The 41,189-nt window shown below is 61.5% G+C and carries 38 protein-coding genes (1 of these 38 cut by a window edge); 12 read left to right on the top strand and 26 right to left on the bottom strand.

Going from position 1 to position 41,189, the window contains the following annotated elements:
• Positions 1–498, top strand: the 3' portion of a protein-coding gene (aqpZ, locus tag OHD58_RS02930; protein WP_263801535.1) for an aquaporin Z. Its footprint begins 219 nt before the window's first position; 498 of the gene's 717 nt are visible here — the last part of the coding sequence; the start codon falls outside the window, past its left edge; it ends in the stop codon at positions 496–498.
• Positions 499–571: 73 nt separating this feature from the next.
• On the opposite strand, the gene OHD58_RS02935 is transcribed toward aqpZ, so the two are convergent.
• Positions 572–1,294, bottom strand: coding sequence for a beta-ketoacyl-ACP reductase (locus OHD58_RS02935; RefSeq protein WP_263801536.1), 723 nt, complete (start codon positions 1,292–1,294; stop codon positions 572–574).
• A gap of 119 nt (positions 1,295–1,413) precedes the next feature.
• Positions 1,414–2,601 carry an acetyl-CoA C-acetyltransferase gene (locus tag OHD58_RS02940; protein WP_263801537.1) on the bottom strand — a complete coding sequence of 396 codons (1,188 nt, stop codon included), beginning with the start codon at positions 2,599–2,601 and terminating at the stop codon, positions 1,414–1,416.
• A gap of 283 nt (positions 2,602–2,884) precedes the next feature.
• Between OHD58_RS02940 and phaR the strand changes: the two genes are divergently transcribed.
• Together phaR and OHD58_RS02950 are read left to right on the top strand one after the other, a co-directional pair.
• A complete protein-coding gene (gene phaR, locus OHD58_RS02945; RefSeq protein WP_263801538.1) occupies positions 2,885–3,493 on the top strand; it encodes a polyhydroxyalkanoate synthesis repressor PhaR in 609 nt (202 codons plus the stop codon).
• A 203-nt stretch (positions 3,494–3,696) separates the two neighbouring features.
• Positions 3,697–4,128, top strand: a complete 432-nt coding sequence (locus OHD58_RS02950; RefSeq protein ID WP_263801539.1) for a GlcG/HbpS family heme-binding protein — start codon at positions 3,697–3,699, stop codon at positions 4,126–4,128.
• A 4-nt stretch (positions 4,129–4,132) separates the two neighbouring features.
• Here the strand turns inward: OHD58_RS02950 and OHD58_RS02955 are convergent, their stop codons facing one another.
• Both OHD58_RS02955 and rpmF read right to left on the bottom strand, forming a co-directional pair.
• Positions 4,133–4,540 (bottom strand): hypothetical protein, encoded by a 408-nt coding sequence (locus tag OHD58_RS02955; protein ID WP_263801540.1) that lies wholly within the window; start codon positions 4,538–4,540, stop codon positions 4,133–4,135.
• 144 nt (positions 4,541–4,684) lie between these two features.
• Positions 4,685–4,864, bottom strand: a complete 180-nt coding sequence (rpmF, locus tag OHD58_RS02960; RefSeq protein ID WP_263801541.1) for a 50S ribosomal protein L32 — start codon at positions 4,862–4,864, stop codon at positions 4,685–4,687.
• A gap of 436 nt (positions 4,865–5,300) precedes the next feature.
• On the opposite strand from rpmF, the gene OHD58_RS02965 reads away from it, so the two are divergent.
• From OHD58_RS02965 to OHD58_RS02975, 3 genes are all read left to right on the top strand, one after another.
• Entirely contained in the window at positions 5,301–6,038 is a 738-nt protein-coding gene (locus OHD58_RS02965) for a hypothetical protein (protein ID WP_263801542.1), read from the top strand.
• A 143-nt stretch (positions 6,039–6,181) separates the two neighbouring features.
• Positions 6,182–7,126, top strand: coding sequence for a polysaccharide pyruvyl transferase family protein (locus OHD58_RS02970; protein ID WP_263801601.1), 945 nt, complete (start codon positions 6,182–6,184; stop codon positions 7,124–7,126).
• Positions 7,127–7,255: 129 nt separating this feature from the next.
• Positions 7,256–8,086, top strand: a complete 831-nt coding sequence (locus tag OHD58_RS02975) for an alpha/beta fold hydrolase (RefSeq protein ID WP_263801543.1) — start codon at positions 7,256–7,258, stop codon at positions 8,084–8,086.
• Between the two features lie 11 nt (positions 8,087–8,097).
• On the opposite strand, the gene mtgA is transcribed toward OHD58_RS02975, so the two are convergent.
• Entirely contained in the window at positions 8,098–8,874 is a 777-nt protein-coding gene (mtgA, locus tag OHD58_RS02980; RefSeq protein ID WP_263801602.1) for a monofunctional biosynthetic peptidoglycan transglycosylase, read from the bottom strand.
• Between the two features lie 98 nt (positions 8,875–8,972).
• Between mtgA and OHD58_RS02985 the strand changes: the two genes are divergently transcribed.
• Positions 8,973–9,890 (top strand): polyprenyl synthetase family protein, encoded by a 918-nt coding sequence (locus OHD58_RS02985; RefSeq protein WP_263801544.1) that lies wholly within the window; start codon positions 8,973–8,975, stop codon positions 9,888–9,890.
• A 97-nt stretch (positions 9,891–9,987) separates the two neighbouring features.
• On the opposite strand, the gene OHD58_RS02990 is transcribed toward OHD58_RS02985, so the two are convergent.
• The 4 genes from OHD58_RS02990 to OHD58_RS03005 are packed head-to-tail and all read right to left on the bottom strand — an operon-like array spanning position 9,988 to position 13,761.
• Positions 9,988–11,511, bottom strand: a complete 1,524-nt coding sequence (locus OHD58_RS02990; RefSeq protein ID WP_263801545.1) for a tripartite tricarboxylate transporter permease — start codon at positions 11,509–11,511, stop codon at positions 9,988–9,990.
• 6 nt (positions 11,512–11,517) lie between these two features.
• Complete coding sequence (locus OHD58_RS02995; protein WP_263801546.1) at positions 11,518–11,949, bottom strand: tripartite tricarboxylate transporter TctB family protein; 432 nt, start codon at positions 11,947–11,949, stop codon at positions 11,518–11,520.
• Positions 11,949–12,926, bottom strand: a complete 978-nt coding sequence (locus OHD58_RS03000) for a Bug family tripartite tricarboxylate transporter substrate binding protein (protein WP_263801547.1) — start codon at positions 12,924–12,926, stop codon at positions 11,949–11,951. Before OHD58_RS03000 ends, OHD58_RS02995 begins: the two co-directional genes overlap by 1 nt.
• A gap of 46 nt (positions 12,927–12,972) precedes the next feature.
• Entirely contained in the window at positions 12,973–13,761 is a 789-nt protein-coding gene (locus OHD58_RS03005; RefSeq protein WP_263801548.1) for a GntR family transcriptional regulator, read from the bottom strand.
• 68 nt (positions 13,762–13,829) lie between these two features.
• Between OHD58_RS03005 and OHD58_RS03010 the strand changes: the two genes are divergently transcribed.
• Together OHD58_RS03010 and OHD58_RS03015 are read left to right on the top strand one after the other, a co-directional pair.
• Complete coding sequence (locus OHD58_RS03010) at positions 13,830–14,795, top strand: hydroxymethylglutaryl-CoA lyase (RefSeq protein ID WP_263801549.1); 966 nt, start codon at positions 13,830–13,832, stop codon at positions 14,793–14,795.
• 3 nt (positions 14,796–14,798) lie between these two features.
• On the top strand, positions 14,799–16,010 hold the full coding sequence (locus tag OHD58_RS03015) for a CaiB/BaiF CoA transferase family protein (protein WP_263801550.1): 1,212 nt from the start codon (positions 14,799–14,801) through the stop codon (positions 16,008–16,010).
• A 170-nt stretch (positions 16,011–16,180) separates the two neighbouring features.
• On the opposite strand, the gene OHD58_RS03020 is transcribed toward OHD58_RS03015, so the two are convergent.
• The 8 genes from OHD58_RS03020 to glp form a co-directional block, all read right to left on the bottom strand.
• Positions 16,181–17,251 carry an adenylate/guanylate cyclase domain-containing protein gene (locus OHD58_RS03020; protein ID WP_263801551.1) on the bottom strand — a complete coding sequence of 357 codons (1,071 nt, stop codon included), beginning with the start codon at positions 17,249–17,251 and terminating at the stop codon, positions 16,181–16,183.
• Between the two features lie 3 nt (positions 17,252–17,254).
• Positions 17,255–17,749, bottom strand: a complete 495-nt coding sequence (locus tag OHD58_RS03025) for a Rab family GTPase (RefSeq protein WP_263801552.1) — start codon at positions 17,747–17,749, stop codon at positions 17,255–17,257.
• 17 nt (positions 17,750–17,766) lie between these two features.
• Positions 17,767–20,475 carry an OmpA family protein gene (locus OHD58_RS03030; RefSeq protein ID WP_263801553.1) on the bottom strand — a complete coding sequence of 903 codons (2,709 nt, stop codon included), beginning with the start codon at positions 20,473–20,475 and terminating at the stop codon, positions 17,767–17,769.
• Positions 20,412–21,071 carry a hypothetical protein gene (locus OHD58_RS03035; protein WP_263801554.1) on the bottom strand — a complete coding sequence of 220 codons (660 nt, stop codon included), beginning with the start codon at positions 21,069–21,071 and terminating at the stop codon, positions 20,412–20,414. Before OHD58_RS03035 ends, OHD58_RS03030 begins: the two co-directional genes overlap by 64 nt.
• A gap of 610 nt (positions 21,072–21,681) precedes the next feature.
• On the bottom strand, positions 21,682–24,468 hold the full coding sequence (gene fdhF, locus OHD58_RS03040) for a formate dehydrogenase subunit alpha (RefSeq protein ID WP_263801555.1): 2,787 nt from the start codon (positions 24,466–24,468) through the stop codon (positions 21,682–21,684).
• A 1-nt stretch (position 24,469) separates the two neighbouring features.
• A complete protein-coding gene (locus OHD58_RS03045; protein WP_263801556.1) occupies positions 24,470–26,143 on the bottom strand; it encodes an NADH-ubiquinone oxidoreductase-F iron-sulfur binding region domain-containing protein in 1,674 nt (557 codons plus the stop codon).
• A 181-nt stretch (positions 26,144–26,324) separates the two neighbouring features.
• Positions 26,325–26,564 carry a sulfurtransferase TusA family protein gene (locus tag OHD58_RS03050; protein WP_263801557.1) on the bottom strand — a complete coding sequence of 80 codons (240 nt, stop codon included), beginning with the start codon at positions 26,562–26,564 and terminating at the stop codon, positions 26,325–26,327.
• 128 nt (positions 26,565–26,692) lie between these two features.
• Entirely contained in the window at positions 26,693–27,949 is a 1,257-nt protein-coding gene (glp, locus tag OHD58_RS03055) for a gephyrin-like molybdotransferase Glp (RefSeq protein ID WP_263801558.1), read from the bottom strand.
• A 176-nt stretch (positions 27,950–28,125) separates the two neighbouring features.
• Between glp and fdhD the strand changes: the two genes are divergently transcribed.
• Positions 28,126–29,019: a formate dehydrogenase accessory sulfurtransferase FdhD gene (gene fdhD, locus OHD58_RS03060; RefSeq protein WP_263801603.1), complete on the top strand. Its 894-nt coding sequence runs from the start codon at positions 28,126–28,128 to the stop codon at positions 29,017–29,019.
• A complete protein-coding gene (mobA, locus tag OHD58_RS03065) occupies positions 29,009–29,638 on the top strand; it encodes a molybdenum cofactor guanylyltransferase MobA (RefSeq protein ID WP_263801559.1) in 630 nt (209 codons plus the stop codon). The genes fdhD and mobA overlap by 11 nt, the downstream gene beginning before the upstream one ends.
• Here the strand turns inward: mobA and OHD58_RS03070 are convergent.
• From OHD58_RS03070 to OHD58_RS03090, 5 genes are read right to left on the bottom strand one after another with little or no spacing between them, the layout of a single operon-like run.
• On the bottom strand, positions 29,635–31,587 hold the full coding sequence (locus tag OHD58_RS03070) for a molybdopterin biosynthesis protein (RefSeq protein WP_263801560.1): 1,953 nt from the start codon (positions 31,585–31,587) through the stop codon (positions 29,635–29,637). The genes mobA and OHD58_RS03070 overlap by 4 nt on opposite strands.
• Before the next feature lie 10 nt (positions 31,588–31,597).
• On the bottom strand, positions 31,598–32,728 hold the full coding sequence (locus OHD58_RS03075) for a molybdopterin-binding protein (RefSeq protein WP_263801561.1): 1,131 nt from the start codon (positions 32,726–32,728) through the stop codon (positions 31,598–31,600).
• A gap of 42 nt (positions 32,729–32,770) precedes the next feature.
• Positions 32,771–33,607, bottom strand: coding sequence for a substrate-binding domain-containing protein (locus OHD58_RS03080; RefSeq protein WP_263801604.1), 837 nt, complete (start codon positions 33,605–33,607; stop codon positions 32,771–32,773).
• 19 nt (positions 33,608–33,626) lie between these two features.
• Positions 33,627–34,349: an energy-coupling factor ABC transporter ATP-binding protein gene (locus OHD58_RS03085; RefSeq protein ID WP_263801562.1), complete on the bottom strand. Its 723-nt coding sequence runs from the start codon at positions 34,347–34,349 to the stop codon at positions 33,627–33,629.
• Positions 34,349–35,044, bottom strand: a complete 696-nt coding sequence (locus tag OHD58_RS03090; RefSeq protein ID WP_263801605.1) for an ABC transporter permease — start codon at positions 35,042–35,044, stop codon at positions 34,349–34,351. Before OHD58_RS03090 ends, OHD58_RS03085 begins: the two co-directional genes overlap by 1 nt.
• 96 nt (positions 35,045–35,140) lie before the next feature.
• Here OHD58_RS03090 and OHD58_RS03095 point away from each other — a divergent pair, with 96 nt between their 5' ends.
• Positions 35,141–36,016 (top strand): helix-turn-helix transcriptional regulator, encoded by an 876-nt coding sequence (locus OHD58_RS03095; protein ID WP_263801563.1) that lies wholly within the window; start codon positions 35,141–35,143, stop codon positions 36,014–36,016.
• Positions 36,017–36,044: 28 nt separating this feature from the next.
• Here the strand turns inward: OHD58_RS03095 and OHD58_RS03100 are convergent, their stop codons facing one another.
• The 4 genes from OHD58_RS03100 to OHD58_RS30570 form a co-directional block, all read right to left on the bottom strand.
• The gene (locus OHD58_RS03100; protein WP_263801564.1) at positions 36,045–36,251 is read right to left on the bottom strand and encodes a DUF6494 family protein; all 207 of its coding nucleotides are present in this window, start codon (positions 36,249–36,251) and stop codon (positions 36,045–36,047) included.
• Between the two features lie 257 nt (positions 36,252–36,508).
• Positions 36,509–37,831, bottom strand: a complete 1,323-nt coding sequence (locus tag OHD58_RS03105) for a penicillin-binding protein activator (RefSeq protein ID WP_263801565.1) — start codon at positions 37,829–37,831, stop codon at positions 36,509–36,511.
• 53 nt (positions 37,832–37,884) lie between these two features.
• A complete protein-coding gene (locus OHD58_RS03110) occupies positions 37,885–38,250 on the bottom strand; it encodes a hypothetical protein (protein WP_263801566.1) in 366 nt (121 codons plus the stop codon).
• A gap of 92 nt (positions 38,251–38,342) precedes the next feature.
• Positions 38,343–41,189: DUF5801 repeats-in-toxin domain-containing protein (locus OHD58_RS30570; RefSeq protein ID WP_318528230.1), on the bottom strand; the 2,847-nt coding region annotated here is incomplete at its 5' end.

Consider the following 41,189-nt stretch of genomic DNA (forward strand, 5'->3'; position numbering starts at 1 on the left):
GGCAGGTTCTCGTCAAAGGATCTGCTGCCCTATATCGCGGCCCAGGTACTGGGAGCGGTGGTCGGATCGGCGGTCCTCTACCTCATTGCCAGCGGCAAGGCCGATTTCACTCTGGCCGGCGGGTTTGCCTCCAACGGTTACGGCGAGCATTCGCCTGGCGGCTATGCGATGGGTTCGGCGCTCATCGCGGAAGTGGTCCTCACCTTCATGTTCCTGATGGTGATCCTGCGCGTGACTTCAGGTGATGTACCGGCGGGTTTTGCGCCGATCGCCATCGGTCTCACGCTGACGCTGATCCACCTTATCTCGATCCCGGTGACCAACACGTCGGTCAACCCGGCCCGTTCCACCGGTCCGGCGCTGTTCGTGGGCGGCTGGGCGATCCAACAGCTATGGCTGTTCTGGGTGGCGCCGATCGTCGGCGCCGCACTCGCCGGCATCGCCCACAACGCGCTGTTCCAGACCCGCGCACCGGGTGCTGCTGGTGCACCGGCCTGAACGGCCTACTCAAAATGAAACGGCGCCTTCCGGCGCCGTTTTCGTTTTCAGCCTCCAGACGACAAGCGACAGCCTAGACGAAGAACTGACCGCCATTTGCCGAGATCGTCGAGCCGGTGATGAAGCCTGCCTCTTCGGAGGCGAGGAACACGACGCAACGCGCGATCTCGTCGGCTTCTCCGAGGCGGCCGACCGGGATTTGCGCGACGATCGATTCCCGCACCTTTTCCGGAACCGCCATCACCATGTCGGTGGCAATATAGCCCGGGCAGATCGCATTGACGGTGATGTTGGCGCGCGCGCCTTCCTGGGCGAGCGCCTTGGTGAAGCCGAGATCGCCCGCCTTCGACGCCGAATAATTGGCCTGCGCGAACTGGCCCTTCTGGCCGTTGATCGAGGAGATGGTGATGACGCGGCCGAATTTACGCTCGCGCATGCCGTTCCACAGTGGATGCGTCATGTTGAAGACGCCGGAAAGATTGGTGTCGATGACCTCCTTCCACTGCTGCGGCGTCATCTTGTGGAAGGGCGCATCGCGGGTGATGCCGGCATTGTTGACCAGCACGTCGATCGGACCGAGATCCGCCTCGACCTGCTTCAATCCCTCGACGCAGGCATCATAGTCGGCGACCGACCATTTGAAGACGGGGATGCCGGTCTCGGCCTTGAATTTCTGCGCCGCCTCGTCGTTGCCGGCATAATTCGCCGCGACGTTGTATCCGGCCTTCTTCAGCCCGACCGATATGGCGGCGCCGATGCCACGCGATCCCCCGGTGACGATTGCTGTCCTGGTCATGTTTCCTCCCTCGGTGTTCTTATGGGCAATAGGCGGTGGACAATAGGCAGTAGGGGAAATTGTGCGCCGCCCCGCGATTTGCCTTCGCCTTCCTGATTTTTCTCCCTACTGCCGTCTCTTCAGTTCAACGCTTCGACGCACATAGCGACGCCCATGCCGCCACCGATGCACAGGGTCGCGAGACCCTTTTTTCCGCCGCGACGGCGCATCTCGTAGACCAGCGTGTTGAAGATGCGGGTGCCCGAGGCGCCGATCGGATGGCCGATCGCGATCGCCCCGCCATTGACGTTGACGATATCCGGGTTCCAGCCCATGCCCTTGTTGACCGCGCAGGCCTGCGCCGCGAAGGCCTCGTTGGCCTCGACCAGGTCGAGGTCGCCAACCGACCAGCCGGCCTTCTCGAGCGCCCTCTTCGAGGCCGGGATCGGTCCGGTGCCCATGATTGCCGGATCGACGCCGGCGGTTGCCCAAGAGGCGATGCGGGCGAGCGGCTTCAGCCCGCGGCGGACGGCCTCGGCTTCGGTCATCAGCACCACGGCGCCCGCGCCGTCATTAATGCCGGAGGCGTTGGCGGCTGTCACCGTGCCTTCCTTGTCGAAGGCCGGGCGCAGCTTCTGCATCGCGTCGATCGTCGCGCCGTGGCGGATGTATTCGTCCTGGTCGACGACCGTATCGCCCTTGCGGCCCTTGATCGTCACCGGCACGATCTCGTCACTGAACCTGCCGGCCTTCTGCGCCGCTTCTGCCTTATTCTGCGAACCGACGGCGAACTCGTCCTGGGTGTCGCGCGTGATCTGGAACTGCTTGGCGACGTTCTCCGCCGTATTGCCCATGTGATAGCCGTTGAAGGCGTCCCACAGGCCGTCGCGTATCATCGTGTCGATCATCGAATAGTCGCCCATCTTCACGCCGGCGCGCAGATGCGCGCAATGCGGCGACAGCGACATCGATTCCTGGCCGCCGGCGACAATGATCTTCGCGTCGCCGGTGGCGATCTGCTGCATGCCGATGGCAATCGTCCGCAGGCCCGAGCCGCAGACCTGGTTGAGGCCCCATGCGGTCGCCTCCTTGGGCACGCCCGCCTTGATGGCGGCCTGGCGCGCCGGATTTTGGCCCTGGCCGGCGGTCAGCACCTGGCCGAGGATCACCTCGTCCACCTCGCCCGCTTCGACGCCGGCGCGCGCCAGCGCTTCCTTGATGACGATGGCACCCAGTTCGTGCGCCGGCGTGTTGGCGAAGGCGCCGTTGAACGCGCCTACCGGCGTGCGGGTGGCACTTGCGACGACGATGGATTCGGAAGCGGGCATTTCTATCTCCAGATTTCTCGGGATCGGTGTTCGGCTTGTCTCGACTTTTCTTGCCCTTTCCGAATGCCGAGTCAAACCGGAAATCTGCGAAGCCGCCCGATGTACAAGCGCTTCCGGCGCCTATGCTGCGGTTATGCTGCGCAGCAATTTTTGCCCGCTAAAGAAGCAGCCTTGATCCCGCACTGCACAAACCGCTTTCAAAAGCGATGCTTTTGCGCATATCCTTGTTCAGGCACAACCGTTGCCGGCCGCTTTCAACGCCGGTCTGATTGGGAGGGTTCTGATGCCTGCAAAAGACGATCCGGTGGTCATCAAGAAATATGCCAACCGCCGCCTCTACAATACGGGCACCAGCACATATGTGACACTCGAAGATTTGGCCGAGATGGTGAAGCGTGGCGAAGACTTCACCGTCCAGGATGCCAAGACCGGCGACGACATCACCCACCCCGTGCTCACCCAGATCATCTTCGAACTCGAGAACAAGGATGGGCAGAACATGCTGCCGATCCCGTTCCTGCGCCAGTTGATCTCTTTCTATGGTGACCAGATGCAGATGGTCGTGCCGAGTTTTCTCGAGCAGTCGATGATTGCTTTCGCCAAGGAACAGGAACGCTTCCGCGAGCAGATGAAGTCGACGCTCGGCAAGACGCCGATGGACATGATGAAGATCACCACGCCGATCAAGGCGCTGGAGGAGCAGACGCGCCGCAACATCGAGATGTTCCAGAACGCGATGCGCATGTTCACGCCGTTCCCTCCGGGCTCCGGCGCCTCGCCTTCGCCCGCGGCCGAGCCGACCAGGAAGGAACCGGCTGAAAAATCCGACGACCTGCAGGAGTTGAAGGAGCAGATCGCCGCGATGCAGCGCAAGATCGAGTCGATGGGCTGACCCGGAGGCCACGACCTTCGAGGCTCGCTCATCGACACTTGCACCCGACCCTTCAACCATCTTCGCGGGCTCGCACCAACGCGTCGATGCCGGCTCGGTCTATCGGCACCATCGCGCAAACATCTTCGCCGCTACCAGCGATAGTGGCGGCCCGGTTCATGGCGTAGGTTCCCTCGCCGAACCAGATCCCAGCGGAGAAACGCATGACAAAACTGACGCTCGCCAGCGCAAACACCATCATCGGCGCCGCCTTCGCCAAGGCGGCCGAACTCGAACTGAAGCCGTTGAGCGTCTCGGTACACGATGCCGGCGGCCACCTCCTTGCATTCCAGAAGCAGGATGGTTCCTCGAACCTGCGTTACGAGATCGCCGCGGGAAAGGCATTCGGTGCTCTGGCCGTGGGCATGGGCTCGCGCCGGCTGGAGGTGATAGCCAGGGAACGCCCGCATTTCTTCACCGGCCTGTCGGGGGTCTCCGGAGGGCGCGTCATCCCCGTCGCCGGCGGCGTTCTGGTCCGGGACGCGGAGGGCGAGATCATCGGCGCTGTCGGGGTTTCCGGCGACACGTCCGACAATGACGAGGCGGCAGCCATCGCCGGCATCGAGGCCAGCGGCTTTCAGGCCGACGGAGGTTGAATGGTCAGCTTACGTTGAGGTCCCGGCCGGCGGAACGCAACGACACCGAGAACCCGGCCAGCACGTCGACCAGCGCGATCACCATCAGCGTGAAGAACACCGGATGCGCGGCTTCGGTGTTCAACAGGAACTCCACCAGGTACGCCACGAAGACAAACGTCGACAGCAGGTGATCGACGATCGAGGCGTTCGAAGTGCGTGTCGATTTGACGATCTCGACGAACAGCAGGAGCAGCGCCACCACGATCAGCAGATTACCGACCGTCAGCGAGAAGACGCCGCCGGACATCATCCTCATGGAAAACACTTGAGTCGCCCAAATGTCGGCGCCTTCCGCCTGCCCGAACGATCCGGCGAGGCCCAGATTGTAGAGGATGAAAGGCACGATCAGCAGCGGGATACCAGCGAGCATCAGGGGTCTCCGGTTCTTGGTTCTGCTTCTAGAAGCCGCGGCGCCGTATGCGTCAAGGCCTTTCCGGCGGCGGCCATCCGCCAAACGAAAAAGACCGGCTTGAAGCCGGTCTTTTCAACTGAACGGGAACGAAGGGCTGTAAACTCAGCTCTTCGGCTCCAGGACCTGACGGCCGCGATACATCCCGGTCTTCAGGTCGACATGGTGCGGACGGCGCAGTTCGCCGGAATTCTTGTCCTCGACATAGGTCGGGGCCTTCAGCGCATCGGCCGAACGGCGCATGCCGCGCTTCGACGGCGAAGTTTTTCGTTTTGGAACAGCCATGGAATTACTCGCTTATCGGTCAAAAGCCCCATATTCCCTCGCGAAAGGGCCGTATGTTCGGGCCGGAATCCTGAAAGTCGGCGTGCCTATACACAAGTGACGGCGGTTTGACCAGCGCCGGCCGCGATATTTTTTTCCGCAGGACGCTCGAAAATCAGAGCTCGGGCCCGGTCGGCAGGGATTATTCGTGCATCTATCAGCTGTTGACCCGGCTGCGAACCTTCGTTCGGACAGGCCTCCGGCAGGTTTGACCTCACTGCCTGCCCAGGTCGGATGGAAATCCATTTGCGCGAAGCGCTGAACTGCGGCTCTTGGCCAGCAGATTTTTCCGCGAAAGTAACGGTCCGACACCAAATTTTACTAAGCCGGCCAATCTTTTGCTGCGGCCCGTCACTATTCGTTGCTGGTCGGGACGACGTGGAAAAGACAAGCAACAATGAACCGAGAAAACGCGGTGTTTGCCGCTGCAACCTTTACTGGTGTAGCGCTGCTTTTTATGATCGGCCTATCCAGGCCCGACTTGTTTGTCGAAGACGGTCTCGTGGAAAATCTGAGCGCCCTGGGCTTTGCGGCCGCCGCGCTGCTCGCTCTGGGCACCGCCCTTTTAAGGCCTGTCTCCATGACCTTCGCGGAGAGGAGTGTCCTCTTTGGAGTGAGCGGCCTGTCGTTGCTGCTCTTTCTCAGCGAGATCAGCTTCGGTGCCCGCATTTTCCATATTCAGATGCCGCGGATGGACGGCGGCGGCGAGTTCGACGGCGGACATGACGTCATCATTCTCGTCGTTCGCCATCTGCGCGACGCGGGCTCCACCGGGACTCTGGCAGCGGTCATAGGAAGTGGGCTTCTTCTGGCCGCTATATTCGCTCTCCTGCACCGGTTTCGGCAACGAGCTTGGATGGTCGTGCGGCACGTCCTCTCGAAAGCATTCGAGTTCCGCCTGGTTGTTGCCGTTGGCATGCTGGCGAGTGCCGAGACCCTTGATCTCATACACTCCTACAAGGCGTCGACCTTGGAGGAAGTCCTCGAATTCTCCGCCGGCGTTGTGTTGGTCCTGGCTGTATCCGCGCTCTTCCAGTCGAGAGGTGTGGTGCCTGTCTTCGGCGCGATGCCGGCGCGAGAGGCGCAAGTTCGCACAATGCCTTCGGCAGTTGCCGAACACCGGTCACGGCATTAGCGGCCATTTCTTGAACCCGCGGGAGCAGGGCTCGCGCTCAGCGGCCTTGGCAGGGCCGGCGCGTCGGTTTTGCCTGCTTGTAAAATGGAGAATGTAGCGTGCATTCCGAACAGAGCCTGGACCTGATCGCCGAACTGAAAGGCATGATTCATGATTGCCTGAAGGATCATGTCTCCACCGACGAGCCGCTGGCGATTCTCGACTTTCCGGACATCCGCAACTGCGGCGATTCCGCCATCTGGCTGGGCGAGATGGCCTACCTGCGGGAGCAATTTGGAAAGCGGCCCGCCTATGTCTCGCGAATGGATGATTTCTCGGTCGAAGACCTCGAACAAATCATGCCGACGGGTCCGATCTTCATCCATGGCGGCGGTAATTTCGGCGATCTTTGGGACGCGCATCAGGATTTCCGCGAACGCGTGCTCAAACGCTTCCCTGATCGCCCAATCGTCCAGTTTCCTCAGTCGATCCATTACAAATCGCAGGAACGGGTACGGGAGAGCGCGCGAGTCATCAGACGTCACAAGAACTTCCTGCTGCTGGTTCGCGACGAGGAATCGAAGCTCTTCGCGGAAAAGCATTTCGATTGCCAGGTGCGCCTCTGTCCTGACATGGCCTTCTGTATCGGCCCGGTCGAGCCGGCCCAGCCCGAATTTCCCGTGCTTGCGATGCTCAGGTCGGATCTCGAGAAGTCCGTCGATTCCGATGGCGCGGCCGATCCGGGCGTCCCGCGGGAAGACTGGATCAGCGAATCCACCACCAGCGTCCGCGTCTCCAAGGCGTTCGGCGCAACCTCGGCACTGCTGTCGCTCAAACCGGCGGAAATACGGCTGCGCAAGCTCGATGCAGCGGCTCACAACCGCTTCAGGCGCGGCATACGGCAAATATCGCGTGGGCGGGCGGTCGTGACCGATCGCCTGCACGTCCATATCTGCTCACTGCTGCTCGGGCGACCGCATGCCGTCCTCGACAACAATTACGGCAAGATACGACGATTCATGGCTGCATTCTCGGGCGGAAGCGACCTCTCCTACCAAGCGACCTCGCTCGATGACGGCATAACTTGGGCGCGCGCCCAGGCCAGTTGAAGGAGCCAAGGATAACGCAACGGGCTCGCGCACGGCTGCCAGGCCGAATCCCACTGCCATCTGACCCGTCGATCGTCGATACTGCAACTCTTCGGCGCTCGGCGTCATCCGAAAGACAGGGACGATCTGGTGGCGTGGAAACTCGATGAAACCGTAAAGACTTTCGCGGGCACGGTCGCGGCGGGTCGGTCTGGCAGCGGGCCTGCCATCGTGCTGGCCCATGGCTGGCCATGGTCCTCGTTCTCATGGCATCGGATCATCCCAGACCTTGCACGGAAGTATCGCGTCCATTGGTACGACATGCCCGGATACGGACGATCCGGCAAAGCCGCGGCGCAGCGGACGTCACTTGACGTGCAGGGAGAGGTTTTCGCCGAAATGCTTGCACACTGGGGGCTGGAACGGCCGATGGTCGTTGCCCACGACATGGGTGGAGCCACGACGCTGCGGGCGCATCTCCTGCATGGATGCGATTTCGAGCGGTATGTGCTGATGAATGTCGTTGCGATGCGGCCTTGGGGATCGGATTTCTTCGACCATGTCGGCCGCCATGTGGAGGCCTTTCTGGGCCTGCCCCCGCATATCCACGAAGCCGTCGTGCGGGCATACATCAGGGGAGCGCTCGCCAACGACATCGATGCCGGCGATTTCGAGAAGCTCGTCGAGCCCTGGCTTTCCGAGGCAGGCAGAGGGAGCTTCTATCGGCAATTCGCGCAGGCCGACGAGAAATACACCGCCGAGGTCGAGCCGTTGTTCGGGACGATCCGCTGTCCGGTGACGATAATCTGGGGCGAAAACGATCCATGGATTCCGCTGGCGCGCGGCAAGGCGCTTCACGCCCTGATCCCGCGGGCATCGTTCGAGACACTGTCCGGCGTCGGTCATTTGCCGCAACTCGAAGCTCCAGGCCTCGTCCTTGGTCGGCTGAACGCTTTTCTGTCAGGCGGAAACGAAGGCTGAATTTGAGCCCGTCAATTCACGCAGCCGACATAGGCGCCGGAGCGTGACGCACGCCGCTCGATGATCGAGGCCAGCCGCCTAAGGCCCGGACCGGGCTTGCCCGGGTTGCGCGCGATCGGATTTGGCAGCGCGACGGCGAGAAGTGCTGCTTGCCTGCGCGAAAGCTCCTTCGCCGAACGGCCGAAATGATGCCGGGCCGCCGCCTCGGCGCCATAGATGCCCGGCCCCCATTCGGCGATGTTGAGATAGATTTCCATGATGCGCTTTTTCGGCATCACCATGTCGGCATAGACCGCCAGCGGCAATTCGACAAGCTTGCGCAGCGTTCCCAGCGGCCGGTGCCACAGATAGAGGTTCTTCACCGTTTGCATGGTGATGGTGGAGGCACCACGCGTCGCCTCGCCGGCCATGGCATCGTCGATTACCAGGTTCAACTCAGCCCAGTCGATACCGCGATGGGAGCAGAACTGCCCGTCCTCCGACATGATGACGGAATGCACCAGCACCGGCGACATGTCGTCGATCGACACCCATTGCCGGTCGTAACCCTGGAACGTCGCCAGATCCTTCAGCATCAGCGTCGACACGGGGTGCACGAAGGACGGCAGGTAGAGGATGGTAAGGACGACCGGCAGCAGCCCGAGTACGACGAGGAAAAGAAATATTCGCCAGACCCATCCGCGCCCGCTGGCGCGGGATCGGATGCCGCGCGACGATCCCTTTCGTTTCGCCGGCATGCCCAGCCTTTCCGGTTCTGGATCAACGATTGGCCCGGTCAAGCCCGATATCCCCGAGTTCATCCCTTCGCATAACGGGGTGCCGCGCCGAGCGCAATGCCCGCAAGCCTGCTTGACCGGCCCCGCTTTTGGCTTAAACGGTGCCGCCCATGGACGAAACCCCCGGTTTGCCTTTCGAGATCGCCCTGGAAATGCGCGCGCATGCCGTCGAGGCGGCGCTGCGCGGCCTGCTCGACAGCCGCATCCTGCCCGGCGAGATCGCCCGCCCCGAGCGCTTGCTCGCGGCGATGCGCCATGGCGTGCTGAACGGCGGCAAGCGGCTGCGGCCTTTCCTGGTGATGGAGACCGCAGCACTTTTCGGCGTCGAAGGCGATGCCGTGCTGCGCGTCGCGTCGGCACTTGAATGCGTCCATTGTTATTCGCTGATCCATGACGATCTGCCGGCCATGGACAACGACGACCTGCGGCGCGGCCAGCCGACGGTGCACAAGGCTTTCGACGAGGCAACCGCCATTCTCGCCGGCGACAGCCTGCTGACTTACGCCTTCGATATCATCGCCGACGCGGCCACCGACCTACCCTCCGCGACGAAAGCGGATTTGGTGCTTGGCCTTGCCCGCGCCGCCGGTCCTGGCGGCATGGCCGGCGGCCAGGCGCTCGACCTCGAGGCTGAACGCAAGAAACCTGGCGAAGCCGGCATCATCACGCTGCAGGCGATGAAGACCGGCGCGCTGATCCGCTTTGCCTGCGAGGCGGGTGCGATCATCGCCAACGCCGCCCCCGACGATCGCGACAGGCTTGCCGAATTCGGTTCGGCGGTCGGCCTCGCCTTCCAACTCGCCGACGACCTGCTCGACCTCACCTCCAGCCCCGAAGCCATGGGTAAGGCGACGGGCAAGGACGCCGCCGCTGGCAAGGCGACGCTTGCCGCGCTGCATGGCGGCAACTGGGCACGCCAGCAGCTTCACGGGCTGGTCGAACAGGCGCAGTCGCTGCTCGAACCCTTCGGCGGGCGCGCCGACCTGCTGAAAGCCGCGGCCGTCTTCATCGCCGAGCGCCGCAACTAGCATTACAGTGGCGACCCCGCCGAAGTTATGAATTTGCCAGCAAAGTCATGAACTTGACGAAGATCAGCTTAAGGCCACACTTCGGCGCACACTCACATCAATCCTCCAACTCGGCAAGAGCGCTTGCCCGTCTCCGCCGAGCGGTTCGAAAGGCGAGAATGAAGGCCGTGCCGAGCACGGCCGCGGTGATCGCGTAGATCGTTGCGGCGATGGGACTTTGGACGAGGATCCAGAAATCGCCGTTCGAGATCGACAATGCACGCCTCAGATTGTTCTCCATGTCCGCTCCAAGCAGCAGCCCGAGCACGAGTGGGATCAGCGATATATCCAGCTTGCGGAAGATGTAGCCGACCACACCGAAGCCGATCATCACCATGAGGTCGAAGGTCGAGTGGCTGATCGAATAGACGCCGAGGAAGCTCACCATGATTATGAAGGGCATCAGGATCCACTGAGGCATGCTGAGCATGCGCGTGAAAATGCCGACCAACGGGATGTTCATCACCAGAAGGACGACGTTGGCGATGTAGAGCGAGGCGATCAGTCCCCATACCATGTCCGGCTGGCGTTCAAAGAGCAGCGGCCCTGGCTGGATGTTGAGCGAGATCAGGAGCGCGAGCATGACCGCAGTCGTGCCGCTGCCGGGGATGCCGAGCGTCAGCATGGGGATCAGCGCTCCGCCGGCCGCAGCGTTGTCTCCCGCTTCCGGCGCGGCGAGGCCGCGCGGATCGCCCTTGCCGAACGTGTCGTCCTTGTTGCTGTAGCGCCGCTCAGCGACATAGGCCATGAATGCGCCCTGCGAGGCGCCGGCGCCTGGCAGGATGCCGGACAGGAAACCGATGAAGGAGCCGCGGAAGGCCGCGCCCATGCCGGGCAGCATCTCTCTGAACTTCGGCACCGCCCGGCCCATCGGCACCAGCGTTCCAGTCGCATGATGGGCGGTTTCCAGGTAGACGAGGACCTCGCTGATGGCGAAGAGGCCGACAATCGCAACGATAGGATCGAACCCGTCATAAAGATTGAACGAGCCGAGCGTGTAGCGCGCCAGGCCAGTGCCCGGGTCGAGGCCGACGGTAGCAAGCATCAGGCCGAGGAAACCCGCAAGCAGCATCTTCCATGGACTGGCGCCGCCGACGCCGCCGATCATGGCGAAGGCCAGCACGTAAAGGGCAAAATAATCGCTCGGCCCGAAATAGATGGCGACGCTCGCAAGCATCGGGGCAAAAAGCGTCAGGCCGATCGTGGCAACCGTCGAGCCGATAAAAGAAGCGACCGCGGAAATCGCAAGGGCCTCGGAGGCCTTTCCGGCCTTGGCCATCGGATGGCCGTCGAGCGTCGCCATGATGCTGGATGCGTCGCCGGGGATGTTGAGCATGATACTGGAGATGCGGCCGCCATAGGTGCAGCCGTAATAGATGCACGACATCAGAATCAGCACGGTGGTCGGATCGAGCCGCAAGGCAAAAGCCAGCGGGATCAGGATCGCCACGCCGTTGACGGGGCCGATGCCGGGCAGGGCGCCGATGATCGTGCCGAGAAAGCAGCCGAAGACCGCGAAGGCGAGGTTCGTCGGCGTAACGGCGACCGCAAACCCTTGGGCGAGAGACGATAAAATGTCCACGTTCGGTCAACTCATGAATCGGGGATAGAGCGGCAGCGGCAAGCCGAGCAGCGTGTCGAAAACGACGAACAGGCCGACGGCCATCGCCACGCCGGAGATTACGGATTTCTGCCAGCCAGCTCCGAGCAGCCGGCCCATGGCCGAAGCGCCGAGCGCGGTGGCGACAACGAAGCCCAGATCCTCCAGCAGGAAGGCATAGGCGATCAGCACGCCGACCGTCGCGATCTGCCGTATCGCCGGGAGACCCGTTGCCCACGCCGGGTCCGGATCGGGCCGAAGGACAAGGAACAGGCTAAGCAGTGCAGCCGGAACGGCCAGCATCTGCGGAAAGGCCGCGGGGCCGAGAGGGTCACCGAAGCTCGCCTCATAGCTCCCCGCGGTCCAGCCGTAAAAGATCGTCAGGACCAGGATCAGCAGGCCCAGGATCCGGTCGGCCATCACAGGACTCCGATTTCCTTCGAAATCTGCTCCATCTGCTTGGCCTGATCGATGACGTAGGCCTCGAACTCCTCACCGCCGCGCCAGATCGGAACCAGGCCGCTGCCTTCGGCGGCCTTCTTCCATCCTTCGGTGTCGAAGAGCGACTTCATCGTGTCGACCCACTTCTTGTAGTCTTCATCCGATACGTCGCCGCCGGTGTAGAAGCCGCGCCAGTTGTAGCCGGTCACGTCGAGCCCCTGCGACTTGGCGGTCGGCGCGTCAGGGAAGGCGGGGATCGGATCATCGGAAAGGACGCCGAGAATGCGGGCGTCGCCGGATTCGACAAAGCCGGCAATTTCGCCGAGATCGGTCGAGACCACCTGCACCTGGCCGCCCATCATCTGGGTCACCGCGGGGCTGCCGCCATCGAACTGGACCCAGCGGATCTGCTTGAACTCTTCCGGCGACATGCCAGCTGCCTTGGCCAGCATCAGAAGGCGTATGTGATCCCAACCGCCGGCGCCGGAGGAACCTGCCGAAACGACCGAGCCTGGATTCTCTTTGAACGCCTTCATGAGATCGTCCAGTGTCTTGTACGGCGAATCCTTGGCGACGACGATGACGCCGACATCGGTACCCAACATGCCGATCCAGCGCATCGCGTCCGTGCCGGCGGGATATTTACCCTGGGCGATCTGCGTAACGCCGACCGTCGAGGTAGCGACGACGACGCCGGCGTCGTCGGGGCGCTTCGACATGATGTTCGCGTAGGCCACGGCGCCGACGCCACCCGGCATATTGGTCACCTGCACCGGCTCTTCCACCAGCTTCTCATCGTAGAGGAGCTTGCCGACCGTGCGGCAGGTGAAATCCCAGCCGCCGCCAGGGTCGGCCGGGGCGATACATTCGGCCGCCGCGGCTTGGCCCAGCGTCGCCAAGGCGAACAGCGCCGCCGCACCCATCAGCCTGGTGGCTGATTTCATCATTGTCATCATGGTTTCCTCCTTATTGTTCTCATGGTCTCCTCCTTGAGCCGAGGCTCTACCGGTCCGTGCGGCCGGAATCGTGATGTTCGCCCGGATCGTCGCGCCTCCCCCCGGCAAAGCTGCGGGCGCCCAGAAATCGCCGGGTGCCATCGATCGCGTCATAAACCTGCCGCCGAACTTCGCGGCCGTGATGACGCAGCGCTTCCGCAGCTGCGTCGGCATTGCGGTCGCGTACGAGGCGGACGATCTCGCTGTGATCGCGATGCGCGGCCTCTCTGCCTTCCACCGTGTTGGCAACCAGCCAGCGGACGCGCATCGTCCGCGCTATGACATCCTGGACGGCATCGCGGAGAAAGCGGTTTCTTGAAAGCTCCGCCAGGCGAACGTGCACGTCCAGGCCTATCTCGAACCAGCTTTCCGGCGTGAATTCGGTGAGGCCGCGATCGATTGTCTCCTGTATGGCATCGAGGTCGCCCGGCATCGCCCTCGCACAGGCGAGGCGGATCGCCTCACCCTCGATCAGTTCGCGATATTCGAAGCTTTCGTCCAGCTCTTCGAGGTCGAAGGGCGCTACCGCATAGCCCCGCGTCGTCCGCAAGATCAGGCCTTCATGAATGAGCTGCATCAATGCCTGGCGAATGGGTGTCCTGGAGGCACCATAGCCGGCCTGCAAGGCGCGCTCGGAAATCACTTCTCCCGGTGCCAGCTTCAGCGAAAGGATGTCGGCCCGGATACGCGACAGCATGCGGTTGCCGAGCGGCTCCTGCCTGGCGTGGGGCAGCGCGCCGGTCTGCCTGCGGTCCGCTTCAGCGTCCGCCCTGATGGAAGTCGCACGATGGGCCATTGACCCTCCCATTCATGACGGTATACCAAGATGGTCGACCAACTCAACCGTTTTGTGAGGAGGACGGGATGGACCGGAAGAGCAGACCCGAGGAGATGGGCTTCCCACCTCATGCGAGCGTCATCGAAGTGGGGCCGCGTGACGGACTTCAGTCCGAACCGGATTTCGTGCCGACCGAAGAAAAGATCGCGCTCGTCAACGGCCTGATCGATGCCGGCATTCGTCACCTGGAAGTCACGTCGTTCGTTTCGCCACGCGCCGTACCGCAGATGCGTGACGCGAGCGACGTGCTGTCGGGCATCGACCGGACCAGGGGAGCCGTGCTGACGGCGCTGGTGCCCAACGCGCGGGGCGCCGAGCGGGCGATCGAGGCCGGCGTCGACGCCATGGTCGTTTTCATGTCGGCGTCCGCGAGTCACAATCGCAAGAACGTCAACCGTTCCCGGGAAGAATCCCTCGCTGGCTTTGGCGAGGTCTGCCGCATCGCTGAAACCTCCGGCACGGCTGTATATGGCGCTATCGCCACTGCTTTCGGTTGCCCGTTCGAGGGAGATGTGTCGGTCGAGGATGTCGTGGACATCGCGCGGCGCTATCGGGACATGGGCATAACGACTGTGTCGCTCGGCGACACCACCGGAATGGCCACGCCGCCTCTGGTGCGCGAGCGCTGCAGCGCGCTTCGCGCGGCGGTGCCGGATATCGACATAGCGCTCCACTTCCACAATACGCGCGGCGTTGGACTGGTCTGCGTCTATGCAGGGCTTCTGGAGGGCGTGACACGCTACGAAGCCAGCATCGGCGGGCTTGGCGGCTGTCCGTTCGCGCCCAAGGCGACCGGCAACATCTGCACGGAGGATCTCGTCTATATGCTCGACGAATGCGGCGTCGAGACCGGCGTCGATTTGGGCAAGCTTATCGCCGTCGCCCGGCGAGCCGAGGGAACGATCGGGCGCACGTTGCCCGGCCAGTTGATGAAGGCCGGCCCGCGGCTCGAACTCCATGCGATGGATGCGGTTGCCACCGCAAACGGCTGACGCATGGGAGATCTGCCGGCGCAAGGGAAGAGGCCTCTCGAAGGCATCAGGGTGATCGACCTGACACGCGTTCTGTCGGGGCCGTTCTGCACGATGATGCTGGGGGACATGGGCGCCGAGGTGATCAAGGTCGAAACCGGGCGAGGCGACCCGATCCGCGAGCAGGGTACGCTGCGCGATGGCTTTTCCTTCTACTATGCTTCGTTCAATCGCAACAAGAAGTCGATCGTCCTCGACCTGCGCTGCGAGGAGGGGAGGTCGGTCCTGGCCAAACTGATCGCGTCGGCCGACGTACTCGTCGACAATTTCCGGCCCGACGTGCTGGCGCAGATGGGTTTCGACAGGGAACGGCTGAGCGAAATCAATCCAAGGCTGGTGACAGCCAATGTCAACGGGTTCGGCAGCGACGGCCCTTATGTCGATCGCCCGGCTTTCGACTTCATCGCGCAGGCCATGAGCGGCCTGATGAGCGTTAACGGGTACGACAAAGGCGAGCCCCTGCGGTCCGCCCAGCCCATCACCGATCTCGTCGCCGGGCTCTATCTCGCCTTCGGCATCACCGCTGCCCTGCGCGCTCGAGACATAAACGGCCATGGCCAGCATGTCGAATCGGCGATGGTGAATGGTGCCATCAGCATGATGGCCTATCTCGCCTCGGAATTCTTCGTCACGGGCAAGCTTCCGGAGCGCACCGGCAATGACCATCCCTTGGTCGCGCCCTACGGCCTTTTCCGAGCCTCCGACGGCGAGATCGCGATCGCACCGTCCAACGATACAATCCTGCGCCGGTTTCTCTCGGCGATCGGCATCGAGCACCTAATGGACGATCCGCGCTACGACACCAACGAAAAACGTTTCGCGCGACGTGGCGAACTGCACGAACTGATCGATGCAAGGCTCGCGAGCGGTACTCAGGAGCGCTGGATTGCAATGCTCAACGCGGCAGGCGTTCCATGTGGCCGGGTGCAGGTCCTCGATGAGGTCTTTTCCGATCCGCAGGTGCTCGCACAGGAAATGACGATCGACGTCGATCATCCCGGGCATGGCGTCGTTCGCATGTTGGGATTTCCGGTCAAACTCCACGGCACCCCGTGCGATATACGTCTGCCGGCTCCGGAACTCGGCGAACATACCGATGAAGTGCTGGCGTCGGTGGGCCTGACGGCCGAGGAAATCCGCATAGTCAAGGAGCGGGGCGTGGCTCGCGCGCGCTGACCATAACCTGTGGACCGCAGCCAACATCCGTTTCGGCGGACCATTCACCCAAATGAAAAACCCGCGTCGTGCGGGACCTCCATTTGCCCCGCTGCGTTATCAACTTAACTCGCCGTGAGCAATTTGCGGCATAAACGCGAAGGCTGACCGGCGATTGTAGCGGCAACCAATCAGGCTATCAGCCTCCACATCTGCACCCGACCTGCACCACGGAGTTCCATTTCCGGAATAAGGTCGCAGGCGAACTCCTGCCCAAACAACTTGTGCGTTGCATCCGAAATCCGGATTTCATCGGGTTCGGCGGACGTCTGGATGCGTGCGGCGAGATTGACCGTGTCTCCCCAAAGATCATAGGCAAAACGCCTCTTCCCTATGACGCCCGCGACGATTGGGCCTGAATGAATCCCAATCCTCAGTTTTAGCGGTTCTCCCCCGAAGTTTTCGTCCGCACCCGCCTGGCGCAGCTCAAGTGCAAATTGGGCAAGGGCGTCTGCGTGACCGGGTCGAGACAGCGGCAGACCGGCGACCACCATGACGCAATCGCCGATTGTCTTGATTTTCTCGCACCCGTGGACCTCGGAAAGCAGGTCCGCTGCCTTGAAGAAGCTATTCAAGATGGCAAGGGTCGTTTCTGCCCCGACGCTTCGCGCCTTTTCCGTGAAGCGCACGATGTCGGCGAAAAGCACGCTCACCTCTGCGTGATTGTCCGCAATTTGTTCCTGCGTCTTCAGGCGCTCCGCGATAGACGCCGGAAGGATGTTGAGGAGCAGACTTTCGGAGCGTTGGTATTCCCGGGACAACCCCTCCTGGCTCTTCCTCAAGGCCTCGTTTGCAGACTCCAATTGCTCGTTGAGTTGATGCTCTCTCTCCCGCAGAAGCGTCGTTTCATAGGCCTTCTGCTGAATCCGCTGCTTGTTATTATGTTCGGCAGTGGCGTCGAGGAAGAGCAGCCAAATGCATGCATTGTCGGAAAAAAAATGAAGGTCTGTTACGCGCCCGTTGGGCAGTTCGACCATCGGTATGTGGAAAGGCAGATCCGTGTAAGGCAGCAAACCTTCAATGAACGCAAGCTGCCCGGCAACTGGTTCGCCGATGCGAAGTGATGAGAGGCCATAATGTTCGACCCGGCCTCCCTTCCCGGCGACGAGAAGTCGATCGTCAATCTTCACATACGCAATAGAGCGATCGTTGTAGACGAAACTGCATAGCCAGTTTCTGACTTCATCCGGAGGTTCATCCATAGCCTATTTGGAAACCAATGAAGCAAGTTGAATAAACGCGTCATCTACCGACTCGCCCGAAAGCGCGCTTGTCAGATAGATCTGATATCCGGATTGTCTCATTTCGTTGATTGCATCGTCCGAGATTGTCCACTGATCCGCCAGATCGGATTTGTTGAGCAGCAACACGAAAGGCATGGCGCCGAATTCGGCCTCGGTTCGCTCGCGCAGCGTGAGCGCCACCGTCAGAGTGGCAGCGCGGGTGCCGTCGGCGACAAGCACCAGTCCGGTCGCGCCCCGCACATAGCTGAGGCGGAAAGAGCCGATGTCGTCTTCGCCAGCCAGATCCCAAAGGATCAGATCCACCGTCTTGTCCGAGAGTACGACGCTCTTCTTGTCAATTTTTACGCCGACCGTGGTCAAGTAGGTTTCCGAAAAGATGCTTTGCACAAATCTGCGAACAAGGCTCGTCTTTCCGACTGCGAACCCGCCCAGCATGCAGATCTTCTTTTGCAACATCTCGGGGTCCGTTCGTGCTAGTCGAAGTTTACACTGACCGAAACTCTGCGATTGACGGAGCTCCCGGTCTGGGCTTTTTCAGTCTCCGCCGGCTCAAAAGTTCCTGCGCCACGTACCAGAAGCAGTTCAGGATCGACGCCGCGCTTCTTGAGAAGTGCGCGAACGGTTTCCGCGCGGGCGACGCTGATTGACAAATTGGTGGTTTCACGGCCCGTCGTGTCCGAATGGCCCGTCAACATGAAGCGCGCGGTAACACCGGCCTTGCGGGCGTCCGTGGCCAACTCCTTCAACTGATTTGCCAATCTGTCGAGAACCGGCAATTGCTCCGGTCCCGGCACAGCCTCGCCGGAATCGAAGAGAATATCGACCGCTTGGATGCCCTCCCTCAAATGAACCAGTTCCTTAGGGGTCAACTCACGCAAATCGGAGATTTCCAGAGTGAGTCCGTCCGCGGCCAACTGTTGAGAGGCGATGCGCGCCCGATTTATCCAGGCGGCAGGAGCCTCGCCCACGACAACGATGCGATCTTTGGCGATCAAAAGCCGAGCCGTTTTCGGTGGAGTGAGCGATGCTGTCAGCCGTTTCAGCACGAACTTCGGATCAAGGCTCTGATAGAATTGCCACTGCGCATGAACACGGGCAGGATCAACTCCCGTTCCCGACAGCAGAGCCTGCGGGTCGGCGGCCTGCGGATCTCTCAGGCCGGAAATGTAGAAATGTCCGCCCTTCGCCGTTTGTTGCGCGACGATGATTCCCGGCTGGGCCTCAAGTCGCGACACATAAGTCTGCCAGTGCTCCGCCGCGCGTGCTTCGGGGCTCACATCACGAACCTTGGAGATGTCGAATGCGGGGCCGCCTGCCGAAAGCTCTCGGGCCGCTGCGCGCGCCCGGTCTATCCAGGTATCGGGAGCCTCGCCCTCGGCAACGATGCGATCCCCGACGATCGAAAGCCGGACCGTTTTCGGCGGGGTGAGCGATGCTGTCAGTCGTTTCAGCACGAACGTCGGATCAAGGCTCTGATAGGGTTGCCACTGCGCATGAACGCGGACCGGATCAACTCCCGTTCCCGACAGCAGAGCCTGCGGGTCGGCGGCAAGCGGGTCCCTCAGGCCGGAAATATAGAAATGTCCGCCCCTCGCCGTTTGTTGCGCGACGATGATGCCCGGCTGGGCCTCAAGTCGCGACACATAAGTCTGCCAGTTCTCCGCCGCGCGTGCTTCGGGGCTCACATCACGAACCCTGGAGATGTCGAATACCGGGCCGCCTGCCGGAAGCTGTCGGGCCGCTGCGCGCGCGCGGTCTATCCAGGTGTCGGGAGCTTCACCCTCGGCAACGATGCGATCCTCGACGATCGAAAGCCGAACCGATTTCGGCGGGGCGAGCGACGCTGTCAGCCGCTTCAGCACGAACTTCGGATCGAGGCTCTGATAGAATTGCCACTGCGAATGAACACGGGCAGGATCAACTTCCGTTCCTGACAGCAGAGTCGCCGGGTCGGCGGCAAGCGGGTCTCTCAGGCCGGAAATGTAGAAATGTCCGCCCCTCGCCGATTGCTGGGCGACGATGATGCCCGGCTGGGCTTCAAGTCGCGACACGTAGTCCTGCCAGCGTTGGCCTGATTGCCAGGAGAGGAAGAGCCAACTGCCCGCCGCAATCAGCACGAGCGTGACTGCAGCCACCGCCAGCCACGGAAACGCCTGAGTTGAATCTTCCTGCTTCAGTTCAACGCAGGTCTCCAGCGTCGCCCTTACGCCGGCTAGTTGCGTACTGTCGCCGTCGAACTTCTCCAACGCCCCGGAGGATTCCGAGTGGATGCGGAGCAAGGCATCGCGAACTATTTCATGCAGTTCCTCGGGTGGGTTTCCGCGGATCACCGCGACCAGGGTCGCAAACGGTCCGACTTCCGACCAGAGGCGGAGTTCCCCAAAACGGATAGTGTCTAGGGCGCCCTGTTCTTTTTCATTGAACGAGTCTTTTGCAAAATCCTGAATCGCACTGAGCATCGAGGAAATGAGCTGAGGGTCTTCGCTCGTTGCATTCTCGGCAGTCGCGTGCGCGATCAACAGCCCGGAATTGCGATGAATGAGGAAGACATGCTCCACACGATAGATGAGCGAATGCTTGAGTACGACTTCTGCGAAACTCGTTCCCGTTCTCCACGCTTCGAGCCTCCACTTAAGTCCACGCCAGGTGAAGATGTACCTCAAGGACTCATTCAGAGACTGAAAGGTCTGGTCGATTTTCTCGCCGATCGACTTTCGAATCGCTGGCAGGAACAGCGGGTACAATATGTCCGTGAGAGTGGCCGGGTCCTTCTGGATGGATCGTTGGACCGACCTCTCGACAACTGGCGAAAAGGCCTCGCTCAGCTGCGCTTGAGGCGCATGCGTGACTGCGCGAGGCAGCACATCCCCCACAGCGGCAGCATGCTGTTCTGGTACGTCCAACAGCTGCGTGACCCGCGAAAGCTCCGAAATTTCGCGGCCAACAAGAAGCTGACGCAGCGTTTCCATGCGAGGATCGGCGGTAGGGATTCCGACGAAACTGGCGCGGTAGACCGGATCGACATTCCGAGCAATTTCGACCAAAAGACCAGCCAGAGCCTCTCGATCAATCTCATTGTTGTTCGAAGCTCTTCGTAAAAGGCTGATTGGGTCAGCGGTCAACTCGATTTCCAGGCGCGTTCCAAGTTGTTCTTGTTGCCGACAGGATCCTGATTCAGGCATTTCGCAATTTCGACGAACAAGCCCGCCAGAAGATTTCGATCGGTTTTGACGTTGCTCAGATCGGAGAACATCTTTTCGATCATGAGCTGAACACCTTCAATCTTCTGCTTGATTTCCTCACGCAGCAGTTGATCGCTCCGGTTTATCCGGTCCGCGACGTCCCGGTCCATTTCGCTCAGCTGGTCGGACAATGCGCGTACCTGCTTCTCAAGTGTTTGATTCTGTTCGCGAAGGTTTCTGTCAATTTCCTTGTCGGACTCGGCTCTCGCCTCTTTTTCGCTCCGCAATTGCGCAGCGAGTGAGTCGACCTGCTTTTTCGAGTTTGACTCGTACATTTCAAGATTGCGCTTGGCCTCGGATTCGACATCCTTGAACCGTTGCAAGAACCGTTCTTCAAGCTTGGAAAAACGGCGGTCGTAGTCCTGCATCTGATTGCCAAAAAGCAGGTCACGGATCTTATCGACACCTACCGCGTCGCCTGAACCCCCGTTCTCGCGAACCTGGGATGCTATCAAACTCAGCCCGTTTCCATCGGCGAGACTTGTCACTTCCGCCTTATTCGCTGAAGAAGATGTATTCGCAGCTTCCTTGGCCATTGGGAAATCCTTTCACTGAACAAGTGCCACCAAGTGCGAAACTTTAGTACAAGAAAGAAATTCAGTAAATTAGCAAATTCTTAAACAAATCATTTTGAAAACAACATTGGTGTGCCGAACTTTACCTCAACTGAGAGTAGAATGCCGGTTGGCGCCGTTTTCCGCCTCAGATCATCGCCCGTGCGATTTGGCCGTACTTTCGGTTTCCGTTGAGCCTGCGCATGTGCCGCTGCGAAAACGGGAACGAACAATGCAAGGCTTCCGATCACCTGGATCCCTGCAGCGGTGCTGCAACAGATAGCGCATGGCCTGCCTGCTGAGCTCAATGCGGCAGCGCCCACGACGACGCCTCGTGGCGTTCATCTACTCGTCCAACTGCGAACGCGCGTGCTCGACGGAACTCTCGATGCAGATTTCAGTCGTTGGCGCGAGCAGCGACACCCACCCAAAATGCAATCAAACTTGCCGCCTGCTTTTTATGCTCCCCACTGTCCGAGCATGTTTCAACGATCCCAAGAGCGAATGCTTGAGAATCGATTCGGATAGCAATGCCGATTTGAGGCCGCTCGGCGTCCAGTCCCGCCGGGATGACCATGGAACAAGCAGGTCATCATTCAGCGGCTTCTTGCCGTGCGACAGGCTCGACGCGCGCGGCGCAATATTTGAACTCCGGAATCTTGCCGTAGGGGTCGAGCATCGGGTTGGTGAGCTTATTGGCCGGGCTTTCATTGAAGCAGAACGGCATGAATACCATGCCTTCGGCTACCTCGCGGTCGGCGCGCAGGATGGCTTCGACCGTTCCGCGGCGCGTCTCGACCGCAATCATGTCGCCCTGCCGCAGGCCGCGCCGCCGGATCTCATACGGGTTCATCGCTGCGATGCCGTGCGGCTCGATAGCATCGAGCACGCCCGCGCGGCGCGTCATGGCGCCGGTATGCCAGTGCTCGAGCAGGCGGCCCGTGGTCAGCACAAGCGGGTATTCAGCATCCGGCACCTCGTCGGGCGGTAGAAGGTCGGCCGCCACGATGCGGCCGCGGCCGTCCGAGGTGGGGAAGCCCGACGAGAAGACAATCTCGTTGCCCGGCGTGTCCGGCCCGTCGGCGGGATAGATCACCGAGCCCTCACGCTCGATGCGCTCCCAGGAGATATGCTTCAGCGACGGCATGACACCTGCCATCTCGGAATAGACATCCGAGACATGACTGTAATTCCAGCCAAGGCCGAGCCGATTGGCGAGTTCGACGATCAGCGCCCAATCCTGGCGCGCCTCGCCTGGCAGGTCGAGCGCCGGACGGCCGATCTGTACCTGCCGGTTGGTGTTGGTATAGCTGCCGGTCTTTTCGGCATGGGCCGACGCCGGCAGCACGACGTCGGCGTGCCATGCCGTCTCGGTGAGGAAGATGTCTTGGACGACGAGATGGTCGAGCATGGCGAGCGCAGCACGGGCGTGCGTCTGGTCGGGATCGGACATCGCCGGGTTCTCACCCATGATGTACATGCCCTTGATCTCGCCGTCATGGATGGCGTCGATGATCTCGACCACGGTCAGGCCGCGCTTCGGGTCGAGCGTCTGGCCCCAGAAGTTCTCGTAACCGGCGCGGATGTCGACGTTCTCCACCGATTTGTAATCGGGGAAGTACATCGGGATGAGGCCCGCGTCGGAGGCGCCTTGCACATTGTTCTGCCCGCGCAGCGGGTGCAAGCCGGTCCCCGGCCGGCCGATATGGCCGGTGATCAGCGCCAACGCAATCAAGCAGCGCGCATTGTCGGTGCCGTGGGTGTGCTGGGAAATGCCCATGCCCCAGAAGATGATCGAGCGCTGCGACGTCGCGTAGGTGCGCGCGACCTGGCGCAGCACGGAGGCCTCGATATCGCAGACCTCGGCCATCGCCTCAGGGGAAAAATCCTTGACCTTGGCTTTCAGCGCCTCGAAGCCCGAGACGTTGGCCTGTATGTACTGCTCGTCGTAGAGTTTCTCCTCGATGATGACGTGGATCATCGCATTCAGCATGGCGACGTCGCTGCCGGCCTTGAAGCGCAGCGAATGCGTTGCGTGGCGCATCATGTCCTGGCCGCGCGGGTCCATGATGATCAGTTTGGCGCCGCGCTTGGCGGCCTGCTTGAAGAACGTCGCCGCCACCGGGTGGTTGGTGGTCGGGCGCGCCCCGATGACGATGATGCATTCGGCCTTCAGCGCGTCGTTGAACGGTGCCGAGACCGCGCCCGAGCCGACGCCTTCCATCAACGCCGCGACCGAGGAGGCGTGGCAAAGGCGCGTGCAATGGTCGACATTGTTGGTTCCAAAGCCCTGCCGCACCAGCTTCTGGAACAGGTAGGCCTCTTCGTTGGAGCCTTTGGCGGAGCCAAAGGCAGCCAGAGCCTGCCCGCCGCTGGTATCGAGGATGCGCTTCAGCCCGAAGGCAGCGCGTTCCAGCGCCTCTTCCCAGCTCGCTTCACGAAACACCGTGAGCGGATCGACGCCGCGCAGATCGAGATCGCCCGCTTTCGGCGCATCGTCACGGCGGATCAGCGGCTTGGTCAATCGCTCCGGCGACATTGCGTAGTCGAAGCCGAAACGTCCCTTGACGCAGAGGCGGTTCTCGTTGGCATAACCGTTGCGGCCATCGACCTGAACGATGCGGTTGTCTTTGACGGCGACACTGGTCTGGCAGCCGACGCCGCAAAAAGGACAAAGCGTGTCGACGACCCTGTCGAACTCCTGGATGACCCGGGTTTTGCCGGCTTCGTCCATCAGCGACTTTTCGTAAAGCGCACCGGTAGGGCAGGCCTGCACGCATTCGCCGCAGGTGACGCAGGTGGAAAGCCCCATCGGATCATGCATGTCGAAGACGGGAACCGCATGGTTGCCGCGCTCGGCCATGCCGATGACGTCGTTGACCTGAACCTCACGGCAGGCCCGCACACAGGCGCCGCAGGTTATGCAGGCATCCAGATTGACGGCGATGGCCGGGTTGGAGACGTCGAACTCCGGTGCCACGCCGTCGGCGAATTTGGAACCATAACGATCTCCCGAAATCCCCATCGAACCGGCCCACTGCCAGAACGCCGATTGGTTATCCGGACCGTCATTTGCCGGCCGCATATTGCTGGCGAGAAGCTCGAACACCATTTCGCGCGATTTTTCGGCGCGCTCGGTATCGGTCTTGACGACCATGCCGGCGGTCGGCTTGCGGATGCAGGAAGCCGCCAGCACACGCTCGCCTTCGATGTCGACCATGCAGGCGCGGCAGTTGCCGTCGGGCCGGTAGCCCGGCATGTCGACATGGCACAGATGCGGGATCTTCGTGCCTTCGCGCTTGGCCACCTCCCAGATAGTCTCGCCTTCGGCAGCGGTGACCGATTTTCCGTCCAGGGTGAATGCGATCTGTTTCGTCATCTCAAAGATCATCCCGGAAATGCGTCAGCAGGTGGTTTACTGGATTGGGCGCAGCCTGGCCAAGTCCGCAAATGGACGCGTCACGCATGACCATTTCAAGGTCGCGTATCGCGGTGTCGTCGGAAGGGCCCCGCTTCCTGAGCAAGGTCACCATTTTTTCAGTCCCTTCGCGGCAAGGTGTGCACTGGCCGCAACTCTCATGCTTGAAGAACTTCAGCAGGTTGACGGTCACGTCCTTTATGCTGTCGGCCTGCGAGAACACGACGATCGCATGGGAACCGACGAAAGCGCCTTGCCTGGCGAGCTCGCCGCCGAAATCGAGTTCGATGTCGCCCATCGAGGCCGGCAGTATGCCACCCGAGGCGCCGCCCGGCAAATAAGCCTTGAACTCGTGGCCTTCGGCCATGCCGCCGCAATAGTCGTCGATCAGTTCGCGCACCGTGACGCCGGCCGGCGCCAGCTTGACGCCCGGGTTTTTCACCCGGCCGGAAACAGACCAGGACCTGATCCCGGGATGGCCGGGCTTGCCCTGCGCCGCGAACCACTCGGCGCCCTGCTCGACGATGTCGCGGATCCACCACAGCGTCTCGACATTGTGGTTGAGCGTCGGACGGCCGAACAGGCCGACTTCGGCAATGTAGGGGGGCCGATGCCGTGGCAGGCCGCGCTTGCCTTCGATGCTCTCCAGCATCGCGCTTTCCTCGCCGCAGATATAGGCGCCGGCGCCGCGCCGCAACTCGATGAAGCCGGGTTTTACAATGCCTGCCGTCTCGAGGGCCGCGATCTCGGTGCGCAAAATGGCGAGCACAGCCGGGTACTCGTCCCGCATATAGTAATAGATGCGCTCCGCCTCGACGGCATGAGCGGCGATCAACGCGCCCTCGAAGGTCCGGTGTGGGTCCTTCTCGAGGTAAATGCGGTCCTTGAACGTGCCGGGCTCGCCTTCGTCGCCATTGATCGACATCAACCGCGGGCCTGGATAGGAGCGGACAAAGCCCCATTTCTTGCCGGCCGGGAAGCCGGCGCCGCCGAGGCCTCGCAGGCCTGCTTCCTGCATCGTTTCCATGATGGCCTCGACGCCCAGCGCGCCGTCACGCACCTTCTGCAGCGTTTGATAGCCCCCGGCAGCGCGATAGGCCGCCAAGCCGATATAATCGGGCACAACGACCTTGGTCTTGCCTTCGCGGGCCATATCCAGCAGGCCCTTGCTGCTGGCGTGATCGACTTCGCGATCGCCGATGCGCGCGGCAGGCGCGCCAGCGCAGCGGCCCATGCAGGGCGCGCGCACGACGCGAATTGCTTGCGGATCGGCGCTGGCCGAAAGCTCAGCGAATACATCCTCGGCGCCCGCCAACGCGCAGCTTATCGAATCGCAGACCCGGATCGTCAGCGGCGCGGGTTTCGCCTCGCCTTCCTTGACCACATCGAAATGGTCGTAGAACGTTGCAACTTCATAAACTTCGGCCTGCGCCAGCCGCATCTCCTCGGCAAGGGCGCGCAGATGGGCAGCCGACAGGCATCCGTAGCGATCTTGGATCAGATGCAGGAACTCGATCAGCAGGTCGCGATGCCGGGCGCGGGTGCCCAGAAGTTCGCGGACCTCGGCGAGCGCGCCATCGTCGAGCGCCCGTCCTTTCGGTCCGCGATCGCGTGCTTGCCGTCCCTGCATCGTCATACGATCTCCTCCAAGGCTGAGCGCCCTCTGTTGAAGACGGTACCAGCCGCCGTGGGTATGCTGTTTCTTGGTATTACATATACCAGAGATTTGTAAACAGTTGAGCCATTGCGGTTGGGCCAGATTTAACAGACCAGCTCGGCGCGGCGGCACCGATAAACGCCCTGATTTGTCGCAACGCTTACACCGCCACCGCTTCGGCTTTTATGATCAGGAAGATGATCTGGTCGCCGTTGCGGTCGATGGTCTCGAGGCGGTCACCCGTTTCGTTGACCAGATTGGGGATGTCGATTGCCGCCAACGGGTCGGTACAACGGACCTCAAGGCGCTCACCCGGACCTATACTCCTGAGCGCCTTGCGGGTCTTCAGCGCCGGCAGCGGGCATTTCAACCCGGTCAGATCGAGCTGTCGCAACGTCATGCCCGGACGATGACGGAGCTCCCACCTGTCGTCAATGGCGACAGGGGCCATTGAGCCCTTGGTCGGAGCGGCTCATCGTCACACCGGTTTTGGGTATGCAGACGCCACATGCGACGCTGTCTGGTTCTTCAATTGAGATCTGAATAGGCGAGGAACTGCACCGTCTGTCCCGGCTTCACCTGGATTACGTCCTCTCCAAGTTCGACCAGACCATCGGTCTCCACCAGCGACGACAACAGGCCCGCGCCCTCGCGCGGAAACTTGACGGCTTCATATGAACCGTCCTCCCTCCGGCGCAGGCTGACCCTCGCATATTCGCGCCGCCCTGCCTTCTTGCGGTAGGAAAAGGCGGCGCGCACAGGCCGCGAAACCGGCGGTTTCTGCCGCGCTCCAGCCAGCGCAAGGATCGCGGCGCGCGCTATATGGGCAAAGGTGACGAAGCTTGCCACCGGATTTCCAGGCAACCCAACGAAGGCCGTTCCCCTGATCACGCCCATCGCGACCGGCCGGCCGGGCTTTATGGCAACACGCCAAAACACCAGCGTGCCGACGCTTTCGACGGCCGTCTTGACGTAGTCGGCTTCACCGGTCGAGACCCCGCCAGACGCCAAGATCAGATCATGCCTCAAGGCAGCCTGGCCCAATACCCCGGCAATCAGGTCGCTATCATCTTTAAGGATGCCTAAATCGGTGATCTCGCAACCCAGCCTCGCGACCATGGCCATCAGCATGAATCGGTTGGAATCGAAAAGTTGTGCCGGCCCGCGAACATTTCCCGGCGCGACGATCTCGTCTCCGGTCGAGAAAATAGCGACGCGAATTCTTCGCCTTACTTCGACTTGCGTCATACCAAGAGCAGCCACCAGCGCGACATCCTGCGGGCGCATGCGCTGACCGGCCTTCAGGACCACCATGCCTGCTCCGACATCCTCACCGGCGGGTCGCACATTGGCGCCTCTTTTCAGGCCGGTCGGAAGAACGACGAAGCCGGCTTCGTCAACACGCACGTCTTCCTGCATGTAGACGGTGTCCACCCCCTCGGGTAGAGGAGCGCCGGTGAAGACGCGTATGGCTTGTCCGGGGGCAACGGGCACATCCGACGCCATCCCGGCCTGGATCCTGTCGACCACGGGGAAAACCTTCTCCACGGTTTCCGGCACGTCGTCTCCGCTCAAGGCATAGCCGTCGACGGCCGAGTTGGTGAAGGGGGGCAGCGGCAGTGGCGCCACCAAATCCTTGGCCAGGATACGCCCGTCGGCAATGGCCAGCGGCACGATTTCGCTCTCCTCGACCACGCTGAGCTGCGAGGCGATGAGTGCAGCGGTGTCGTCGAGCGACCGCATCGGGCCGCCGAAAGCAAAGCAGTCGTCTGAAAGTTGCGCCATTGAGCCTTAAGTCTCTATGGATGTTGCCGAAGGTTAGCATCATCCAGCAAACCGCCCCGTTGCGGCTGGCAATTTTGTCGAACGGCCCTGGTTTGAACAGGCTATATAGCAGACGTCAAGCCGAGGGTTGCGCATCCGTCCCGGCCCCGCAAGATTGTAATTTTCAAGAGATCGCAATGCACCAGATGAAAAAACGATCAGAGCCTGACATCATCATGCCGAACCCAGATGATGTCCGGCTGACACAGCAGGTCAGCGGCGTCGACCACACGGGCGCCGCTATCCGGGTCCGGGTTCCAGTTGAACGTCCACTGACGCTCTATCTGAATGCCCAGGAGATCGTCACCATGATGACGATCGCCGACTATCCCGAATATCTGGCGCTGGGGTACCTGCTCAACCAGAACATGCTCAAATCCGACGACGTGGTCACAGGGGTTGAATATGACGACGACCTGCAGGTCGTTGTCGTTCGCACCGAGCGCAATACGAACTACGAACAGAAACTCAAGAAACGGACGCAGACGTCGGGCTGTGCCCAGGGAACCGCGTTCGGCGATCTTCTTGAGGCGCTCGAAAATGCAGCTCTGCCCGCGGCCGAATTGCACACGACCTGGCTCTACCAGATGACCCGTGCCATCAACATGATGCCGTCGCTTTATCTTGAGGCAGGGGCAATCCATGGCTGCGTGCTTTGCAAGGAGGGCACCCCTATCTGCTATATGGAGGACGTCGGACGCCACAATGCCGTCGACAAGATCGCTGGCTGGATGTACCGCCACGGCGTCGATGCAGGCGACAAAATCCTGTACACGACCGGCAGGCTGACCTCTGAAATGACGATAAAAACGGTCCGAATGGGCATTCCGATCCTCGTCTCCCGCTCGGGGTTCACCGCCTGGGGCGTGGATTTGGCGCGTCAGGCAGGCTTGACGCTCGTCGGACGCGCGCGCGGCAAGAGGTTCGCCGTATTGTCGGGCCAGGACCGGATCGTCTTCGACCAGGATCTCGCCTCCATCGATGAGGAAGCGCCCCATCATAGACGAAAGGGGGCGGCCGATGTCGAATGAGACGGTGGCGACCCTAGGCGTCGTTCTGGCCGGAGGACTCGCCCGACGCATGGGCGGGGGCGACAAATCAATGCGTCGGATCGATGGCCTCACCATCCTCGATCACATCTTTGCCCGGTTAAGCCCGCAATGCGATGGTGTTGTGCTGAACGCCAATGGCGATCCCGCCCGCTTTGCCCGTTTTCGCCCTCAAGTCGTCGCCGATACGGTCGAGGGCAATCCGGGACCGCTGGCCGGCGTGCTTGCGGGCCTCGACTGGACGGCGGCAAACAGGCCCAATGTCGAATGGGTCGTCAGCGTCGCCTCGGATTGTCCATTCTTGCCTCGTGATCTCGTTCAACGTCTGCATCGGGCACGCCTGGCCAAAGATGCGGATCTGGCGGTGGCAACGTCGGCGCGTCGGAGGCATCCTGTCATCGGGCTCTGGCGAGTGGCAATGCGCGATGAGCTACGCCATGCGCTCGTCGCAGAGGGCATTCACAAGATCGACCGATGGACTGCTCGCTATCGCGTTGCCACCGCGTCTTGGTCAGTCAAGCCCGTGGATCCATTCTTCAACGTCAACACGACCGATGATCTTGCCGAAGCCGAACAGCTTGCCTGGCGTCTTGCCGATTAGTCAGGCAGGTGGCTAAACCCCAAAAGTTTCAGCGCCTCGTGGATTTCGGGCGAAACGAGCGCGGCAAGGAAAGCCTGTGTTGCTGGGCGTGCCTTGCGGTCCGAGACCAGAGCGAAATCATAATGCTCTTCCGTCAGTGGAATGAAGCCTAGCGCAGCCGAGCGCGCAACCGGCGCAATGGTGATGCCCCAGTCGGCGCGACCTTGGGCCACCGCAGCCGCGACAGCATTGTGCGAGCGGGGTTGGTTCCAGTAACCCTCGGGGCGCGCCGGACCCAAAAGTTGATCGACAAGGATGCGCGTTCCTGAGCCTTGGTTGCGGTTGACCATAATGCAATCGAGATCGGCAAGCGCGGCGCGCAGCGCCTCGTCAGCACTGCTCTCCTGGAAGCGCACGTCGCCCTGGCGGTAAACGATCCCCTGCATGCGCCGCCAGCCCTCCACCAGTTCAAGGTCGTCGCTCAGGAAAGGCGCATTGTAGCTTTCGGTCTGAGTGTCGAAGAGGTGAATCGGAGCAATATCGCATTCACCTCGCTTGGCGGCGGCCAAGCCACCCAGGCTTCCGATCACGATCGAGCGTACCGTCAGTCCGTCGCGAAACAGCTTGCTCACGACCAGATCGAGACCGGTGCAGTTGCTTCCGATCACGACGAGATCTGGAACACGGATGTGCGGCGCAAACAACGTCACCGGTGTTTCGATACCAGCCGGCAAGTGGTCGGCCAAAGCCTCGATACGGACGAAACCGTCCGCCTGGGCAAAAGACGTGATTGCCCCCGAGCCCTTGCCCGTGGGATAGGCGACCAGCCCCTGTTCACCCTGGACGAGCGACACCATGGCAAATTCCGTGCGGCCGAGTTCGGAGGGAATGCGCAACGGAATTTTTGCCGCGACCTTCGCTTCGGTGCGCGGCGGCAAGCCTGCCATGCGGCGCAGCACGGGTACGACCATATCGTGAAACGTGAACATGGCCGATGTCGGAAATCCCGGCAGGATCACGACCGGCTTGCCGTCGCAGACGGCGAGGCAAAGCGGCTTTCCCGGTTTCAGCGCCACGCCGTGGGCGACGATGCCGGGCTCGCCGAGACGGTTGACGATGCGATGGCTGACGTCACCTGCACCTTTCGACGTCCCGCCCGACAGGATCAGCACGTCATGCGTGGCAAGCGCTTCACGCATGGCTGCCTCCAACAGGGCTTCGTTATCGCCAACCGCACCAAGAAACGTCGCCACGCCGCCATTTTCGGTCACCGCTGCGCTAACAATGGCGCCGTTGGCATCGAAGATCGCAGCGGGCCGCAGGGGTTGTCCAGGTTGGACCAGTTCGTCGCCGGTCGACAGAACCGCCACGCGCAGCTTGCGCGCGACTGTCACCCGCGCAATTCCGCAAGCCGCAAGCATGCCGACTTCTCCGGAGCCGATCACCATTCCGGCGCGCAGCACCACCTCACCGCGGGCGATGTCGGATCCGGCATGCGAGACGAACTGGCCAGGCGTGGCGCCGCGCCTGACCGCGATGGCCCCATCTTGCGTCGGCTGCGTGTGCTCCACCATGACGATGGCATTGGCGCCACGAGGTACAGGGCCGCCCGTCGAGATGGGCGTTGCGGTACCGGCTTGAACCTGCAACCGCGGGGCGACGCCGCAGGCTATCGTTTCGTCATTGACCAGAAGCCGGGCAGGAAGCGCTTCCGATGCGCTGTCAAGATCGGCGGCGCGCACGGCAAAACCATCGACGTTGGAACGGTCGAAGGGCGGCACGTCGGTGGGTGCTGTGACGTCGATAGCAAGCGCCAAGCCCAGCGCATCCGCCAGCTTTCGTTCTTCGGTCGGGATCGATCGCGGAAACAGCGCCGTTTCGAAACGGGCCAGCGCCTCATCGCGCGACAAGACGGTCAGGAACTGCTCCTGGCCGGTATCCATGCGCGGGGAAATTGGAGTTCTGATCATTCCGACTGGCTCATCTGGGATCGTTGACAAGAAAGGCGCGCACAGGGGTTCCCGCAGCATAACCCTCACTGCTGGCTGAAATGGCAAGCCATGCGTCCGCCGAGCGCATCGCTTCCAAGGAGAAATCTCCAATCGCAAGCAGCCCCCAGCTGTCTTGTTCCTGCTTCAGGAGGACGATCTCGGCAACGCCGACCGTGGACGAGATTTTACGCGCCAGCGGCAGGATCACGCCTCGCCGGGCGGATCTGGCGGACAACCGATCAAGCACCGGCTGGACGAGCGCGAGAAAAGCAGCGAACGCCTGGTCCGGGGCGCCCGGCAGCGCCACGACCGGGATGGAATCGAGCCGGCCAATGGCGGCGGTTCGGCCGGGCTCGAGCGCGACGTTGTGGGCCAGCAGCGCTCCACATGCGCCAAGCGCCTCGGCCACGACATCCGCGCGCCCTGCCCCGGTGCCGCCGACCAGGATGACAAGATCGCCGCCCCGACTATCGAGCGCTCCGGCGAGGGAGGTTGCGTCCCGCACGACGGTTTCGATGTCGCCCACCACTGCGCCGCAAGCCCTGGCGCAATCGGCCATGAACCGTGCCGTCAACGTCTCGCCCGTCGGGGCAGCGATGTTAAGCATCCGTATGTGTGGCGCCCGCACCGCGATTTCGGCAACGCCCGCACTTTGCGCGACCAGCAGGTCGGCGGCACACAGACGCTCGCCCGCAATGACGAGCGGTCGGTCGGCGCCAATGTCTTCACCGGCGCGTCGCACACCCTGGCCGGGAGGTGCTTCGCCGAACACCTGGGCCATCGGGCCAGATACGTCGACCAGACCGGCTTCGAGAATGCAGTCGCAACCCTGCGGCATCGGAGCGCCCGCGTCGACCCAGGGCGGCAGGGCCAACAATGGCAGCGGCGAATAGGTTGACGCACCGGCAAGGTCGAGCGCACGGAAAGCCCAACCATCTGTCTTCGCGGTATCGCGAGCGGGCAAGGCGTTGGCCAATGGGGGCATGGCGGCCCCGATGCATCCGAGCGCCAGCTCGAGAGGCACGAAACTTGGAGCGACCGGTGCCAGTCCCTCAAGCAGTATTGCGAGAGCCGCTTCAAGACTGGTCAGCGCGGCGGTGGAAGGCTGCGTTCTTATCATGCCAGATCATGAAGCAGGCGCGAGCGGCTTTGCAAGTCGCCTTCAGGAGCGCTCCTGCTCCGCGTTGGGGAAGAACAACTGCTGACCGTCGATCTTGTATTCGCCGATCGCCTGCTGCCCTTCGGGTGAGATCAGCCAATCGATGAAGCTCTGGCCCAGATCGCTCTTGACGTTTGGATGTTTCTGCGGATTGACGGCCATGACGCCGTACTGGTTGAACATCCTCTTGTCGCCCTCGACCGCAACGTCGAGCTCGCCGCGGTTCTTGAACGAAAGCCAGGTGGCGCGGTCGGAAAGCACATAGGCGTTCAAGGCCGCAGCGGTATTAAGCGCGGCTCCCATCCCCTGTCCGATCTCTTTGTACCATGGTCCCTTCTTGGCCGAGATATCGACGCCGGCTTCCTTCCAAAGCCGAAGCTCTGCCGAATGCGTGCCGGATCTGTCGCCACGCGAGACAAACGGCGCTTCCTTTGTCTGGATCGCCGCGAGAGCGGTCGCGATATCGGCGGTGCCACCGACGCCGGCTGGATCGCTTGCAGGTCCGATCAGCACGAAATCATTATACATGACATCGAAGCGCTTCACGCCAAAGCCCTCCTCGAGGAACTTCTCTTCCTGTGCTTTGGCATGAACAAAAACGACGTCGGCATCACCCCGGCGGCCGGTATCGAGCGCCTGGCCGGTACCTTGCGCGACCACCTTCACGCCGATTTTCGTTTTTGCCTCGAACAGCGGCAGGATGTGATCGAACAGGCCGGAGTCTTGCGTGGAGGTCGTCGAGGCCACCACGATCGATTTTTCTTGTGCCAGGGCCGAAACCCCGCCCGTTGCAAGAAGGGCTAAGGCCGCAATGGCACCAAACAGTCGGCGGTTCAGCATCGGGAGCTCCATTTCCAAGTCAAAGAACGAGGTCGCCGCGAACAAAGGCAGCCGCCTCTGGGGTGGAAGGGCAATCAAAGAAATCCTGCACGCTGGCCTGCTCGCAAAGGCGGCCACGGACCAGGAAAATCACATCTCCCGCGAGACGGCGTACCTGTCCGAGATCGTGCGAAGCCATGATGATCTTCGTCCCGGCCTGGGCGGCCATGCGAATGATATCTTCGACATGGCGTGTCGCGGCAGGGTCGAGGCTGGCAGTGGGCTCGTCAAGGACCAGAATTTCGGGCTCGCGAGCCAGAGCGCGGGCGAACGCCACACGCTGTTGTTCGCCGCCGGACAGGAGACGCGCGGGACGCGCAGCAAGGTCGAGCAGACCCACGCGATCGAGCAGTTCCTCGGTACGCGCGGCGCGCCGACGGCGCGGACAACCGGCTTGGGCGAGCCCATAGGCAACATTGCCTGCGGCCGAGCGGCGCAGCATCACCGGCTTCTGAAAGAGGATCGCGCGTCGCGTGTGGGCCGATTGTGTACGTCCGCCCCAGCTCACGCGTCCTTCGGACGGCTCTGCAAGTCCCATGCAAAGCCGCAGCAGCGATGTTTTGCCGGCACCGTTGGGCCCAAGCACGAGCGTCGGCATGCCGGAAGCGATCGTCAGGTCTAGGTGCTCGAGGATCGTCGTCGCGCCGGCCCTAAGCGAGACGTTGTCCAAAACGAGAGGAAGGTCGGAAAGCGAGGCGCGCATCAACAGCCGGCCCTTCGTTCCGACCATACCCGCAGTCCCCAGGCAGCGCCATTGATAGCCAAAATGAGACCGATCAGGAGAATGCCGAGTCCCATCGCGAGCGGCAGGTCCCCCTTCGAGGTTTCAAGAGCGATCGACGTCGTCATCGTTCGGGTAAAGCCGTCTATGTTGCCGCCCACGATCATTACGGTGCCGACTTCTGCTGCCGCCCGTCCGAAGCCGGCGAGCAGTGCGGTGATCAAACTGAAGCGGCTGTCCCATAGGAGGGTGGCGACGCGGCCCGCCGGGCCGACGCCCATCGCGGTAAGTTCGTCGCGATATTCATGCCACAAATCCTCGATCGTCTGACGTGTCAGTGACGCAATGATGGGCAAAACAAGCAGCGCCTGAGCAATTACCATCGCGGCCGGTGTGAACAACAGACCGAACTCTCCGAGCGGCCCCGAACGCGAGAGCAGGAGATAAACGGTCAGGCCAACAACGACAGGCGGCAAGCCCATGAAACCATTGAGGATCACGACCAGCGTGGATCGTCCCGGAAAGCGCGTCAGCGCTAGAAACGCCCCCAGCGGCAGTCCGATTGCGACAGCTATGGCGACAGCGGCCAGGCTGACGGCCAAAGACAGGCTGACGATGGCGACCAACGTCGCATCGCCGCTCGCGATCAACTGCCATGCACTGAGGCCTTCCGACATTCCAACCTGCCCGGACTTCCAATGCCAGTTGTGCTGCATTCATTTCGCTCTCGTCAAATAATTGAACACATGCAGGAATATGCATAAAGTCGCAGGATGGATTTGCTCACGACATCGGAAGCTGCAGATTACCTGCGTCTTGGGGAACGCAAGCTCTACGAGCTGGTGGCTGAAAACCGTATCCCGTGCAGCAAGGTGACGGGCAAGTGGCTGTTTCCGCGCCACGAACTCGACCGCTGGGTCCTATCCGGACTTGCACATCCCTTAGGAATGGTGCCGCCCGAACCACCGCCCATAGTCGGCGGCAGCCAGGACGAACTGCTCGAATGGAGCCTGCGCCAGGCCGGCACCGGCCTTGCCTCGCTGACAGAGGGCACCGCAAACGGCGTGGCGCGCCTGTTGCGCGGCGAAGTCGCCGCCGCTGCGATCCATTTCCACGGTGAGGCGGCCGATCCCAATGCGGATGCCGTGCGGTCGATGCCGCGGCTGCACGATGCAGTGCTGATTGGCTTTGTCCGTCGCGAGCAGGGATTGCTGCTGCCACCTGGCAACCCACGATCGCTCAACAGCCTTTCAGACGTCATTGAAAGCGGCTCCAGAATGGCGATGCGCCAGCCTGGCGCCGGGGCTCATATGCTGCTTGATGCGCTGCTCGCCCGAGCGGGCGCCGACCAGAAGGATCTGAACCGGCCAGGCCCCCCCTGCCTGACAGGATCCGATCTCGCCGCCGCAGTGCGGATCGGCAGAGCCGATTGCGGTATCGCCACGCGCGCAGCCGCACGTGCAGCTGGGCTCGAATTCGTGCCGTTGGTATGGGAGAGTTTCGATCTGTTAATGCGGCAGCGGACCTATTTTCAGGCATCTATGCAGGTCCTGGTCCGGTTTTTGGCCGCAGACGACTTTCCCAGACGCGCCGCAGAACTCACGGGTTACGACGCTAGCTCGGCCGGACATATCCGGTTCTTCAACTAGAGTGGCGCGACAGGCGCTGCCCTATCTTTCAGCCGAGGTCGATTTCGCCTTCGACGACGTGGTGAAGGCCGGCGCGTTCAGCCGTTATCACAGCTGTTACTGTCAAGCGCCCCTGGCCTTTCAGTCCTGCATCCGCCACGGCTTTTTCTATCTGCTGCTGTGACGTCACCCCGACCTGCTTCAGGAACTTGCGCATTGATGCGTTGAAGGGATCGGTTTCCATGTTTTGAGTCATAGGATCGCCTCTAATAGTTTGGATCGTGCAGCCAGCGGAACACGGAAAGGTATGGTGCGCAATGCATAAATGCTCGCAATGCCTTTGCTGGCAGCCCTTGTGCTCACCGGCGCGAAGGCGCACGACAGCGAGGTTAACGCCGTCGCGACACTGAAGCGACCCCCAGCTTTTTTATGCTCCCGAACGCGAGGCCAGAATGGCGAGTCTGGGACTCGCCTTGCATCCGCCCTTTGAAGAGAAAACAGATATCGTCCGAACTAAAAGCCCGCTGGCGCTGCTTCTACCAACTTCAGTTGCTTATCGGCCAGTTGATAGATTGGAAACAGTCGCTCGACAGAGCCATTGGATTGAAACCTGAAGAGACCGGTCGAACCTCGAAATCCAGACGTCCCCTGCAAGGTCGCAGGTTTCAGGCCCTGCGATCCCTTGGTGCGTACTATGCCTGCAGCCAGTGCCATGGCGTCATAGGCGCAGGCGGCATCCAGAGAAATCGGCCGGCCATAGGCCTTGTTAAAGCGATCCGATATTTCCTGCATCGCGTGTTGGTCCGGGGCGGCGATGTAGACGCCGGAGAGCGCGGAATTCTGGTAGAGTCGCTTCGACCATCCAGTGGTGCCGAGGAAAATCGCCTCTGTGGAAAGTGCCCCGGTAGCCTTTGCAGCGGCAATTATGGCGGCCGGAGACGTTGGAAGAGCCATGATGAGTATAGCATCGGACTGAGCGATTTGAGGCTTGGCCTTGTCAAGAACATCACCGCCCCCACCATACTCGATAAGGTCGACGAGTTCAGCGCCAGCTCCGGCAAGGCCCCGGCTGAGCCTGTCGCCATGCGCTGCTCGATAACCCGGCGGCGCAATGGCAAGTATCCTCTTCTTTCCCCTGGCGACGGCGTAGCTAGAAACCTGGATGGCGCTGTCGGACTCATCCGACAAAAACGCGAAGACACCCTTGGGCCGTGGCCCAGAATTCGACACGAGTGCAAAGATTGGCAATCGGCCGGCTACGGCGGCGTCAACCGCAGTCACCTCCGATTGCGCGGTCGGACCGATGATCAACTTTGTCCCGGCAGCGATCGCCTCCGCTGCGTGCGTACTGGCGGCTGTCGGTTGTCCACCGGTATCGAAAACCGTCAAGGTAGCTGTGTTGGCCGCCAGATCCTTGGCGGCAAGAAGAGCTCCGTCCCGGAAATCCGCCGCTTGCGTGCCAGCCGTTCCCCCCGCCGCTATGGCAACGAGCAAAGCCACAGGAACACCTCCGGATCCTGCGGTTTGGTTCTCGTCCTGTTGCGCTGAGCTAGATGGCGCCGCTGCTACGCTATCCAGCGCGCCTGTCGGCGACGCTGACTGGCATGCGCTTACCAGCACCAATCCGCAGAGCCCCAGGGCGGCTGACCTAAAGCGGCGCGAAAGTGTAACGATCACGTCAGTCGCCCACCCCGCGCCCGTCATAGCCATCTCGCCCGAAAGTCTGCCTGGCTCTAATCGCCGGACCGAACTGAAAAGCGCGTCTCGTTGTGGCCAGTCCGGCACTTCATCGAGTTGTGCAGGGAACGCCATCATCATGGCGATGGGATCAAGCAAGATACTGCGCCCAAACCCGGCTTCATGCGGATGCAGTGTCCTCGGGGCCAATTTCAATTCATGTATTGGACCATGCGCTCGTGGAAGCACTCGCATTTGTTGATATATTCGTCATCGCGATAGCTTGATTGAAGGTAGCCGTACGCCTTGCCGCATGCCACCTTGGCTTCTGAAGCCCAGACGAAGGCTGGCCGCGACGAATTAATCCACTCGGAGCTGTCCGCAACGGCCACGGACTCGTCCATCAGCCGAACGACCTCGCTTTCCAATTTGCTGTCTTCAGCGATTGAAATCAGTTCCGATGTGTTTGCGAGAGCGCACTGGGACGTGTCGACATACAGATCCGCTGCCTGCACCATGGATACAGTCAACAAAAAGGAGAGGATCGCTCCCCCGGTGCGCGAAAAAACCGAAATCATTTGTTCCCCTCCATTCAGCGTCATGGAACACGCTGCGGCCAGCCCCTAATATTACTGATACACTAACAGACAGAACTCAACATGGCTACGGGCTAGGCGACATCTGTAGGTGCCTGTGCATCGTCGAACAGGATTGCAACGACCGTATGAGTGCCTGACAAGGTGGCTACTTCCGTCACGTTGCCTCCAGCCGCCGTTCCGTTGTCGTCCACCATGATGGATGTAGTTCCAACGCCCGCGACCAGATTGACGACTGCGTCGACCTCCGCGGCCGTGGTCGGCGCCCCGCTCAGGGATTCCAGCAATGCCGACAGGTCGACGACATCACCCTGGGCGTCGTTGTAGTCGAGTATCAGGTCGTTGATGCCTACCCCAAGACTGTCGATCCCGACGACGAATGTGTCGGCCCCTGCTCCTCCCGTCATCGTGTCGGACCCAAGCCCGCCGGCGAGGATGTCGTCTCCATCATTGCCGGAGAGCGTGTCGTTGCCGGCGAGACCAGCGATCAGATCGTCACCGGTCGTGCCGGTCAGCGCGAGATCGGCGTTGCTCGTGCCTACAATGTTGTTTGCATCGTTCGGAACAACCGTGAAGTCGATCGTCGAGGTCACCGTGTCGCCATCAAAATCCGTTCCTTGGACGTCGAGAGAGAGATCGATCGGCTCGCCAGCCTGGCCTTCAGTGCGGAAGGTGACATCGCCGACATCGAAGCTGTTTGCGAAAGACCCGCCGACGAAATCACCACCACCACCCGGCCTTGGATCGTTCTCTCCATTCGTGATCGCAAATCGTGAGAAGCCGTCTGACGTGGTCAGACCCACAGTGTCCCCTGAAACCAGCCCGGTCACATAGGCGCCGATCACATTGGCGCCGTTCATAACGTAGTAAACCTGATGGCTCGCATCGAGATTGGCGCCGTTCGCAAATGACGCGACGTCGTATTCGGTACCGTTCAAAACGATGGCGGTGATCGCAACCGATGTTTCGGTGAGGAAGTTAGCCACGTCAGCAGCTTGATTGTGGTTGAACTGACCTCCGCTGAACGAAAAACTTGTAGTCAGCGCCTCTAGGAAGGCGACAGCCTGTTGGCCATTTGGGTTGGTCTGCGCAATGCCAACGGCGACGCTCTCCAGCAGATGCGTGTTGTTGACCGTAAAGCTGCCGGTGCTGGAGCCGATGTCGCTCCGGACGAACTCCTCTGCAAAATCAAGCCTAAGCGTCACGTCTTCCGTGATGCCCTGACTCCCCACTCCGGTTCCGCCCGACGATACGTTCACCGAGTCTAACGCGCCGTTGTCGTCGGTGCCTGACAACAACACGTCCAACAACACAGGCGAGCCATCAATCGCGAGGTCGTTGACCTCATTGAAGAGACGATTGCCGGGGCTTTGTCCGTCATCGAACGGATTAAACATTGTTTCGCTGAACCCATCATCCAGCGGCACATCGAGATTGATCGTATAAGTATCATTCGCATTTATGCTGACCGTCAGCACAAGCGTCTCGGTGGGTAACCCATGGTCGATGTAGCCGGTCAACACCGTCCCCGATGCGTCGAGTTCGAGCGTGATGTCCTTGCCGCCAGACGTAACGGGATTGCCGCTTGCGTCGGTTAGTTCAGTCACGCCTGATACGACATTGACGAATTTCACGTTGCCCGACTCGTCCGCCCCAACGGCCTCGTCAAAGTTCAATTGGAACGTCAGCGCCGACCCGTCGACATTGACGACGTAGGCATGCTCCGGAATGAAGGCGATGGGTATGTCGTTTTCGACGCGTACCGTCACCGTATCCTGAAGCACCAGTTCGTCTCCGTCGCCATCGACGACGACGATCGCACCGGAAATATCGATATCGATCACCTCCGCATCGCCCCCCGCCGCATTGAGCGGCAGATGGTCGACTTGGTCGATCAGCGTAAAGCTTACATCGCCGTTCCCATCGATCGTGATCCTGAACACGATCCGGCCGTCGACCGAGGAGACGCCCTCAATGACGCCGCCATTGACGTTGTAGACCACCGCTTCGCCCTTGGAGATGACCGCCGCATTGCCGGCGGTAAGTACGGTGGTGCCGTCGATACCGGCAAGATTGAGCTTGATATCGGCGAGCCCGTCCGCACCTGCGTTCACGAGCGCGCTCAACATCGCAAAGGTAAATGTAGCGACGAGAAGCTGCGTCTGGTTCGATTCCCTGTTTCCCTTCGAACCCTCGATATCGTCGCCCACAGGATAGAGCGGGTCGAAATTGTCGAGTGCATCTTCCTGGACTTCACCTATGAGCGGTGCGCCGACTTGAATCGGGCCGTCGTCCTCGAAGGCGATCACCCCGCCCAGGTCGAAGTCGGCGCTGTCGGTATCGCCGTCATTGTCGGTCACCGCGACCGTCAGCGTCACCACGCCGACATCGAGGAAGTCGGACAGTTCGTCATGGCTGGCCCCGCCCGTCGGGTGATCGACTGCCAGGAACTGCGTCAGCGTGATGTCGCCATTGCCCGCAACCGAGATGGTGAAGGCAAGCGCGCCGCCGATCGCTCCCACATGGCCCTCGATCACCCCACCATTGTCGACCAGCACGATCGGCTCGTCGGTCACCGAGTAGAAAAGCCCCGAAGCCGTCCCGTCCGCCGGGATCGACAGCGTGTAGGTCGTCAAGGCAAGCCCGTCCGAGCCGCCGGCCGCCGTCGTCGTGAACAGCGCCGAGGCCGCAACCGTGCGGCTGCCCAGCGTCCCCGCCGGCTCCGTCTCGTTGCCCGTCACCTCGCCCAGCGTCTCGTCGACAACCAGCGTCGCCCCCGCAACAGGCGTCAGGCTCACACTCGGGCCGTCGTCCTCGAAGCTGATCGCCAGCCCGTTGACGCTGGTCGCCGTGTCGGTGTCGCCGTCGCCGTCGGTCACCGTCTGCACCACCCGGATCGCCGCCGCCGCCGACAGCGTCAG

It is taken from the genome of Mesorhizobium sp. ZC-5 (genome assembly GCF_025753855.1).
Lineage (GTDB): Bacteria > Pseudomonadota > Alphaproteobacteria > Rhizobiales > Rhizobiaceae > Neomesorhizobium.

Bases quoted from the DNA above. Each gene is read 5' to 3' on its own strand.
- OHD58_RS02935 (WP_263801536.1), bottom strand. From the start codon at position 1,294: ATGACCAGGACAGCAATCGTCACCGGGGGATCGCGTGGCATCGGCGCC.
- OHD58_RS02940 (WP_263801537.1), bottom strand. From the start codon at position 2,601: ATGCCCGCTTCCGAATCCATCGTCGTCGCAAGTGCCACCCGCACGCCG.
- phaR (WP_263801538.1), top strand. From the start codon at position 2,885: ATGCCTGCAAAAGACGATCCGGTGGTCATCAAGAAATATGCCAACCGC.
- OHD58_RS02950 (WP_263801539.1), top strand. From the start codon at position 3,697: ATGACAAAACTGACGCTCGCCAGCGCAAACACCATCATCGGCGCCGCC.
- OHD58_RS02955 (WP_263801540.1), bottom strand. From the start codon at position 4,540: ATGCTCGCTGGTATCCCGCTGCTGATCGTGCCTTTCATCCTCTACAAT.
- rpmF (WP_263801541.1), bottom strand. From the start codon at position 4,864: ATGGCTGTTCCAAAACGAAAAACTTCGCCGTCGAAGCGCGGCATGCGC.
- OHD58_RS02965 (WP_263801542.1), top strand. From the start codon at position 5,301: ATGAACCGAGAAAACGCGGTGTTTGCCGCTGCAACCTTTACTGGTGTA.
- OHD58_RS02970 (WP_263801601.1), top strand. From the start codon at position 6,182: ATGATTCATGATTGCCTGAAGGATCATGTCTCCACCGACGAGCCGCTG.
- OHD58_RS02985 (WP_263801544.1), top strand. From the start codon at position 8,973: ATGGACGAAACCCCCGGTTTGCCTTTCGAGATCGCCCTGGAAATGCGC.
- OHD58_RS02995 (WP_263801546.1), bottom strand. From the start codon at position 11,949: ATGGCCGACCGGATCCTGGGCCTGCTGATCCTGGTCCTGACGATCTTT.
- OHD58_RS03000 (WP_263801547.1), bottom strand. From the start codon at position 12,926: ATGATGACAATGATGAAATCAGCCACCAGGCTGATGGGTGCGGCGGCG.
- OHD58_RS03005 (WP_263801548.1), bottom strand. From the start codon at position 13,761: ATGGCCCATCGTGCGACTTCCATCAGGGCGGACGCTGAAGCGGACCGC.
- OHD58_RS03010 (WP_263801549.1), top strand. From the start codon at position 13,830: ATGGACCGGAAGAGCAGACCCGAGGAGATGGGCTTCCCACCTCATGCG.
- OHD58_RS03015 (WP_263801550.1), top strand. From the start codon at position 14,799: ATGGGAGATCTGCCGGCGCAAGGGAAGAGGCCTCTCGAAGGCATCAGG.
- OHD58_RS03020 (WP_263801551.1), bottom strand. From the start codon at position 17,251: ATGGATGAACCTCCGGATGAAGTCAGAAACTGGCTATGCAGTTTCGTC.
- OHD58_RS03025 (WP_263801552.1), bottom strand. From the start codon at position 17,749: ATGTTGCAAAAGAAGATCTGCATGCTGGGCGGGTTCGCAGTCGGAAAG.
- OHD58_RS03030 (WP_263801553.1), bottom strand. From the start codon at position 20,475: ATGCCTGAATCAGGATCCTGTCGGCAACAAGAACAACTTGGAACGCGC.
- OHD58_RS03035 (WP_263801554.1), bottom strand. From the start codon at position 21,071: ATGGCCAAGGAAGCTGCGAATACATCTTCTTCAGCGAATAAGGCGGAA.
- fdhF (WP_263801555.1), bottom strand. From the start codon at position 24,468: ATGACGAAACAGATCGCATTCACCCTGGACGGAAAATCGGTCACCGCT.
- OHD58_RS03045 (WP_263801556.1), bottom strand. From the start codon at position 26,143: ATGACGATGCAGGGACGGCAAGCACGCGATCGCGGACCGAAAGGACGG.
- OHD58_RS03050 (WP_263801557.1), bottom strand. From the start codon at position 26,564: ATGACGTTGCGACAGCTCGATCTGACCGGGTTGAAATGCCCGCTGCCG.
- glp (WP_263801558.1), bottom strand. From the start codon at position 27,949: ATGGCGCAACTTTCAGACGACTGCTTTGCTTTCGGCGGCCCGATGCGG.
- fdhD (WP_263801603.1), top strand. From the start codon at position 28,126: ATGCACCAGATGAAAAAACGATCAGAGCCTGACATCATCATGCCGAAC.
- mobA (WP_263801559.1), top strand. From the start codon at position 29,009: ATGTCGAATGAGACGGTGGCGACCCTAGGCGTCGTTCTGGCCGGAGGA.
- OHD58_RS03070 (WP_263801560.1), bottom strand. From the start codon at position 31,587: ATGATCAGAACTCCAATTTCCCCGCGCATGGATACCGGCCAGGAGCAG.
- OHD58_RS03075 (WP_263801561.1), bottom strand. From the start codon at position 32,728: ATGATAAGAACGCAGCCTTCCACCGCCGCGCTGACCAGTCTTGAAGCG.
- OHD58_RS03080 (WP_263801604.1), bottom strand. From the start codon at position 33,607: ATGCTGAACCGCCGACTGTTTGGTGCCATTGCGGCCTTAGCCCTTCTT.
- OHD58_RS03085 (WP_263801562.1), bottom strand. From the start codon at position 34,349: ATGCGCGCCTCGCTTTCCGACCTTCCTCTCGTTTTGGACAACGTCTCG.
- OHD58_RS03090 (WP_263801605.1), bottom strand. From the start codon at position 35,044: ATGTCGGAAGGCCTCAGTGCATGGCAGTTGATCGCGAGCGGCGATGCG.
- OHD58_RS03095 (WP_263801563.1), top strand. From the start codon at position 35,141: ATGGATTTGCTCACGACATCGGAAGCTGCAGATTACCTGCGTCTTGGG.
- OHD58_RS03100 (WP_263801564.1), bottom strand. From the start codon at position 36,251: ATGACTCAAAACATGGAAACCGATCCCTTCAACGCATCAATGCGCAAG.
- OHD58_RS03110 (WP_263801566.1), bottom strand. From the start codon at position 38,250: ATGATTTCGGTTTTTTCGCGCACCGGGGGAGCGATCCTCTCCTTTTTG.